This is a genomic window from Rhizobium sp. BK049 (genome assembly GCF_014193135.1).
GTDB lineage: Bacteria > Pseudomonadota > Alphaproteobacteria > Rhizobiales > Rhizobiaceae > Rhizobium.
Genome location: NZ_JACHYV010000021.1, coordinates 1 through 55,792, shown reverse-complemented (window position 1 = coordinate 55,792; position 55,792 = coordinate 1). Strand labels below are relative to the sequence as shown.

Sequence of the window (55,792 nt, the reverse complement as noted above, 5' to 3'; positions counted from 1 at the left end):
TCTTGGTGACCCAGTCGGGCTCGTGATATTCGGGCAGCGCCTTGAACTCCAGAATGGAGTCGCGCGCGACATAATTGATCTTGCCTTCGGCCGGAAAGTTCGGCGGCACCGGCGGAACGGTCGGCTCGGAGGCATAGGCGTTCAACGCCATGACCGAGACGCCGAGCGCCAGTCCGGCGAGAATGCTTGCGTTGCGGAAATTCATCATCGTTTCTCCCTCTGTTCCGGAGCGCGAACTCGGCGGCTCCTTTTCCTCGCACGATGTGAAGGCGGGTCTGATGTCATGGACCTCCCTCCCGGAAACCCATGACGACCCGTCTTTCACGAATTTACACGGCCTGTTTCAGAGCCGCCTTTTCGGCGCGCAGCTCCTCGATCGAGCGGACGTTGCGGCGGGCGGCGCCCGCCCAGTCGCGGGTCTGCACCTTCGATTTCGACAGCCGCTCCTTGGCGGCCGGCACGGCATCGGCATATTGCGGCAGCCAGCGCGCCTGGGCAACGACCATCTCGTCGACCATCTGCCAGACCTCCTCGGGCGTCGAGACGGCACCGACCAGCGGATCGTGCAGCACGGCAAGCTTCAAGAGGTCGATATCGCCCGAGACCGCCGCATGTACCGACATGCGCTGGACGTTGATCGAGGCGATGCAGGTCGCCGCACAAGCCTCCGGCAGGGTGACGCCCGAAACCATGTTGATGCCGAAGCGATCGACGAAGCCGGGCGATTCGATGATCGCATCGGACGGGAGGTTGGTGATGACGCCGTTGTTCTTGACGTTGAAATGGCCGCGATAGACCCGGTTCGTTTCCAGCCCCTCCAGAATGTGGCTGGCATGTTCGTTCGAGCGTTTGGCGGGATCGATCGGCTTGGAGGCGGATTCCAGGAATTGCGGGAATTCCGTCTCGAACCAGTTGCGGGTTTCCGTCGAGTGCCGGAGGTAGCCGCCGGTCTCGCCGTGGATCCAGTCGGACATATCGATCCAGCGGGTGATCTCTTCCGGCCGCTTGCGGTACCAGGGCAGATATTCCGAGAGGTGGCCGTTGCTTTCGGTAGAATAGACCCCGAACCGCTTCAGCACGTCGATGCGCAATTTCTCCTGCTGCGAATAGACGGGATGCGCCTCGAAGGCGGCGACCAGCTCGTCCTTGCCGATCTTGCGGCCGTTGAGGCGCAGATCGATGAACCAGGTCTGGTGGTTGATGCCGGAGCAGATGTAATCGAGCTCGCGCACCGACTTGGCGCCGAGCACCTCGGCGATCTGTTCTGCGCCGTGCTGGACGCCATGGCAGAGACCGACGGTGTCGACCTTGCCGTATTCGATCGCCGCCCAGGTGTTCATCGCCATCGGATTGGCGTAGTTGAGGAACTTGGCGCCGGGTTCGGCGACCTCTCTTATATCCTTGCAGAAGTCGAGGATGACGGGAATGTTGCGCTGGCCATAAAGGATGCCGCCGGCGCAGATCGTATCGCCGACGCACTGGTCGATGCCGTATTTCAGCGGGATCCTGATATCGTCGGCATAGGCTTCGAGCCCGCCGACCCTGACGCAGCTGATGATGTAGCGCGCGCCTTCCAGCGCCTTGCGCCGGTCGGTCGTTGCCGTCACCTTGGTCGGCAGCTTGTTTGCCTCGACGACCCGGTCGAGAATCGCCTTGATCATTTCCAGATTATGTTCGCTGATATCGGTCAGCGCGAATTCGATGTCGCGAAACTCCGGAACGCACAAAATATCGGTGAACAGCTTCTTGGTAAAACCGACGCTGCCCGCACCGATGATAGCGATTTTGAAACTCATGATCTTCACCTCGACCCAATCGAATGCTAGAGAAAAGATTGATAAGGAGGAGCAGACCGCATGCCGGCGCATGTGGTTGAAAAAGCCGTAAAACTGCCTGTTTTCCTCCCGGCCGCTCCATCGGCCGCGGTCTCTTCTTTCTTGTCGAGCGGGATTATGCCCGAAATCGGCAGGGCGACCAGAGAAGGATTATGCTTTCAGGGGTAATTTTGTGCTGCAGGATTTGATTGCCAACGGACAGGCGATGAGGACGGTTTCGCTGCCCCGCGGCCGGCAGCGATTGCACGCAATGCCGACCAGCGCCGGCTATGAAGTGCGTGAGAACGAGACCTACGACTGGGACGGCCGCCGGCGCGGCCAGACGCCCTTCACCGTGCTGCAGCACACGATCAGCGGCACCGGCCGGCTGCGCTACCAGAACCGCAATTACCGCCTCCAACCCGGCGATACGCTGCTCGTGCTCGTCCCCCACAACCACCGCTACTGGCTGGAGAAAGGCGACCGTTGGGAGTATTTCTGGATTTCGATGAACGGCGAGGAAACGCTGCGCATCCACAAGCTGGTGCTTTCCACAGCCGGTCCGGTCTTGAAGCTGCAGCCCTCGACCGTCGATCATCTCGCCGATTGCAGCCTCCGTCTGGTCAAGGGCGCGACGTCGGCGGGAGCAGCGTCGGCGATCGCTTATGAAGCGGCGATGGCCCTCTATGACGATGTCTTCAACTCGGCGGCTGTTGCCGCTGAACTCAGCCTCATGCAGCCGGTGATCGACCATATCAACGCCAATCTCGACAAGCCGCTGCCGGTCAGCGAACTCGCCGGCATCGTCGGCCTCAGCCGCGCGCATTTCTCGCGCAGCTTCGCCGAGAGCGAAGGCATGCCGCCGGCCGAATTCGTGCTGCAGCAGCGGCTACAGCGCGCCGTCAAGCTTCTGACCAAGGCGGACTTCCTGCCGGTCAAGGAAGTCGCCATCATGTGCGGCTTCGAGGACGCCAACTATTTCTCCAAAGTCTTCCGCCGCGTCTACGGCACCAACCCGACCGAATTCCGCACGACCGGCATGTATGCCAGCATCGGCAAGCTTCGCTGAGAGCCGGATCACCCGAAGGCGCAACGAAATCCATGGCTAGGTGGCGGTTTGACATCGCTTGAACGAACGGCAATGTTGCTTTTCCGGGCCTCCGGCTCGCCATGCCCGGCCGACGCCGCGAGGAAATGGAATTTCCTCAAGGCATATTCGATGACGGCGACGATGGTTCTTCGAACGGTCATTGCCATAGCGTTTCTGGCTGCACTCAGCCTTCTCTCGCGAGTTGATTTCGATGCTTGAAAGTCCCACATGGTCCGAGGCGCTTTCGGATCCCGTCGTCCAGGTGGGAGCGGTGGCCGTGATCGGCGCGATGGTTACCCGAGTTGCCCTTCGCCCCTTCCCGAGCTGGAAGCTGGCCGGTCAGGTGTTCTTCTTCGCGGCGCTGACCATCCTGCTTCTCTATCACGATATCGTGCCCTACGAGGTCAGCCCGACATCGTCTTCCGCCTTCGAACGTGTCTTCATCGGGGTTGCCAAGGTGGTCTGGTGGATCAATGCGGCCTGGGCGTTGATCGGCTTCGTTCGTGTCTTCCTGATCTTCGAACGGCAACCGCGGGAGGGACGCCTCGTTCAGGATCTGGTCATCGGCCTGATCTATCTCGGCGCGATCCTTTCGGTGGTGGCCTACGTCTTCAGCTTTCCCGTCGGAACGTTGATCGCCACCTCGGGCGTCTTCGCCATCATCCTCGGCCTGGCGCTGCAGAGCACGCTGAACGACGTCTTTTCCGGTATCGCACTCAATCTCGGCCGGCCTTACACAATCGGTGATTGGATCGTCCTCAACGATGGCGTCGAAGGGCGTGTCGTCGAAACCAACTGGCGTAGCACGCATCTCCTGAACGGCACGAACGACCTTGTCATCCTGCCCAACAGCTTCCTTGCCAAGGTGGGGCTGACCAACCTCAGCAGCCCCGACCGCAGCCACGGCGTCATGCTGACGGTCCGCGTCGTACCGACTGCGGGGCCATCGACGATCGTCGAGGTGATGCGCACCGTGCTTTTGAGCAGCGGCTCTATCCTGACGGAACCAAAGCCCGGCGTGCAGGTCAAGTCGCTCAATGCCGATGCGGTGGAGGTGGAGCTCTCTTTTCGCGTCAGGGATATTGGCCACGCCGGGCTGGCGAAGAATGAGATATTCGATCTTATCTACCGCCACATCAAGGCGGCCGGCCTCACCCTGGCGCGGCCGATCGATGCCGCAGGCCCGCCGTCCGACCGGGTGCAGCCGGAAGAAGTGGCAGGGCAGCATCGTCCGACGCCGCTCAAGCTTCTCGACGCCATCCCCCTGTTTGCCTCGTTGACGGAGGACGAGAAGGAGACGCTGGCCGCCTCGATGACGCGGCGGACCTTCAAGAAGGATGCGATTCTGATCGAACAGGGGGATACGGTCGCTTCGCTGATGATCGTGCGCAGCGGCGCCGTCATCGCGACACGCAAGGAAGGCCAAAAGGAAATCGAAGTCGGACGATTGGCACCGGGCGACTATTTCGGCGAGAGCGGACTGCTGATCGGCGCCGGCGAAGCGGCAAGCCTGCGCGCCCTCACCTTCGTGGTCATTTACGAAATTGCACAGACCAGTCTGACACCGTTGCTGCACGACAGGCCCGGCATCGCCGAGGAGCTTGCCGCCACCCTGACCCACCGCATCGAGACCGGCCAGCATTCCTTCGTGACCGAAGGCGCAACACTGAACGGCAGCTCGATGACTTCGCTGCTGATGCGAATCCGCCACCTGTTCCAGGTGCCGCAATAGCAGTCAGTGCCACTGCCACGCGCTGAAACACGACTGATGCGCCTTACGCCCGCACCTCGAACACCATGTTGAACGGCGTTTCGGTTGCACGGCGGAAATGCGTGAAGCCGGCGTCGAGTGCAACCTTTCGAAGCCTCATTTCTCCGGCCTGAGCGCCGAGCCCGAGCCCCACCTCCTGGGAGAGCGATGCCGGTGTGCAGATCATCGTCGACGCCCCATAATAGACGCGGCCCACCGGATTGAGATTGTCCTTCAGGTGGTCATGGGCGAAGGGTTCGACGATGAGCCATGTCCCATTCGGCGCAAGCGTTTCCTTGACATGCCGCCCGGCGCCGACCGGATCGCCCATGTCGTGGAGGCAGTCGAACATGGCGACCATATCATAACCGCGCCCCGGAAACTCGGCCGCCTTGCCCTGCTCAAAAGTCACCCTGTCCCCGACGCCCGCCTCTTTCGCGGCGGCCCTTGCTGCTTCTATCGACGGACCGTGATAGTCGAAGCCGGTAAATCGGGAGGCAGGATAGGCCTGCGCCATCAGGATGGTCGATGCCCCGTGACCGCAGCCGACATCGGCGACATTGGCACCGGCCTTCAGCTTTTCCTCCATTCCGGAAAGAGCCGGGATCCACTCGTTGACAAGGTGGCTGTTGTAGCCCGGGCGAAAGAACCGCTCGGTTCCCCGGAACAGGCATGCGCTATGTTCATGCCAGCCAAGACCCTTGCCGGTGCGGAATGCTTCGGCGACTTTTGGCTCGTCCATCCACATGGATTGCACAACCTCGAAAGCGCCCACGAAGAAGGCGGGGCTGTTTTCCTCGGCGAACACCATCGCCTGTTCCGGCGTCAGGCTGAAACGATCCGATTTTTCATCATAGCTGACATATTCCGCCGCCGCCTGGGCGCTGAGCCATTCCCTGAGGTAGCGCTCCTTCACCCCCGTTTTCGCGGCAAGCTGCTCGACGCTCAAAGGCGTCCCATCGGCCATCGCCTTGAAGATTCCGACTTTGTCACCGAGCACGACCAAGGCGCCCGACACGGCGGCGCCGACGTCGCCAACAAGACGACCGACAAGAGCATCGAGTTTCTGCATGTCCGGCTCACGCATTGCAACCTCCCCGGCGCGTGATAAGAGGGCTTAAATTAGGCCTTGGCGATATTCAGTCAATCAACCTTCCTATCGCCCAATAGGGTAGCGGGTTCGATCCGGTATCAGCACATTCGCTTGCTTTCTTCGCCGGCGCTCACATCTCTCATAGTGCTGACCGAGTCCAACCATCCGTGTATCAATGCCAATTGATGACTTTTCTCTATCCGCATCTCAGTGCCGCGCGGCACGAGCTCTTATCGCGTGGTCTGAGGACGATCTATCTTCAGCCGCGAAAATCCCTAAGGCGACGATTGCCCGTTTCGAAGCCGGGAAGCTTTCCCCTGACGAGCAGACCCTGCGGGACCTGAAGGAGAGTTTGGAGGCAGCGGGCGTTCTTTTCATCCCGGAGAATGGTGGCGGCGCGGGCGTTCGCTTGGCAAGATCTGCATCGGATTCTATAGACACTGACGAGACTCAGACGGTCCAATACGAAGAACATCTCAAAAACGACGCCCCTCCCGGCGCTGGCGGTTGAATGGCAAAGAAACAGAAGCTTGAGCACTCCGAATTGGCGGGGGAATTTACCGAAGACGGGGTTACGGTGCTCGTCGATATCTTTCGAGCCGCCGGCAGCAATGAAGACTGGACGATGGAAGTCGTCACCCAGGCAGAGGACCTGATCCAGTGGGACGAGCCGTTCGCGACGGACCGCGAAGCTTTCGACGAATTCCTCGCGGTCGTGGCGCGGGACGGCATCCGCTCCTTTCTCGACGACGAACCTTCCGTGCATTGAGGGCCGGCCGTGAAGAGTATCAATGATCTCGTCGCCTCGGCGAAAACCGTCTGCGACCGATACCGGGCCGGCCGGATGGAGCGCGAGACCGTGCGGGAATGGGTCCTTCGGCTGGGCGCCTATCCCCCGCCGCACGGAGACCGCGTGCGCGAAGCGGCTGAATGGTTCCGCCTGCACAATCGCGAGCCGGTTTCCGACGATATAGTGCTCAGAGACATCGATCGGCTCAACGCAATTTCAGCCCCGTGATCCGGGCAGGCGAGCTCTATCTGAATAACCTCAGCCCCGATCCGGACTGGCGCAATTACGCCGTTACTCGACGGCGTAGGACCAATGACGATTGTGAGCCTTATGCATAATGGCTTATCCAGCTTCGGGAGGGAGAGGTCTGGGGTTTTGCAGCTTCGGCAAATGTGACACGCTCACGAGGCTGACATGGCTCCTGCATCTCACGCGAAGCGTAAGCCAAGCGCGGCTCGGTAGTTTTAATTCGTGCGGAAATAGAAGGAACAGCACGTGGCAGCATTTCCGGAAAAGGCAAAGGTCGTCATCATCGGGCTCGGCGGCATCGTCGGCGCCTCCATCGCTCATCATCTGGTCGAGCGCGGATGGGACGATATCGTCGGCATCGATAAGTCGGGCATACCGACCGACATCGGCTCGACAGCGCATGCCTCGGACTTCTGTTACACGACGAGCCACGACTATCTGTCGGTCTGGACAACGCAATATTCGATCGATTTCTATGAGAAGATGGGCCACTACGCCCGCATCGGCGGCCTCGAAGTGGCGCGAACCGGCGACCACGCCTGGATGGAGGAAATCAAGCGCAAGCTTTCCTCGGCACGCGCTTTCGGCACCCGCGCCCATTATGTCAGCCCCGCCGAGATCAAGGAGAAGTTCCCGCTGATCGAGGAAGATCAGGTGATGGGCGGCCTTTTCGATCCGGATGCCGGCCTCGTCATTCCGCGCTCGCAGACCGTTGCCGGCAAGCTGGTCGACGCCGCCGAAAAGGCAGGCAAGCTCAAGGTGTTCGGCAACACCCCGGCGAAGTCGCTGATCGTCGAAGGCGGCCGCATCAAGGGCGTCGTCACCCATCGCGGCACCATCATGGCCGACCACGTCATCGTCTGCGCCGGCCTCTGGGGCCGCCTTATCGCCGAGATGGTCGGCGAAGACCTGCCGGTCATGCCGGTCGACCATCCGCTCACCTTCTTCGGTCCCTATAACGAGTTCGAAGGCACCGGCAAGGAAATCGGCTTCCCGCTGCTGCGGGACCAGGGCAACTCCGCCTACATGCGCGACACCGGCGACCCGGCGACGACCGAGGGTGGTCAGATCGAGTGGGGCTATTACGAAGCCACCAATCCGCGCATGTGCCATCCGCGCGAACTTCTCGAAAAACACGAAGCACGCCTTTCGCCGTCCCAGCGCGACCTCGAGATGGAACAGATCCTCGAGCCACTCGAGCGCGCCATGGAACTGACACCGATCCTCGGCGAACTTGGCTATAACGAAGGTCACTCCTTCAACGGCCTGCTGCAGGTTTCCGCCGCCGGCGGCCCATCCTGCGGCGAGAGCCAGAAGGTGCGCGGTCTCTGGTATTGCGTTGCCATCTGGGTCAAGGACGGCCCGGGCTATGGCAAGCTGATCGCCGACTGGATGACCGATGGCCGTACCGAAATCGATCACAACAGCATCGACTATGCCCGCTTCTATCCGCATCAGCTGACGGAAGAATTTATCGAAGGCCGCTGCTTCGAAGCCGCCCAGAAGATCTACTTCCCGGCGGTTCACACCCGCGAACCCTATGCATCCGGCCGCAACGTCAAGCGTTCGCCCTTCTACGAGCGCGAAAAGGAGCTTGGCGGTTACTTCATGGAGCTTGGCGGCTGGGAGCGTGCGCATGGCTACGCCGCCAATGAGCACCTGCTGGAGAAATACGCCGACCGCGTCCCGGTTCGCGAGAACGAATGGGACAACCGTCATTTCTGGCGCGTCTCGAATGCCGAACACCTGGCGATGAGCGAGGATTGCGGCATCGTCAATCTCAGCCATTTTCACATGGTCGATATCGAGGGGCCTGATCATGTCGAGCTGATGGAGTGGCTGTGCGCCGCCAAGATCGGCGGCGATGCCAACATCGGCAAGGGTATCTACACCCACTTCCTCGACGACGAAGGCATGGTGCGCGCAGACTTCACCGTGTTCCGCATGGCCGACCGCTGCCGCCTCGTCAACGGCGCCGATGCCGGCCCGCGCGATCTGCACTATGTGAAGCGGGTCGCTCAAGACCGCGGCCTTGACGTGACCGTCACCGATGTCTCGGAGAAATTCGTGACGATCGGCATCTGGGGTCCGAACGCGCGCGAGACGCTGAAGAAGGTCGTAGCCGATCCGGCCGGGCTCGATCAGGAAAACTTCGCCTTTGCGGCGATCAAGCCGATCGAAATATCAGGCAAGACCGTCACCGCCTTCCGCATCTCCTATGTCGGCGAGCAGGGCTGGGAATTGCACATGAAGTACGAAGACGGCCTCGCCGTCTGGGATGCGCTGCGCTCGACCGGCGTGATGGCTTTCGGCGTCGAGACCTATGCGAACTCGCGCCGCATGGAGAAGAGCCTGCGCCTGCAGAACGCCGACCTCCTGACCCAGTACAACCTGATCGAAGCCGATCTCGCCCGCCCGAAGGTCAAGGAAGCCGATTTCCGCGGCAAGGAAAAGCATCTGGAATACAAAGCGCGCGAGCACCAGCCGGCCATGCTCTGCACGCTCGTCATGACCGAGAATACCGATAAAACAGGCGTGAAGCGCTATCCCGTCGGCAACCTGCCGGTCGTCGATCCCGCCACGGGAGAGGTTCTGGTCGACGAGCTTGGCCGCCGGTCCTACACGACCTCGATCGCCTACGGCCCGACGGTCGGCAAGAACATCGCCCTCGCCTATCTGCCGTGGTCGCATTGCCAGGTCGGACGCAAGCTTGAGGTCGAGTATTTTGCAGAGAGCTATCCGGTGGAAGTCGTCGGCGTCGGCTACAAGCCGATCTATGACCCGGAGAATCTGAAGCCGCGCACCTAATCACTCAAGCACGTGTGGCGCCGCAGGCACGCGGTGCCACACGCATGAGGCTGAGCGGCTGTAGCAGAATTTTGCTGAATGCTATTTGCTGTCGCCAGCGGCAGTTTCGACGCTATCGTCGACGGGACGGCTTGAAATGAACTGTTTCGAGATCAGCCAGCAGCCGAGCGCCCAGAGCGCGCCGGCGCACCATCCGGCGAAAACGTCCGTCGGATAATGAACGCCGAGGTAGATCCGGCTCAAACCGATGATGACGGCCAGAAAGACGCCGGCGCCCATGACGAAAATCCGCGTCGAGGGATAACGTTGTGTGCGCGCCAGCAGCGCCCCGAGCGTCAGATAGGTCACCGCCGAGACCATGGCATGGCCGGAGGGAAAACTGAGATCGCTCACCTCGACGAGGTGCGGCACGACATCGGGGCGCGGCCGCGCGACGAGGATCTTCAAAAGCGTACTCGCCAGCCACCCTGACAGCACCGAGGAAAAGACGAAGATCGCGATCGGCCAGCGCCGGTCGAGCAAGAGATAGACGGTCACGAGGACAGTCATCAGCGACAGAACGGTGATGCCGCCGAGGCTGGTGATGTCGCCGACGGCGTGCGTCAGCCAGGCGGGACCGATCGGCATGCTGAGATCGCTCGGCCGCCGCAGCGCCAGCAGGATCGCCTCGTCAAACCGGAACGTCTCCCCTTCCAGGACCTCGCTCGTCAATCGCTGGAGCACGAACAGCCCTCCCGCGACGGATGCCAGCATAATGAGCGTCAGCGGCTCATAGGCGGTAAGCCTTGTCAGAAAACCTCGTCGTTGAACCTCAGTCATGCGTGCCGTCGAGCTCCCTTTACTCATGTCGGTCTTCGCCAAATCGGCAATGCAACCTCAGGATTCAAGCCCAGCTGCGTTCAAGGCTCCTGAAGCAGGTTTTTTTACGCCCGGCGGGGCAGCCCATAATTCATCGACACCACTGAGATAGGGAAACGCATTGATCCGGTCGAGTCCTGATAAAGGACTGCGGGAGCCGGGTCGGCAAGACGCGGTACTGCCGCACACCATCAAGCGGCGATCGAGCAGACCGACGGCCTTCGAAAGCGCAACGTCTACAGCTTCGATCAGCTCACAATCCCAAAGCCTTGTTGATGGCCGCAATGAGCGCGGCTCCGGAAAATTGCTTCCGCAGATAAGCAACACAGCCCACCTTTTCCGCCTCCGCCTTCACGGAAGCGGTTTCCAACGCCGTGATGAAAATCACCGGAAGGTTTGTCCCCTCGGCCTTCAATCTGCGTTGGAGATCGATGCCCGACATGCCACCGAGGTCGATATCAAGGACAAGGCAGTGTATCGCCGTTTCTCGCTCGCGAGCGAGAAAGGCCTCGGCAGATGCATACTCCATGGCCAGAAAACCGTAGGCGTTGAGCAGCCGCCCGAGGCTACGCCGCAAGCTTGCGTCATCATCGACGACAGCGACCGTGCGGCGAAGGTTCTCTCATGCTCCTTCTTTCGAACATATGAGAGACTAACGGTTGCCGGTCAAACTAGGCCGCTTGGAGGTCGATTGATATTGTCCTAAGGGGAAGGACATCGGATCACCCCACCGGCGATGCCGTATCCTGGTCGATGAGACCGATATTTGCGGCGATCGACACCGCCTCGGCCAGTGACCGTACGGCAAGCTTTTCCATGACCTGATGGCGATGCACCTTCACGGCTGCCGGCATATCCGGCGATATTGGGCAGTTTGGGCTTCCGGAAGTCCATCTCGACTCTGACTTCAGCGATATTCTCGAAAATCTCGACTTCGCGTTCATGGCGGCAGGCGAAGCAAGATACGATCGCTTCAGCATCGTTGGTGACGTGATCTACACCAAGCTCGGTGCCGACGCCGACACGCCTGCCGGCATCCTTGCCGAAAGCGTCGATGTGACATCGAAGACCTTCGCGGGATTTCTTGGCGTCGGTTACGCCGTGCTCGAAGAGCAAAATGGCCACCTCGACGTGGTCGGTGGGATGAAGGTCTGGTCGGCCAAAACCGAGATCTCCTTCAATGGCGGTATTCTCGCCGGAGTGGATGTCGAAGACAGCGCCACATGGGTCGATGCCGTCGCCGGCGTCAGAGGAAACTACTTCTTCACCCCGGAAATCTATCTTACCGGCTGGGGTCTGGTGGGCGCCGGCGGCGCCGATCTCGACTGGGACATAGCGTTGGGCCTCGGCTACAAGTTCAACAACAGCATCTCGGCGGTCGCCGGGTATCGTGCACTGGGCGTCAATTACGACAACGACGGCTTCGTCTTCGACGTTGTGCAGCAAGGGCCGATCTTCGGAGTCGCCATCCGGTTCTGACGCGGACTGACGAACTTCGTACTGCTAGCGATTATCCTTCAGTGTGCTTCTGGCGTTCTTCGGGAGCGGGAATGACGACGCCCAGGACGCACCAGATGCGACTGCGTTCTTGTACGCGAAAAGTCGCGCGACGCTTTGGTAGCAAAAGCTCAACCTTCTTTTGCTATCGCTGGAGCCGATTGTCCTGGAGAAGATTTCCGCGATGAAAATTCTGACCGCGATGGTTCTGATGGCATCCGTCCTGCAGCCGGTCACAGCCCTTGGCGAGACCGAATGGATGGGCGGCGCGCGGCAATGGTCGGTCGGCTTTGCGAACGAGAGCCCTGCCTATTGCCGGCTGCTGTGGGACAGCGAGATCGGCAAGACAATGGAATTCCGTCAGAGCGCCACCGAGACCTTCTGGCTGGTGACCAAGACCAGCTGGGACATTCCGGCCGGCACCACGACAGACGTGACGCTGACCGATCGCAACGTGACGAAAGTGGTTGCCGCCGAATTCTTCGACAAGACGACGCTTCGCCTCTGGCCACCGGCGAGCAAAGGAAATGACGGACTGAAGAAGATCATCAAGAATTCCTTTTCAGGAACCCCTGACGTGCAACTGACCTTTGCCGGCGACGAAGGCGACTGGACGCTGCCGCTCTCGCGGGTTGACCAGCTCTACCCGACCTATCGCAAATGCCTCAAACGCCTTGAAGCCGGCGGAAAAGCCAAGCAGGATTCCGAAACCGGCAAGCCGTTCTGACGGTCTGCCCGATTCAATTCATGGGTGGCGGCGCACTCTCGCGGATCAGGCTGCGCACGGTCTCGATATCGCCGTTGAGCGGCCGCTCGTCGCCATAATGGGAGATACGCTCCCGCACGGCCTGATAGATAAGATCCGTGCCGGCCGCCCGCGGCGCCGTCGCCGCCAGGAAATCATGCGCCTGGGCGGCAGCCATCAGCTCGATCGCCAGGATATATTCGGCATTGTCGATGACGGCGAGCAGCTTGCCGGCGGCGGCTGTGGGATGGGCGAGGAAATCCTCCTGCAGGCCGGAGGTCAGCCCGCCGTCAAGCGCTGCGGGCGCGGCGAGGCGGCGATTTTCATTGCTGAGGGCCGCTGCGGTATACTGGGCGATCATGAAGCCGGAATGGCTGCCGGCATCGCTCGCCAGAAATGGCGGCAGGCCGCTCACCAGTGGATTGACCAGCCGGTCCATGCGCCTCTCGCTGATCGCACAGAGCTGCGCCATTGCAACGGCGAGGCAGTCGGCCGCCTGCCCGAGCGCCGGGGCGACCGCATGCGCCTCGGACGAGACGACGGGTTCTTCCGGAGTGCCTGAAACGGCGGGATTGTCCGTTACCGAAGCGAGCTCCTGATCGGCGATGCGGGCGGAATTGTCGAAGACATCACGGGCGGCTCCGTGGGAATGCGGCACCGAACGAAGGCTCAGCGCATCCTGGGTGCGCCGCCCAAAGGCGGCGGCGATGAGACCGCTGCCCTGGAGCCGTGCGCGCAGCGCAGCGCCTACTTTCTCAATTCCCGCAGATGGCCGAAGCGCCAGCACGGCTTCGTCGAAGGCGGCGATCTGGCAGCCAGCCGCTTCCAGCGTCAGCGCCGCGATGGCATCGGCCCAGTCGAGCAACCGCTCGGCGCGCCAGAGTGCCACTGAGGTCAAGCCCGTGGAGCAGGCCGTCCCGTTGACGAGGCTCAAACCCTCCTTGGCGCCGAGTACCAGCGGGGCAAGCCCGATCGCCGCAAGCGCTTCGCGGCCGCTCATACGCCGTCCGGCGAGCGTCGCGCTGCCTTCGCCGATCAGGACGAGCGCGGTATGGGCATTATGGGTGAGATAACCGGCCGAGCCCTTGGATGGCACGTCCGGAATGCAATCATGCTCCAACAGGGCCGCAAGATGCTGGACGATCTCACGCCGCACGCCGGAATGGCCGTGGGCAAAATTGGCGATCTCGGCGGCGATGATGGCGCGCACCTCGCGGGCGGGCAGAAGCGGTCCGACGCCACAGGCATGGCTGAGCACGATGCTGCGCGACAGCAGGCTCTGCGAGGCGCGGTCGACCACCGTATCGGCCAGCGCCCCGACGCCGGTGTTGACGCCATAGGCGCGCACGCCGGTTTCGACGATGCGCGCGACGATCCGGCTTGCCCTTTTGACCCGCGCCCAGGCAGCCGGCGACAGCGCAAGCGCCTCCCCTGCCCCGATGCGCGCAACATCGCGCCAGCCCAGCACCTTATCGAGGACGACCGTCATCGACCCGTTCCGAAATGACCGATGAACTGGCGGAAGGCGGGTGTGGCGCCGCCGGCAAACATCTCGTCCGGCGTGCCGCTGCTTTCGATCAGCCCTTCGCGCATGAAGACGACGCGGTTCGAGACGTTGCGGGCAAAGCTCATCTCATGGGTGACGACGAGCATGGTCATGCCCTCCTCGGCAAGCGCCCGCATGACGCGCAGCACCTCGCCGACGAGTTCCGGATCCAGCGCCGAGGTCGGCTCGTCAAACAGCATGACCTTCGGCTTCATCGCCAAGGCGCGTGCGATTGCGGCGCGCTGCTGCTGGCCGCCGGAGAGATGGGCGGGATAGGCATGGCGTTTGTCTGCGATGCCGACCTTTTCGAGCAGCGCCTCGGCCTCGGCGATACATTCGGCGCGCGGCCGCTTCAGCACATGGATGGGTCCCTCGATGACATTCTGCAGGATGGTCATGTGGGACCAGAGGTTGAAGGACTGGAACACCATGCCGAGTTCGGAGCGGATATGGTCGACCTGCTTCTGGCTCGCCGGCCTTGTCTTGCCGTTCTTGTGGACCATCTCGATATGCTCGCCGTCGACCCAGATTTCGCCGTCGCTGGCGGTTTCGAGCAGGTTGATGCAGCGCAGGAAGGTCGATTTACCGGAGCCTGAGGCGCCGAGCAGCGAAATCACGTCGCCGTCCTCGGCATCGAGGGAAATGCCGCGCAGCACTTCATGGGTGCCGAAGCTCTTGCGGATGTTGCGAACCGAAAGTCGGGTGACGCCTGGCATGGTTGCTCCAATCAGGTCAAAAACGCCTATGCCTTCAGCGGCTGCGGGGCCGCTCGGCGGTGTCGGGAGAGCGAATATTCAAGCAGGGCCATGCCCTGCAGGATGATGAAGTTCAGAACGAGATAGATGATCGCCGCGCAGAGGAAGACCTCCATCGTCCGGTAGGTCTGCGAGATCAGCCGCTGGGCGACGCCGGTGACCTCCCACACGGTAACGAGGCTTGCGAGCGCCGTCGATTTCATCATCAGCACGATCTCGGTGGAATAGGCCGGCAGCGCGTGGCGGAAGGCGATCGGCGCCAGGATGCGGCGCACCAGCAGGAAACCGGACATGCCAATCGAGCGCGCCGCCTCGATCTCCTTCGGCGACACGGCACGGATGCCGCCGCGGAAGATCTCCGCCGTATAGCCGGCAGTGCAGAGCGCCAAGGACAGGATGGCGCAGACCATCGGCTCGCGCAGAAACGGCCAGAGGAAGGAATAGCGGATGACGCCGAACTGGCCGAGGCCGTAGAAGACCAGGAACATCTGGATCAACAGCGGCGAGCCGCGGAAGACGAAGATATAACCTTTGGCGAAGCCCGAAAGCAGGCGGTTGCCGCTGACCCGCATCCAGACAATGACGAGGGCCAGCAGGCCGCCGAAGAAGATCGACAGCGAAAACAGGATCAGCGTCGTCGGCACGGCTTTCAGCAATGTGACCATGGTCGAGGCGAGAAACGTGAAATCCATCTTCGCCTCCTTACGCCTGGCCCATGGCCGATGCCGGCATGCTGCGATTGGCGCGGCGTTCGGCGCCGTTGAAGATGCGGTCCGAAAGGCTGGTCAGGATGAGGTAGAGCGCGCCGCCGGCGATGAAGAACAGGAAATACTGCCGCGTCGAGCCCGCCGCCACCTGGCTGGTGCGCATCAGCTCGGCAAGGCCTGTGACGGAGATCAGCGCCGAATCCTTGAGACTGAGCTGCCAGACATTGCCGAGGCCCGGAATGGCGAAGCGAAGCACCTGCGGCATGATGATGCGGCGAAAGCGCAGCCCGCGGTGCATGCCGATCGCCGAGGCGGCTTCGAGTTCGCCCTTGGAAATGGCGAGGAAGGCGCCGCGGAACACTTCCGCCTGATAGGAGCCGGAGATGATGCCGACGGCAAGCGCGCCGGCGGCAAAGGACGGTAGGCCGAGGAAACCCTCGTAGCCCATCGCCTTGCCGATCGAGGTGACGGCCGAGGAGCCGCCGAAATAGATGAGATAGATGATCAGCAGTTCCGGCACGCCGCGAAACACGGTGGTATAGACATTGCCGAGCGTGATGAGGAGCGGATTGCCGGAGAGTTTCGCGAAGGCGACGATCGCGCCCAGCACCGCGCCGATCGCCAGCGCCGTCGCCGTGACGGCGAGCGTCATCAAGGCGGCGAGAATGAGCAGCGCGCCCCATCCGGTTGAACCGAAGCCGAGCAGTTCCAAGCTTGCCATATCGTCCGTTCCCCGTCCGCGGCAGTGTCTTATGGATTTGAGAATAACGCGCGGTCTCCGGCGTTAAAGCCGGAGACCGCACCTGCGGCCAAGAGGCCGTAAGGCTTATTGCTGCGGGCTGACGTCGACCTTGAACCATTTCATCGAAAGGTTCTTGACCGTGCCGTCGGCCAGCGTCGACTTGATCGCCTCGTTGAACTTGTCACGCAGCTCGGTATCGGCCTTGCGGATGCCGAGGCCTTCGCCTTCACCCCAGATCGAGCCGACGATCTCCGGGCCGGTGAAAGCAAGCGCGCCATTGGCTGCCTCAAAGGCATTGGCGAAATAGACGGCGTCGTCGAAGCCGAGGTCGATGCGGCCGTTCTGCAGGTCGAGGTCGCGATCGGCGCCAGTCTTGTATTCACGGATCTCGGCGATATCGCCGAAATTGTCATAGACGAACTTGGCATAGACGGTCGCCGCCTGGATGCCGATGGTCTTGCCCTTGAAGAGTTCCTTCAGCGCGTCGATCTCCTTCACGCCGGTCTGGCCGAGCGTCATCTTGATCGTGGCGCCGGTGCCGGCGGCATTGGCGAGCGGGCTATCCTTGGCCGTGGCGAAAGCGGCGGGAGTCGCGGCATAGGGAATGGTGAAATCAATAATCTTCCGCCGCTCTTCGGTAATCGACAGCGCATCCATGATGACGTCGAACTTGCCGGCGTTGAGCGCCGGGATCATACCGTCCCAATCGGAGGCAACCAGCGTGCATTCGATCTTGGCGCGCTCGCAGAGCACCTTGGCAAGCTCAGGCTCGAAGCCACCAAGCGTACCGTCGGCATTGGTGAGATTCCAAGGCGCATAAGCACCCTCAAGGGTGATGGTCGCCTTCGTCCAGTCCTTGGAAAAGGCCGGAGCTGCGAAAGCGGAAAAGGCGGCGACGCCGCAAAAAAGGATTGCGCTTAATTTCATCGATGAATTCTCCTCTGGAGTTGAAACAGACCTTGCGGCACCGCCGATCTCCGCCGGCTTGCCCGTTCCGTCCTATTTTTTCATCGAGGACTGTTCGGGAGGTTGTATATGGTACCATATGAAAAAATTTGTGATATGCAAGAGAAAAGTCGATTTATATGGCGAATTGCATCCGTGCAAAAGGAATAGGCAATGAAGCGTTCCGACGAGATGAAACGCGACCTGGCAGGAAATGACAGCACGCCGCTCTATGCCGGCGTCAAACAGGTGATCCTCGACCGCATCCACAGTGGTGAATGGCCGCCGAAATACCGCGTTCCCTCGGAAAACGAACTGGTCGTCGAGCTCGGCGTCAGCAAGATGACCGCCAACCGGGCGCTGCGCGAACTTGCCAACGAGGGCGAACTCGTCCGCATCCAGGGTGTCGGCTCCTTCGTCGCCGAGCGCAAGGGCTATTCGGCGCTGTTCGAGGTGCGCAACATCGCCGAGGAGATCGCCGAACGCGGCCATGTTCATGAGGCGTCTGTCGTCATTCTTGCCCAGGAAACCGCCTCTCCCGAGATCGCCGACAGCTTGGAACTTGAAATCGGCGCGGCGGTCTTCCACTCGCTGATCGTGCACAGCGAAAACGGCGTTCCGGTGCAGATCGAGGACCGTTTTGTCCATCCGGAAGCCGCTCCCGACTATCTCAAGCAGGACTTCACGACGCTGACGCCGAACGCCTATCTGACGGCGGCCGCCCCGCTCAGCGGCTCCGAGCATGTCGTCGAGGCGGCGATGCCGCAGGCCTGGGAATGCAAGCTGCTCACCATTCTCAAGACCGAGCCGTGCCTGACGATCCGCCGGCGCACATGGTCGGCAAAACAGGTGGTCTCGACCGCCCGCCTCGTCTATCCCGGCTATCGCTATCGGCTCGAAGCACGCAGCGGCAAGATGTTCGAAGAGTGAAAACAGTCGCCACCTTGTATATGGAACCTACTGCGAGGCCGGCGTGAATCGCGCCACCAGCGCGTGGCGATCGCCCGGATAGGTGAAACGGACGTGGGTCACCGGACCGGCGCCGCTCCAGGTGCGGCGTTCGACTACCAGGCAGGCGGTGTTGCGGGCGATGTCGAGCGCCGCGGCCACCTCGGCAGTGGCGGAGACCGCGTGGATCCGGTGTTCGGCCGTGCTCCACGGTACCTGGCCAAGCAGCCACGGCCCCGGCGCCACCGTCAGAAAATCGGCATCGGCGGCCTCAGGCACGGTTTCAAGGCTGATCAGCCTCTCCTCGAGGCAGAAGGGCCGCGCCCCGGCATTGTGGACGCAGACCACCTCAACGACCGAAGACGCCACGGGCAGTTCCAGCCGGCTTCTGTCTTCCGCTTTCGCCTTGCGGCTCGCCTTCTTCGAAAGCGCATAGGAATAAGGCAGGTTCAGCGACTGCACCTCAGCCTTGATGTCGTGGATTTCGAGCACGGCCGATTGCGCCTGCGGCTGGGTGACGAAGCTGCCGGATTTCTTGCGGCGCTCGATCAGGCCTGCCTTGGCGAGCTGAGTCAGCACCTTGTTCACTGTCATACGCGAGCAGTCATACTGCGTGGCGAGGTCGACCTCGAAGGGAATACGATGCCCCGGTGGCCATTCGCCCGAGACGATACGCCCCTCGATCTCGCCCAGGATGCGCTGGTGCAAGGTCAGATCCCTGCTTTGGTTCATCGCCACGTTCCGATTGGTTCTCCGGTCTAGATCGAATGCCTTGAAAGGAAAAGTGCTTTTTCAGGCCGCCAGCAACTCGCCCATTGCGGCGAGGAACCGCCGGTCGATTGCGTCGCGCTCGCGATGGCGGCCGCCTTCCACCTGCTTAAAGCCGCGCGCCCACACGCAATCGACGGAAACGCCGCCGGCAAACAGCCAGTGATCGAGGATCTGATCGCCCGAGAGGTAGGGAACGGCTGACGTATCGAGCGAAACGAGATCGGCGTGATGACCCTCGACGAGGCCGGCCGGCGCTTTCAGCGCGCCGGCGCCGCCAGCAAGTGCGTGGGTGAATAGCGAAAGCGCCGTCGATCCGCCAGGTGCCGCGACGACATTGCGGGCGCGCAACGCCAGGCGCTGCGAATATTCGAGTTGGCGCAATTCCTCCGGCAGGGAAATCCGCACGTTTGAATCCGAACCGATACCGTAACGGCCGCCCTCTTCGAGGAAGAGCGGCGCGGTAAAGGCGCCGTCGCCGAGATTGGCTTCGGTGATCGGGCAGAGGCCGGCAATCGCCCCGCTCTTCGCCATCCGCCGCGTCTCGTCCTCGGTCATATGCGTTGCATGGATGAAGCACCAGCGCTGATCGACCGGCGCATGATCGAGCAGCCATTCCACCGGCCGCGCGCCGGACCAGGCAATGCAGTCCTCGACCTCCTTCACCTGTTCGGCGACATGGATGTGGATCGGCCCGTCGCCCGCCATCGGCACAAGCTTCGCCAACTCCTCGGGAGTGGCGGCCCGCAAGCTGTGCGGCGCCAGCCCGAGTTCGGCGCCGTCGAGCCGGCCGGTCACCACACGGCACCCATCCATCAGCCTTTCGAAGCTTTCCAGCGAATTGATGAAGCGTCGCTGGCCTTCAATCGGCGCGGCACCACCGAAGCCGGAATGGGCATAAAAGACCGGCAGAAGCGTCAGCCCGATGCCGGTCTCTTCGCTCGCAGCACCGATGCGTTCGGCAAGCTCGGCGATATTGGCATAAGCGCCGCCATCCGTGTCATGGTGGAGATAGTGGAATTCGCCGACACGGGAAAAGCCCGCCTCCAGCATCTCGGCATAGAGCTTGGCGGCGACCGCTTCGACATGATCGGGCGTCATCGCCAGGGCGAACTTGTACATGACCGTGCGCCAGCTCCAGAAGCTGTCACTGGCAGGCCCACGCACTTCGGCAAGACCGGCCATCGCCCGCTGGAAGGCATGGCTGTGCAGGTTGCCCATGGCGGGAACGATCAGGGCATGGCGCTCATTGCCGGGTGCTGCGGCAGCGTCGGGCTCGACCCGGGCGATGCGACCTTCTTCGAGCGTCAGCCGCACGTTCTTCCGCCAGCCTTGCGACGTCAGCGCCGTCTCCGCGTGAAGTATGGTCATGGCCTTCTTCTCCTCCTGCCGCGCCGCCGATCTTTCTTTTCCAGAAAAGCGCGCAAAATTTCTCTTGTCACCTGTTGATTATGTATATACATGTTTCGGCATAAGGAAAGGCGCAAAGCTGATGAGCGGGAACAATTTTTCTGAGGGTACCCCATCCGCCGATATCCGGCCGGTGCTGTGGCGAAATGCGCGGCTTGCGACGCTGGCGCCCGACAGAGCAGGTCTCGGCATCATCGAAAAGGGCGCCGTGCTGACTGAAGGGGGCCGTATCGCATTTGCTGGCGCCGAAAGCGAATTGCCGGCATCCGCCATCGAGAAATCCGAGATCGTGGATCTCGAAGGCCGCTGGGTCACCCCCGGTTTCGTCGACTGCCACACCCACATCGTTCACGGCGGCAATCGCGCCCGCGAATTCGAGATGCGCCTTGCCGGCGCGACCTACGAAGAAATCGCCCGCGCCGGCGGCGGCATCGTGTCCTCGGTGAAGGCCACCAATGCGCTGTCGGTCGAAGACCTCGTCGCCGAAGCGCTGCCGCGGCTCGATACGCTGCTTGCCGAAGGTGTCACGACGATCGAAGTGAAGTCCGGCTACGGGCTGAACCGGGCCGGCGAAGTGAAAATGCTGCAGAGCGCGCGCCTTCTCGGTCATATCAGACCGGTGCGCGTCGCCACCAGCTATCTCGGCGCGCATGCGACGCCGGTGGAATACAAAGGCCGCAACGGCGACTATCTCGACGATGTCGTGCTGCCCGGCCTCGACGACATGTATAATCTCGGCCTCGCCGATGCCGTCGACGGGTTCTGCGAGGGCATCGCCTTTTCCACGACCGAGATCGCCCGGGTCTTCGACAAGGCGAAGGCGCTCGGCCTGCCGGTCAAGCTGCATGCCGAACAGCTCTCCAATCTCGGCGGCGCCAAGCTTGCTGCGTCATACGGCGCGCTTTCAGCCGATCATCTCGAATATCTCGACGAAGATGGCGTTGCCGCGATGGCGGCTGCTGGGACTGTCGCCGTGCTCCTGCCCGGCGCCTTCTACGCCATCCATGAGAAGCAGAAGCCGCCGGTCGAGGCGCTGCGCCGGGCCGGCGTGCCGATCGCGATCGCCACAGACTGCAATCCCGGCACCTCGCCGCTGACCTCGATGCTGCTGACCATGAACATGTCGGCGACACTGTTCGGGCTCACCGTCGAGGAATGCATCGCCGGCGCCACCCGCGAAGGCGCCCGCGCTCTCGGCCTCATCGCCGAGACCGGAACGATCGAGCCCGGCAAGTCAGCCGATCTCGCCGTCTGGAATGTCGAAACCCTCGCCGAGCTCGTCTACCGCATCGGCTTCAACCCACTTCATGCGCGTATCTTCAAGGGCGAAAGGAACGGTCGATGACCATCACCCTCCACCCGGGCACCGTCTCGCTCAACGACCTCGAGACTATTTACTGGACGGGCGAGCCGGCAAGACTCAATCCCGCTTTCGATGCCGGCATAAACAAGGCCGCCGCCCGCATTGCCGAGATCGCCGCCGGCAACGCGCCGGTCTATGGCATCAATACCGGCTTCGGCAAACTTGCCTCGATCAAGATCGACAGCGCCGATGTCGCCACCCTGCAGCGCAATCTCATCCTGTCTCATTGTTGCGGCGTCGGGGCGCCGCTGCCGGAGAATATCGTGCGCCTGATCATGGCGCTGAAGCTCGTCTCGCTCGGGCGCGGCGCCTCCGGCGTGCGGCTGGAACTGGTGCGGCTGATCGAAGGCATGCTGGATAAGGGCGTCATCCCGCTGATCCCGGAAAAGGGTTCGGTCGGCGCTTCCGGCGATCTTGCGCCGCTCGCCCATATGGCGGCAGTGATGATGGGCGAGGCCGAAGCCTTTTTCGACGGCGAACGCCTTTCCGGCGCTGAAGCCCTCGAACGCGCCGGGCTGAAACCGGTCGTGCTCGCCGCCAAGGAGGGCCTGGCGCTGATCAACGGCACCCAAGCCTCGACGGCGCTGGCGCTCGCCGGCCTGTTCCGCGCCCATCGCGCCGCCCAATCCGCCTTGATCACGGGCGCCATGTCCACGGATGCGGCCATGGGCTCCTCGGCGCCCTTCCATGCCGATATCCATACGCTGCGCGGCCATAAGGGGCAGATCGACACGGCAGCAGCCCTGCGCGGCCTGCTCGAAAACTCCATCATCCGCCAGAGCCATATCGAGGGCGACGAGCGGGTGCAGGACCCCTATTGCATCCGCTGCCAGCCGCAGGTCGACGGCGCCTGCCTCGATCTCTTGCGCTCGGTCGCCCGCACGCTGGAGATCGAAGCCAATGCGGTCACCGACAATCCGCTGGTGCTCTCGGATAATTCCGTCGTCTCTGGCGGCAATTTCCACGCCGAACCCGTCGCCTTCGCCGCCGACCAGATCGCGCTCGCCATATGCGAGATCGGCGCGATCTCGCAGCGCCGCATTGCGTTGCTCGTCGACCCCACCCTCTCCTATGGCCTGCCGGCCTTCCTCGCCAGGAAGCCGGGCCTGAATTCCGGCCTTATGATCGCCGAGGTCACCTCGGCGGCGCTGATGTCGGAGAACAAACAGATGTCGCACCCGGCCTCGGTCGATTCGACACCGACCTCTGCCAATCAGGAAGACCATGTCTCTATGGCCTGCCACGGCGCCCGGCGCTTGCTCGGCATGACCGAAAACCTGTTCGCCATTATCGGCATCGAGGCGCTGACGGCAGCCCAGGGCGTCGAACTGCGCGCGCCGCTGTCGACGAGCCCGGAGCTTTTGAAGGCGATCGCTGCGATCCGCGCCAAGGTGCCGAGCCTCGATAGCGACCGCTATATGGCCGGGGATCTCGCCGCCGCCGCCGCACTGGTGGCGACGGGGGCGCTGAACAGCTCGGTTTCGAATGGCATTTTGCCGGTTTTGGAGGGTTGATCGTGATGTCTGTGCACTTTGCACCCCCCTCTGCCCTGCCGGGCATCTCCCCCACAAGTGGGGAGATCGGCTGGGCGGACCCGCTCGTTCCAATATCAATTGTTTGGCACAGCCCCATCCGCGGGTCGATCTTCGCCCTTGTGGGGGTCCGAAGGACGGGTCGAGACCCGCGGCTCGACCCCGGGTCCGGCAGGACAGAGGGGGGTAACGCCCGCAACGCCGGAGCGCTTTGCCTATGACCGCACCATACGAAACCCGCCAGGGCACCTCGCCGATCATCCTCGGCTTCCCCCATACCGGCACCGAGGTGCCGCCCGACATCGCCGACCGCCTCAACGACAATGGCCGTATCTTCGCCGATACCGACTGGCACATCCACCACCTCTATGACGGGCTGCTCGACAACATCACGACGGTCCGCGCCACCTTCCACCGCTACGTGATCGACGCCAACCGCGATCCTGCCGGCGTCAGCCTCTATCCCGGCCAGAACACCACCGGTCTCGTTCCGGAAACGGACTTCGACGGCAAACCAATCTGGAAGGACGGGCAGGCGCCCGCCGAGGTCGATATCGCTGCGCGGCTCAGGGATTTCCATGCGCCCTATCACGCGGCACTTGCCGCCGAGATCGAGCGCGTCAGGGCAATCCATGGCGTCGCGATCCTTTACGATTGCCACTCGATCCGCTCGCATATTCCCTTCCTGTTCGAAGGCAAGCTGCCGGATTTCAATATCGGCACCGATATGGGCAGGGCCTGCGACGGCGCCGTCGAGCAGGCGACGCTTACCGTCACGCAAGCCGCCGAAGGTTATGACAGCGTGCTCAACGGCCGTTTCAAGGGGGGCTGGACGACCCGCCATTACGGCCGGCCCGAGACCGGTGTGCACGCGATCCAGATGGAGCTCGCGCAATCGACGCATCTGCAGACCGAGACGCCGCCCTTCGCCTATGACGCCGCCAAGGCCGACAGGCTTCGCATTCATCTCAAAAACATTCTGGTGCGCCTCGAACAGATAGCACCCGGCCTGAAACGATAAAGCTCACTCGACAGGGGAACCGTCATGACCAATCCACGCCACAATATCCGTGAAATCCGCGCGCCCCGCGGCAACGATCTCAATGCCAAGAGCTGGATGACGGAAGCGCCGTTGCGCATGCTGATGAACAATCTCGACCCCGACGTCGCCGAAAATCCGAACGAGCTCGTCGTCTATGGCGGCATCGGCCGCGCTGCGCGCACCTGGGAGGATTTCGACCGCATCGTCGCCACGCTGAAGACGCTGACGGAAGAGGAAACGCTGCTGGTGCAATCTGGCAAGCCGGTCGGCGTCTTCCGCACGCATAAGGATGCGCCGCGCGTACTGATCGCCAACTCCAATCTGGTGCCGCATTGGGCGACCTGGGATCATTTCAACGAGCTGGATAAGAGGGGCCTTGCCATGTACGGCCAGATGACGGCCGGCTCGTGGATCTATATCGGCACGCAGGGCATCGTGCAGGGCACCTACGAGACCTTCGTCGAGGCCGGTCGCCAGCATTACGGCGGCAATCTCAAAGGCAAGTGGATCCTGACCGGCGGTCTCGGGGGCATGGGCGGCGCCCAGCCGCTCGCCGCCGTCATGGCCGGCGCCTGCTGCCTCGCCGTCGAATGCAATCCGGATTCGATCGACTTCCGCCTACGCACCCGCTATCTCGACGCCAAGGCCGAGACGCTCGACGAGGCGCTCGCGATGATCGACCGCTGGACCAAGGCTGGCGAAGCCAAATCCGTCGGCCTGCTCGGCAATGCCGCCGAAATCCTGCCTGAGATGGTCCGCCGCGGCATCCGCCCCGATATCGTCACCGACCAGACCTCGGCGCATGATCCGATCAACGGCTACCTGCCGAAAGGCTGGACTATGGCCGAATGGAAGGCCAAGCGCGAAAGCGATCCGAAGGCTGTGGAAAAGGCGGCGCGCGCCTCGATGCGCGAGCATGTCGAGGCGATGATCGCCTTCTGGAACGCCGGCATTCCCACACTCGACTACGGCAACAATATCCGTCAGGTCGCCAAGGATGAAGGCCTGGAAAACGCCTTCGCCTTCCCCGGCTTCGTGCCTGCCTATATAAGACCGCTGTTCTGCCGCGGCATCGGCCCCTTCCGCTGGGCAGCCCTCTCGGGCGACCCGGAGGATATTTACAAGACCGATGCCAAGGTGAAGGAGCTGCTGCCCGACAACAAGCACCTGCACAACTGGCTCGACATGGCCAGGGAGCGCATTTCCTTCCAGGGCCTGCCGGCGCGTATCTGCTGGGTCGGCCTCGGCGACCGTCACCGCCTGGCTCTGGCCTTCAATGAAATGGTCAAAAACGGCGAGCTTTCCGCGCCGATCGTCATCGGCCGCGACCACCTCGATTCCGGCTCGGTCGCCTCGCCGAACCGCGAAACCGAGGCGATGAAGGACGGCTCCGACGCTGTCTCAGACTGGCCGCTGCTCAACGCCCTGCTCAACACCGCCTCTGGCGCCACCTGGGTGTCGCTGCATCACGGCGGCGGCGTCGGCATGGGCTTCTCGCAGCACTCCGGCGTCGTCATCTGCGCCGACGGCACGGATGATGCGGCAAAGCGTCTCGAGCGCGTGCTCTGGAACGATCCGGCGACAGGCGTCATGCGCCACGCCGATGCCGGCTACGACATCGCCCTCGATTGCGCCCGGGACAAGGGCCTGCGCCTGCCCGGCATCCTCGGAAACTGAACCACATGAGGATCCTGCGCGCCGGCGATCACAAGCGCATGCCGTGGAAGAACGGCAAGGGAGAGACGGTGGAGATCGCCGTCTCTCCGCCAGGCGCCTCGATCGACGATTTCGACTGGCGCATCAGCATGGCAGCGGTCGCGGAGGACGGACCGTTTTCGATTTTCCCGGGCATCGACCGGACGCTGGCGGTCCTCGACGGCAACGGCATGGTGCTCGAGATCGACGGCAGCGCTGCTGTCCTGCTGACGACACAAAGCACTCCTCTTGCCTTCCCGGCTGATATCCCCGTCACCGCCAGGCTCGAAGACGGCGCGATCACCGATCTCAACGTCATGACGCGCCGGGCCGGCCTCACCCATAGCCTCGCCCGAATCGACATCGACGGCGCCACGCGCCTGCCGTTGCCATCGCCGACATGCCTGTTCCTCTGCCACCGCGGCATGGTGTCATTCCGCCGGTCGGGCGAGACCGGGACGCTTGCAGCCGGCGACACGCTGCTGATCGAGGATATGACGATAGCTGCGCTTGATATCGACGGCCAGGCCAGATGTTATCTCATCTCGATCGCCACTCACTGATTTTCCCTTAACAGTTTGGAATTTCGATCGATTTCGGAAAAAATCAGGGTGCCAGCATCGGCGATCGCGATATCAGGGCATGGACGCCGTTCCTGCTTTCGGTCTAAACTTTGCCCTTCTGATGCAGAAGAAGACCTAGACTGCCCGCGACATCAAGGGCGGCAAGGGAGCAGGTGTGACGGATCCATACGATATTCTCGGCGTTGAACGCGATGCGGACGAGGCGAAGCTGAAGGCGGCCTACCGGCGCCTGGCAAAGGTCGCCCATCCTGATTCGGGCGGCGATACGGAGGCCTTCGACAATCTGCAGAAAGCCTATGCGCTGCTTCTCGATCCGGTCCGCCGCAAGGTCTATGACGATACCGGCTATGACGTCGAGTTCGCCGATGCGGCCGAGCTGCAGGCGCTTGTGATGATCGAGAAGCTCGTGACCGACGCCGTGCTCGACGAGCGGGCGCCGGGCAGTTTCGATCCGGTCGCGGTCATGCAGGAAAGCCTCTCCGAGGAACTGCGCAAGGCGCGGTTCAGCAAGAGCGAGCTGGAACGCCACGCCTCGCGCGTCGGCCTGCATCTGGAGCGGTTGGAAAAGCAGTCCGGCCGTGATGTGCTCGCCCATATGTTCCGCGCCCGCATCGAAGCGATCTCCAAGGCGGTCGCGGAAACCGAGGCGAAGATCAAGGCGGCCGAACGCGCCGCCGACATGCTGAGCGGCTACGTCTACGATCTCGATCCGTCGTTGCTGCCGGAGGCTTCTGTGACCAATCTCGAATGGATCGAGACCTCCAGAAACCGCTCCACCGGCTGACGCAGCGCGCGCTAAAACCGTCAGTAGGACAGCTTCGGATACCAGTCCGGCGCCCGGCCTTCCGGCGTCGTGTCGATCAGCGTCCAGAGCGGCATCAGATCGGGCGCGCCGCGCGGATCCTCGCCGGGATCAGCCGTCACGCCGCCCATTTCCTGGCTCCAGAAGTGGCGGATCGTGCCGTCGCGCCGCGTGAAGACGTTGTAGGCGGCGTCATCACCGCCGCCTCTGCCTATGGCGTGATAGTCGCGGCTGTAATCGCCCGACGGATCGGAATAAAGCGGCAGGTGGTGCCAGCCGCGCTCCTTCTTGAAGGCGAGCAGTCTGCCGATCGGCGAAAGCGCGACCACCGCAAGGGCGGCGCGCTGCTGGATATCCGGCACCTCGCCATCCCAGGCCGACAGCAGCGAAGTGCACATGGGGCATGGACGCTCGCGCTCCGGCCCGAACATGTAGCTATAGACGATCAGCGTCTCCTTGTCGGCAAAGAGCTCGCTCAGCGAGATCGGCCCGTCGGCGCCTTCGAAGCGATAATCCTTCTTCACCTCGCCGCCCGGCGGCAGCGCCCGGCGCTGTCTTGCCACGCGCTCGATGTGCCGGCGCAATTCGATCTCTTCGGCCAACAGCGCATCGCGGGCACTGCGATATTCCTCGCTCTCATTGGGAAAACGGACGCCGTTTTTTGCCGCGAGTACGGCGGCAGGTACCAGCTGCTGATCATCCATCACATATCCTCCTTCTGTCGTCGCGCGTCTCGGGCGCTCAAAGGATGTGCCGCGATCGCAACGGATTTCCAGCACATCGTTAGGAAGACGATCCTCAGAGGCGAAAATCGACAGGACCGGCGGGAAAAATCCGACTTTGAGGAGGAATGGAACAGAAAACCACGCAAGCGACCGAAACGACCGGCATGAAGAACGTCATGCCGGTGCTACCTTTCGCGTGATGCGGTGCCGCTTGTCTGCTTTTCAGTGTTTGAGAACGACCTTCCCGGGAGCACCTGCCGCAACCGCGTTCTGGGCAAGGCCGATCTGCTCCCGGGTGAAGGTATGGGAAATCGAGATCACCAGGTCACCGCTGGCGGCGGACGCCAGAATAGAGTCGAGCATGGCCGCGTCGGTGCGATGATAGAGTTCGCGGATGATAACGCGGTTTCCGGCATTGGCGCCTTCCGGCACCGGAACGATGCTCGCAACCGTGCCGCGGTCAAGGACATAACCGATGAGGTTGCCGGCCACCGGGCCGGCCGTGCTGATCGCGTAGTCGAAACTCGGGCTTGCGGCGGGAACCGTGATGTCGAGTGCTTCGCCCGCCAGCCCTCGGCCTTCGTTCAGCCGCTCGGGCCGGACGCCCGCAACCGGCTGGGCGCCGATCTGCCTGAGGTATTGGATGGCGGACCGTCCGACCGTGCCGAGGCCGCCAGAAACGAGAACCCGGTCGCCGCCCTTGACGCCGAGCGCTTCGACGGTCTGCCGGCCGGTAAGACCTGCCTTGACCAGCGAGGCGCCCTGCTCGAAGCCGAGTGCGGCCGGCAGCCTTGCGATGGATGTCGAGGGAACGACACCATATTCCGCATGCGCGCCTCTGCCGTTTGCGGCAAAATCGGCGACCACCCGGTCGCCGACCGCAAAACCGGTCACACCTTCGCCGAATGCCGAGATGGTGCCGGCGGCGTCACCTCCGAGCACGGCCGGCAGCGGAAGCGGGATGTACTGCGCCATAAAGCCCTGGCGGAGAATGAGATCGAAGGGGTTGACGGCGGATGCCTCTATCTTGATTAGGACTTCGCCCGGTCCGGGCTTCGGCGCTGGAATATCCGCGATTTCGAACTGATCGACATCACCATAGGATTTCAGAAGTGCCGCTTTCATTGCGCCTCCAGAATTTTTGGCGTTTCGTTTGCACCTATGCCCGGCTGCCGGGCACAGGCGATTCCCGGATGAGGCCGTCTCAAGCCGTGGCGGGAGGACGCGCGTTGTCGAGCGTCCAGGCTCCGCCGCCGGCAAAGGCGATGTAGAGGAAGATGAAGCAGAACAGGATGGCACCTTCGCCCATGTTCAGCGCCGGCCAGAAGCCATACGGCGTGTGGCCCATGAAGTAGGCGGCAGCCATTTCGCCCGAAGCGATGAATGCGGCGATGCGCGTTTGAAATCCGACGAGCATCAGAGCAGAGGTGATCACCTCGATTGCGCCTGCAACCAGAAGGAGGGCGGGCAGCGGATAGGGTACGCCTTGAATCGGACCCGGAAACTGCAGAAACTTCATTGTGGCATGTTCGAGGAAGAGTAAGGCCGCCATGATGCGCAGAAGTGCGAGAATGTATGGCGTCCATTTGCCGGTATTGATCATCGAGTTTCTCCAAAAAGGTTGATGTGAGGTCAGGCGGCGGAGGCCGCCTTCTGAGTTCCTGGTTTTCTTTCCAGAGCCTTATCGGCGTGGCGAAGACGGCTTGAAGATTTCGCCGGTCATTGCGCATCTCCATGTGATTGGGGGGTTGAGGGCGCGCGGCCGAAACGGAAGCTCGATGCGGTGAGCCCGCCGGCAAAATCCTTCTGGTGATAGGTGGTGGCGCCGGCTTCGTTCTCGGCGGCGCCGACCACCACCATCAGCGGGATGAGGTGGTCTTCGCGCGGATGCGCCGCCCGGGCGGCCGGCGCCTGCTGCCATTCGATCAGCCGCTCGGTACGCTTGTCGCAGGCTATGTGAACCAGTGTTTCCTGAAGCCAGGCATCGAAGCGGCGGGACGGCTCATATCCGCCGGTGCCGCGCATGGCCGAAAGATTGTGATAGCTGAGACCGCTGCCGATGATCAGGACGCCCTCGTCACGCAACGGCGCCAGCGCCCGGCCGACGCTGATGTGCAGCCCCGGATCATAACCCGCATCCAGCGAAAGCTGCACGACAGGGATGTTCTCTTCCGGATAGAGCGGCTTCATGATGCTGAACGTGCCGTGATCGTAACCACGCGTCGGATCAAGCGCCGCTTCGATACCGCTCGCCCGCAGCAGATGCTGGACGCGGTTTGCGACATCAGGCGAACCGGGGGCATTGTAGGTGATGTGATAGAGGTGTTCGGGAAAGCCGTGATAGTCGTAGACCATGCCCGGTTTGACGCCCGACGATATGGCAAAACCTTCCTCTTCCCAGTGCCCCGAGATCACGAGGATCGCCTTCGGCGCATCACCGAGTTCAGCGCGCATGTCGACCAGCGACTGTTCGAGCACGTCGAAGTTGCGACGGAATTCGCCTGTCATGTAGGGCCAGGGACCACCGCCATGGCTGACGAAATAGGTCGGGAGTCGAGAATCTGTCACCGGAATTGTCCTTCGCATCATTGCCGCGAGCATTGGGGCAGCGCTTTGATAGGAAGATTTTGATTTTATCTCCATCATTGATCAATGTGGCAGATATTGAAGAACCATTTCCTGGATGTTGATGATCAATGGATACGTTGACGAGCCTGCGGGTATTTTGCACCGTCGCCGAACTGAAAAGCTTCACCGCTGCCGCCGATCGCCTGGGCGTTTCACCGGCAATGGCGAGCAAGCATGTGATACAGCTCGAGAGCCGGCTGGGCACGCGGCTGCTCAACCGAACCAGCCGGCATGTCAGCCTGACGGAGACAGGGCGGCTTTATTTCAACCAAACCAGGGAGATGCTCGAACGGCTGGACGAGGTGGAAGACGCGATCGGCAATGTGACGGTCGCTCCCCGCGGCATGCTGAAACTGAGCGCGCCGGTTTGGGCGGCAACCAGCTATTTTACCGACATGCTGGCAGCGTATAACCGGCGCTACCCCGACGTCTGCCTGGACTTGGATCTCAGTGGCCGGCTGGTCAATCTGGTTGACGAAGGTTTCGATCTGGCGCTGCGGGCAACGTCGCAGGACCGGCTCGATCCGGGCCTCGTCGCCCGCCCGCTGACGAATGTGCAGTTCCGTCTCATGGCCTCGCCGGATTACCTCGAGCGAACCGGGCGGCCCCGGAACGTCGGCGAGCTCAACGGCCACGCACTGCTTCGCTACTCCGGTGTCAATTCTGGGGAAAGCATGTCGCTGGAAGGTCCGGACGGACCACACAAGATCACCTTCCGCACGGTGATGCAGAGCGACAACGAGACAATTATGCACCTGGCGGCCCTGCGCGGCATGGGCCTCGCCTTCCTGCCGACATGGATGGCTGAGCAGGATATCGAGGCAGGCCGTCTGGAGATCGTGCTTCCGGCCATTATGCTCGGCTTCAACAGCACGCTTTACGCCGTCTATCCGAGCCGCAAATATCTCTCGGCCAAGGTCCGTACCTTCATCGATTTTCTGACGGCGAGCACGCGGGAGATGGGATAATCTTCGCTCAGCGAGAAAACGCCGGCGCTAAAAAAATCCCACTTCGGAGTCCCGAAATCCGCCCGCTTCGGGATTCCGAAATTCGACGCCTTTTCAGCCATGTGCCCGTGGAAAAACGTTGAACAATTTCAAGGATCCAGCCAATTTCGGGATTCCGAAGTGCTCTATAGATTATGGTAGGAGTTGCTCGCTATCGCCACCAATGCAAACCCAAGCCGTGATTCCACCCGACGTCGGAAAAGCAAAAAGGGCGCTCGACCCTTGCGGGGAGCGCCCTTATCCTGTCGGACAGCGAACAGCTCGACAACGTCGATACCGGGCGCATCCATTTTTCAGGCAGGCCCGCTATATGGACGCTTGCATTCGCCGTTTCAAGGGCTTTTTGCATCATCTTTAGCATGCGGCCACTAAAGGGCGGCGCCGGTCACCGGATTGACCACCGGCCGCTCGCTTTTGTCGCCCTCCCCAGCCGGCTGCACGGCCGGCGGCGCCATCGATTCGGCGTCGGCGGGTTCCGGCTTGCCGGGAACCACATTGACATCCTTGGGACGGCGCTGCTCGGGCTTTACGTTTTCATCATTCGTCGACATTGTCTGTCTCCTTTCCAGGGAAGAAGTCCGGGCTGCCGACATGGTTCCGGGGGCGGATGGAGGATTGCCGATGCTCGAAAGGTTTTTGCTGCAGGGCCCGCAGGATGCTCGCTTCACCATCCTTCTTGCCCATGGCGCCGGCGCGCCGATGGATTCGGCCTCGATGACAGCGGCGGCCGACGCGCTTGCCGGCGTCGGCTTTCGCGTCGCCAGGTTCGAATTCGCCTATATGGCCGCCCGCCGCACCGCGGAAGGGCGCAAGCCGCCGCCGCGCGCCGAAACCCTCAACCCCGAATATGAGGCCGCGATTGCCGCGCTCGACGCTGGCGGTCCTCTGATCATCGGCGGCAAGTCGATGGGCGGACGGGTGGCGAGCATGGTCGCAGACGGTCTCTACGACAGGGGAAAGATCACTGGCCTGCTCTGCCTCGGCTATCCCTTCCATCCGCCCGGCCAGCCGGAGAAGCTGCGCACCGGCCACCTCAAAAGGCTCGCGACACCCACGCTGATCTGCCAGGGTACGCGCGACGAGTTCGGGACAAAGGACGAGGTGCCGGGCTATGATCTCTCCGACAGGATCGAGGTCCTCTGGCTTGAGGACGGCGACCACGACCTGAAGCCGCGCAAGAAAATCTCCGGCTTCTCCGCTGCCGACCACCTCGCCGCGATGGCAAAGGCGGCAAAGGCGTGGGCCGAACGCCTGCCGCTTTAGGCACCGCCTTTTGGCCGTCGTCGGGTGGAAAGCTTCCTCACATCGATGCGCCGGTCGGCGGCGAAAACAGTGATTTCGAAATGATCGGCCTGCACCACGTCGCGGATATTCCTCGGCCGGTGCGCCGCGACGTTCACTCCGCCTCTCAGCCGCACGCTGTCATAGAGAATGCCGGCGCCGCCACTCGAGCGCACCTCTTCGCCGAGCACCTGCGATGCAGCGTAGCTCGTGCCGTCATAGATATCGGGCCGCAGCGTCTGTTCGCCGCGAACGTCGAGATAGTCGCCGACCAGGGTGGCGGTATAACTGCGATAGGTGCGCGCCATCGTCGCCACCCCACGCGCCACAGCCTCGCGGCGGAGATGATGACCGACCTCGGCGGCGGCTGTCTTCAGATTGTCGGCTGCATACCAGGCGCCGAGATCGGGGCCATTGAACCGCATGCCGCCGGGTGCGACATGCAGGAATGCCGCCATCACGATGCTGGCATTGGGCGTGCCGTAGACCCATTCGTTTTCGGGAAGCCGCCGGATGCGGTCGGCCACGAGCCGGTCATTGGTCCATCCCACAAGTTCCATGACGGCTTCGAGATCGGCCGCCCTCGCCACCGTATCGAAGAGACCGATTGGCGGAAATTGCGACGGGATCAGCCGGTAGGAGGGATGCGGCGCCTCGGCAAAACGGTCGCTCACCGGAAGACGATGTCCGTGTCTTCGTAAGGCGTGAAATCCTCGTCGAGCCTGTTCGGCGGCATATAGAGCCCGCCGCGCGCGCCGTCGAGAAACCGGCGCACAGTTATCAGCCCGTCCTGGGTGCCGCTTGTGACGATATCGAGCGGCGGGTGGCCGCCGAAGACAGGCGCCTGATGCGGCGTTCGCAGCCAGTCGATTCCGGCGCGTTCGTCGGCAAACAACACGCCGAGCGCCTGGTGGATGCCGAGCACGGCGGAGATCCGGGTCAGCGTATCGACATCGAGGGTGAAGGCGCCGTGCTCACGCGCCTGCTTGGCCCAGCTGTGATAGGTCGAGCGGGAGGGATAACCGAGCACGAGGAGGCGCTGTTCTTCAGTGAGCCCCCAGAGATCGGCGATCGCCAGGAAGGTCCGCAAGGCCGGCGGGCTCAGCCGCCTTCGATTGGCCGGCGCAAACCGCTGCGTTTCCAGCCGCTCCGGCTCCTGCTCCCTGTGTCTTGCCTGCTGCATAGCATTCTCCTGTCTTGAACTAGATTTAGTCCAAATCTGGGCATCCGGCAAGTTAATTGGAAGTGGGACTTCAGGATAGCTCTCCGGCCGCCTCGCGGATCGTCTGCATCAGGATCGATTGCGGCAGTGATGGCACCGCGTCGGCGCGCATCGTAAGCCCGACCGGCCCCTTGGTTTCGCCGGTGTCGATCGGCAGAAGCGCCAGCCGCCCATCGGCGACATCGCCTGCCACCACGCCGTTGGAAATGATCCAGATCGCATTGCTTGCCCTCAGGAAGGCGCGGCCGAAGGAATCCGACACCGTCTCGATCTGATTCGGCAGGCTGGAGATACCGTTGGCGATGAGGAAATTTTCGACGACCGGCCGGATGATCGAGCCGCGCGTCGGCATCAGCACCGTGTAGTCGGCGAAACCGGCAAAGGGCGATTGCCGGCTATCGAGCAGCGGATGGCCGGGACGCACGGCAAACACCACCTGCTCGGAATAGAGATGTTCGAAGGAAAAGCCCGCCATCTTCTCAGCTCCGGCCAGGCGGCCAACCACGAGGTCGAGATCGCCGACGCGAAGCTGCTCCAAGAGCACGGCGTTTTCGCCGGTGACGATCTTCACCCGGCTCCGGGTATTTTCCTTGAGGAAGAGTTCCATCGCCCGCGGCATGATGCGCGACGACACCGTCGGCAGGGCGCCGATCCGGATCGGCGGCGCATCGGCGAACTGCTCCTGCGAGACGGAATCGAGACCCTGGCGCAGCGCCGTCAGCGCGGCGCCTGCATGCCGCAGGAAAACCTCGCCGTAACGGGTGATCTTGATGCCGCGGCCGTCGCGCTCGAATACGGCAACACCCAGCACCTCTTCCAGTTCGCGGATCGTCTTCGTCACCGCCGGCTGGCTGACATGCAGCAACTCCGCCGCCTTCATGACGCTCTTCTGCCGCGCCACTTCGACAAAGGTCTGCAGATGACGAAACTTGACGCGGCTGTCGATCATTCCATAACTCCTGGGTTATCGAGATGCCTGAAAATATCATTTTACTTAACCGGATCAACCATCCAGTTTTGCGCCAAGAGATGGTGGCGAGTTGACGAGAAGGCGCAATCGGTCATCCTCGGCCTTGACCCGCGGCTGGTGATGCCGTGTGGATGCTCGGGCCAGGCCCGAGCATGACGAAGGGGCGGGAATGGCTGCCCCTCACCCTAACCCTCTCCCCGCAGGCGGGGCGAGGGGACGTGCCAAACGAGGCATCGAGGTTGAGGGAGACGGTGCGGCAGATACCTTCTCCCCGCACGCGGGGAGAAGGTGGCGGCAGCCGGATGAGTGGCTACCCGGCTGAGCTCATGATGACGGAGGAAGCGACGTGCAGTTCGCCCACATAAACGACGTGACGATCCACTATCAGCTTATCGGCGCTCCCGCCGACCGGCCGGTGATCGTCTTCATCAATTCGCTCGGAACGGATTTCCGCATCTGGCGCGATGTCGTGCTACGGCTTGCCGGCGATTACGCCATCGTGCTGTACGACAAGCGCGGCCACGGCCTTTCCGACGTCGGCCAGCTCCCCTCGTCGATCGAGGATCATGCGACCGATCTTGCCGGCCTGCTCGACCTGCTCTCGGTCAAGGATGCCGTCATCTGTGGCCTCTCGGTTGGCGGCCTCATCGCTCAGTCGCTCGTTCAGCACCGGCCGGATCTCGTCGGCGCCCTCATCCTTTGCGACACCGCCCACAAGATCGGCACGGCAGAGAGCTGGAACGCCCGCATTGCCGCCGTCAAGAAAGATGGCATCGGCAGCATCGTCGACGCCATCATGGAGCGCTGGTTCACGCCGGCCTTCCGTCGGCCCGAGAACACCGCCTATTCCGGCTATTGCCACATGCTGACGCGCCAGCCGGTGGAGGGTTACCTCGCCGCCTGTGAGGCGATCCGCGACTCGGATTTCACCGAGGCCGCGAAGTCGATCGCTGTGCCGACAATCTGCATCGTCGGCGACCAGGACGGCTCGACACCGCCCGATCTCGTGCTCTCCACGGCGCGGCTGATCCCTGGCGCTCGTTACGAAGTCATCCGCGATTGCGCGCATATTCCCTGTGTTGAGCAGCCGGAGGCGCTGACGGCGATCATCCGCGCCTTCCTCACCTCTATTTCGCCTGGAGAAAGCAGCCCATGAACGAAACAGCCTCCTCCTCCGAACGCTATCGGCAAGGCGTAGCGACCCGTCGCGCCGTGCTCGGCGACGTCCATGTCGAGCGCGCCATAGCGGCAACGACGGAGTTCGACCGCCCCTTCCAGGAGCTGATCACCGAAGCCGCCTGGGGCCATGTCTGGTCGCGCCCGGCGCTGACGAGGCGCGAGCGTTCGATCGTCACCATCGCGCTGCTGGCCGCACTCGGCCAGGACGATGAGGTCGCCATGCATGTGCGTGCCACCGCCAATACGGGTGCGACCCGGGAGGATATCTGCGAGGCGCTGTTACATGTGGCGATCTATGCCGGCGTTCCCGCCGCCAACCACGCGATCAAGATTGCCAAGCAGGCCTTTGCACAGATGGACGCCGAGAAAGCGGCCTGAGGGGGAGAAATGTCCGAACGAGCAAACAACAAGCCGGAGACCGGCGCCTTCTTCGCCCGCGACCGCGCGTGGCACGCGCCGGCGCTGACCCCCGGCTACAAAACCTCGGTGCTGCGCGCGCCGCAGCGCGCGCTGCTGTCACTCGACGGCACGATCTCCGAAACGACAGGCCCGGTCTTCGGCCATTCAATCATAGGCGAGCTCGACAACGACCTGATATTGAATTATGCGCGGCCGGGCGAAAGCGCCATCGGCGAACGCATCATCGTCCATGGCCGCGTGCTCGACGAACGGGCAAAGCCGGTGGCCGGCGCCCTGGTCGAATTCTGGCAGGCCAATGCCGGAGGGCGCTATCGCCACAAGAAGGAAACCTATCTCGCGGCAATCGACCCGAATTTCGGCGGCTGCGGCCGTGCCATCACCGACGAGGAAGGCCGCTACCATTTCCGCACCGTCCGGCCCGGCGCCTATCCCTGGCCGAACGGCGTCAACGACTGGCGCCCCGCCCATATTCACTTCTCGATCTTCGGCCACGGCTTTGCCCAGCGTCTGATCACGCAGATGTATTTCGAGGGCGACCCGATGATCTGGAAATGTCCGATCGTCGGTACGATCCCCGACAAGGCGGCGATCGAGCAACTGATCGCACCGCTTGACTGGGGCAATACGATTCCGATGGATTCACGCGCCTATAAATTCGATATCGTGCTGCGCGGCCGCCGCTCGACGATGTTCGAAAACAGGCTGGAGGGCAACTGACCATGCAGCAGCTCGGCTATCTCAAGGAAACCCCGTCGCAGACCGCCGGTCCCTATGTGCATATCGGCCTGACGCCGAATTTCTGCGACATCACAGGCGTCTACGACAACGATCTCGGCAGCGTGATGCTCAACGACAAGACGCTCGGCGAACGCATCACCGTCACCGGCCGCATCTTCGACGGCGCGGACGCGCTGGTGCGCGATGCCGTCGTCGAGATCTGGCAGGCCGACAGCGCCGGCCTTTACAATAGTCCCTCGGAAATGCGCGGCGCCGCCGACCCGAACTTCGCCGGCTGGGGCCGCTGCCCGACCCGGGCCGACGACGGCGTCTACAGCTTCGAAACCATCAAGCCGGGGTGGGTCCCCTTCAAGGACGGCCGCAGACAGGCGCCGCACATCACCTTCTGGATCGTCGCCCGCGGCATCAATATTGGCCTGCATACGCGGATGTATTTTCCGGAAGAGGCCGAAGCCAACGCCAGCGACCCGCTGCTTGCCCGCATCGAACATCGCGAACGCGTTGCCACCATGGTCGCCACCCGCGATGGCGCAACCTGCCGTTTCGACATCCATCTGCAGGGGCCGAAGGAGACGGTGTTTCTGGATATTTGAGGGTGTGCCGGCTGCTTGTCGGAGAATTCCGCGCAAGCAGCCCCCTCACCCTGCCCTCTCCCCGAGGGAGAGGGGAACAGTGCCACGCGAGAGAACCTACCCATAAGGCGCCGACGCCGCCTCATTCCCCTTCTCCCCTCGGGGGTCCGAAGGACGGGTCGAGACCGGTGGCTCGACCCCGGGTGCGGCAGCCGGATGAGGGGGCCACCACCACAAACGAGCAAACCATGACCGCATCGCCCTTCGACCACCCCTTCCTCTCCGGCCTTGTCGGCGACGACGAAATCGCGCCCTATTTTTCCGCCGAAGCCGATATTCGCGCCATGCTCTCCTTCGAGGCGGCACTCGCCAAGGCCGAAGCCGCGCACGGCCTCATTCCCGGCGAGGCAGCAAGGAGGATTGCCGAAGCCTGCGCCGATTTTTCTCCGGATCTTGCCAGCCTTCGCCCGGCAACGGCGAAAGACGGGGTCGTCGTCCCCGACCTCGTCAAGCAGCTGCGCGCTAAGGTCGGCGAGGAAGCGGGCAGAAACCTGCATCTCGGCGCCACCAGCCAGGACGTCATCGACACCAGCCTGATGATCCGCCTGAAGGCGGTGGTCTTCCTGTTTGCCGGCCGGCTTTCCACCATCCTCACAGCGCTTGACGGGCTCGACCGGCAGTTCGGCCGCAACCGCCTGATGGGCCATACCCGCATGCAGGCGGCGATCGCCATCAGCGTCTCCGACCGTCTCAATGCCTGGCGCATGCCGCTCGCGACCTATCGCGACAGGCTGACCGAGCAGAGCTTCCCCGTCCAGTTCGGCGGTGCTGCCGGCACGCTCGACAAGCTTGGGCCACAGGCCGCCGCCGTCCGCGCTTCGCTCGCCCAGGAGCTCGGCCTCACCGACATCAGGCAATGGCAGGGCGCGCGTCTGCCGATCGCCGATATCGCCGGCCTGTTCGCTTCGATTTCGGGTAGCCTCGGCAAGATGGGACAGGATATCGCGCTGCTTGCCGAGATGGGCGGCGAGATCGAAATCTCAGGCGGCGGCACCTCCTCGGCCATGGCGCACAAGCAGAACCCGGTTGCCGCGGAAGTCCTGGTCTCGCTCGCCCGCTTCAACGCCACGGCGCTCTCGGGTATCCACCAGTCTCTTGTCCATGAACAGGAGCGCTCCGGGGCGGCCTGGACGCTCGAGTGGCTGCTGCTGCCGCAGATGACCATGGCAACCGCCGCCAGCCTGCGGCTCGCCGGAGGACTGATAGAAAATATCAAGCGGCTTGGGACGGCTTGAGATCGCAGCGGCGGCCAGCGCTGTGGCCAGCCGCGCGGCAAGGGTTCCAGCGCGAGAGCGGGCATTTGCTTTTTCGATCGCGCGCAACCATCTAATAGGCATGACTTGCGGAAAACGCCCTGCCCGCGCAGCCCATTTACCGAAAACCAACCATACTGGGTTGCTTTCCGAAGCGAAAGCCGATTGCTTAGGAGAATATACTTCTTCTTCCGCTACCGGTTAGGAGAATGAAAGGGGGCGCAGGCAAACTCGTGGAATTCTGCTGCTTCGCATCGGGATAAACTATGATTACGATGGCGATGCGGGAAGGCCGGTTTGAAAAACGATGACGACAGAACTGTTTCAGATAAAATTTTGGGGCGTCCGCGGCAGTATTCCCGTATCGGGCCCCGAGTTCGATCGCTACGGCGGTAACACTTCCTGCATCGAGATTCGCTGCGGAAAACATCGGTTGCTTTTCGACGCAGGTTCGGGCCTGCGCGAGGCGGGGCTGTCGCTGCTTGCCGACGGCGTCAGCGACGTGGACCTGTTCTTCAGCCACTGCCATTACGACCACATCATCGGCCTGCCCTTCTTCAAGGCGATCTATTATCCCTCAATCAACGTCAACATCTGGTCCGGGCACCTCGACGGCAAGATGAGCACGCGGGAAATGGTCGAGCAGTTCATCAGCCCGCCCTGGTTTCCGGTCAAGACCGACATCTGTCAGGCGACGATGAACTTCCGCGATTTCCACTCCGGCCAAGTTCTGAAGCCGCATGAGGGCATCGAGATTAGGACTTTCACGTTGAACCATCCGGGCGGTGCCATCGGCTACCGCATCGAATGGCGGGGTCGTTCGATCGCTCTGATCTACGATATCGAGCATATTCCCGGCAGTTATGATCCGGTCTCCCTGGAGATGATGCAGGGCGCCGATCTCGTCGTCTACGATTGCACCTACAATGAAGATGAGATGCAGCGCTTCAAGGGCTTCGGCCATTCGACCTGGGAGCACGGCACCGAGCTTGCCAAAATGGCAGGCGCCAAGCGCTTCGCCTTGTTCCACCACGCCCCCTCCCGCACGGACGAACAACTGGCCGAAATGGAAGCACAGGCTGAGGCCGCCTTCCCCGGCGCCTTCGCCGCCCGCGACAATCAGACCGTGGTGATCTAGGGGTGCCGGCGCACGCTGGCGCCGGCCCGTTCGCACTTGCTGACGGAACAGATGCCGGGTCCGACCGTTTCCCCGGCAGCGCAAGATCGATGAAAACGGGGTATCAGCCATGACCGTGCTCTCCGGACAATGCCTTTGCGGGCAGGTGAAACTTTCTGTTCGTGGCGAACCGTTGCGCGTCGGCATTTGTCACTGTACCGACTGCCGAAAGGAAAGCGGTTCGGCCTTTACCTTTTACGGCGTCTGGCCCGCCGGCCAATTTGAACATTCCGGCGAAACCGGCGAATTCCACGGCCGGCGCTTCTGCACCGGATGCGGTTCGCGGCTGTTTTCCGCCGATGACCAGGAGGCGGAAATCAAGCTCGGCATCCTCTCGCAGGCGCCGACGCCGCTGGCGCCGCGCTACGAACTCTGGATCAAACGCCGCGAGGCATGGCTGCGGCCCGTGGAGGGCGCCGAGCAGTACCAGGAGGACCGAACGTGAATCTGGCCACGCTCGTCCGACATCACATCACCACCATTGCAGGTATCGAGATTTTTTACCGTGAGGCGGGCCCGAAGGAGGCGCCGGTACTGCTGCTGCCGCACGGCTATCCCTGCTCGTCTTACGAGTTTCGTAATCTCATGCCGCGCCTTGCCGACCGCTGGCGCCTGATCGCCCCGGATTTCCCCGGCGCGGGCTACAGCGGCACACCCGACGATTTCGACTACAGCTTCGATGGTTATGCCGCCTGGCTGGAAGCGTTCATCGGCGCGCTCGATGTCGACCGTTTCGCCCTCTATCTCCACGATTTCGGCTCACCGATCGGAGCGCGGCTGGCAATCAGAAACCCGAGCCGCATCGTGGCGCTGATCATCCAGAATGGCGATATTCCCTATGAGGATGCACTCGGCCCGAAATATGCCGATATCGAGGCGACGTGGGCGCTGCCGCGCGCGGAGATGAGGAAAGCGCTGGCGCAAGCGATCAACGAGGAGACCTTCCGGGAGGAATTCCTCAACGACCTGCCGCCGCCCCTGGCCGACACAATCCCGCCGGATCTCTGGCGGCTGCACTGGTCGCTGGTCACGCCGCGGCGCAAGGAAATCGCTATCGACCTGATCGCCGGATTGAAGGAGAACCTCGCCTGGTTCCCTGAGCACCGGAAATATCTCAGAGAGTACCGGCCGCCGACCCTGATTGTCTGGGGGCCAAACGACCACTATATGCCGGAAAAGTCGGCACGCGCCTATCTCCGAGATCTGCCGGAGGCCGAACTGCATCTGCTCGACGGCGGGCATTGGCTGCTCGAGACGCATCTGAATGAGGTCACAGAACTGGTGCGGGACTTCCTCGGGCGCGTTCACGCAGTCTGCTCGATAGCCTGATCTTGCAGGAGCTCTGGCGCCGACGACCAAGAGACGGCAGGGTGGTGGGCCGTCACCGCAAACAAGTCCGACAGGAAATCCCAGGCGGCCGCATCATGAACCAGATGGTGGCTGAGCACGCCAATGGGCTCGTCATTGCCGGCAAACCGGTCGCGGAGTTCGGCAACCAGTTCGGCCACCAGTTCCTCCGCGCTGCGGCCGCCGCGCGTGCCGTGCCAATCGATGATATCGACATGGGTGTTGAGAAGCGGGATCGGCCCGCCCTCTTTTGCCCGCCCGTAGACCGAGAGCGCCGCAAAGCCGACTTCGGGCAATGCCGGGATGAGCGCGGCGCCGATCCGGTTCCACGGCGGCACCAGCACCGGCAGGAAGCGGGCGGGATGGAGCCGCTTCAGGCGCTGCAATCCTTCACGCAACTCGCTGAGCACCACCTCGGGCGGCCGTTCGCCGCCGAGTTCCTGCTTCTTGCGCTCAGGGGCGGCGTGGTTGGTGTGCGACCAGCCATGCACAGCGACAGCGACGCCCGCTTCCGTCGCCAGCCGCGCAGCCAAGTCCTCGCCGGTCCGGCCGGGAATAACGGCAAGGGTCAACGGAATCCCGTTCTCGGCGGTCAGCGCCAGCAGCCGCTCCAGATCGGGCGTCGGCTCGACGGCGTCGTCGTCGCGCAGCCAGAATCGCGCCACGCGGCCGGCGGCTCGCCAGCGGTCGAGCTCCCGGCGCAGCGGTTCCCAGCTCATCCCTTGGCTCATCATCTCACTCCTGTTCCTGCGCCTTGCGCAAAATCTCGTCCAGAACGCGGGCAGCTACCGCGAGCGAGCGCTCCTCGAGCACGAAGCGCCGCGCTGCCTGCCCCATCGCATCGCGTTTCCGCCCGTCGCCGAGCAGGGCCGCGATGGCCCCGGCATAGGCGGCGACATCGCCCTCCGGCGTCAGCAGGCCGGTGACGCCGGCCTCGACCACGGCGGGCACGCCCGCCGTTTGCTGCGCCACGACAGGTAGGCCGGCGGCCTGGGCTTCGAGATAGGCAAGGCCATAGGCCTCGCCGCAGCCGGGCCAGACATAAATGCCGCCACGCGCGAGCAGGCCGGCGATCTCGGTTTCGCTCCGCTCGCCCAGCCATTCGATGCGGCCGGGAAAGCCGGCAAACAGCCCCTCCACCTCCCGGCGCATCGGCCCGTCGCCGATGACCGAAAGGGTCCATGGCTTGTTTTCAATCAGCCGCAATGCTTTTGCGAGCATCGCGTAGCTTTCCATCTTGTCGCCGGCCCGCATCATCGCGACGGTCATCAGCCGGCCGGGATCGGGCGCCGGACGCACCGCCTCGAACAGCGCCGAATCGATGAACGGCTTGAGAGCCGCAAGCCGCGCCTGCGGAAAGGCGGCTGATAGTCCGGCCCGATCACGCTCGGTGAAGCTGATATTGACCGCCGCCTGCATGACCGCCTCCCCCACGCGCTTCTGCCGGTCGGCCCAATCCGTCCGGTCGCGTTTTGCTGCATAGGAGGCTTCGGCGGTGACATAGGGAATAGCCAATTCGGCGGCGATCGCCGGCCCGAAGGGATCGGGCGATCTATAATAGGGATGATAGCAGAACCAGAGATCCGGCCGCGGATCTTTTTGCCATTTCTCCCGCAAACGCGCCATTTCGGCGGAGATGGCGGGTGCGAGCGCCGCGGCCGCCTCAGGCGTCGGGGCATGAGTGCGAAATTCGGAGACGACCTCGACCTGATGCCCGGCACGCTCCAATGCCCGGATCAGCAGCCGCGCCATCAGCCGGTCGCCCGAAGGCACCGGGTGGTTCGGCGATTTCATCGGCGCATAGAAGGCGACCCGCATGCGCATCCCTCGCATAGACACACTGTTTCCAATCGGCATTCACAAGCGAATCATTAACCAGATCAGGCGCATGCAGCACGCGGTCGCGTTGAACCCTCCCATGGTGTGCGGCATCGTGACCGGCGGCGAAAAAATCCCTTATTGCCGCCTTCCCGAAAACTTGCGCATAAGCATATGCAATGTGATCGCAATGGAAGCAATTCCGCCTCTTTCCCCATCTCTATGGGCCTGCGATTGCATCGACAAGAACGGGAATGAATGACGACGGCCTCGGTCACAGGGATTTTTTCGGAGCGCTCGATCAGAAGGGCAAGGCTCGGTTCGGGGCTGGTTATTTTCGTCTTCGTTCTCTTGCATTTGTCGAACCATGCACTCGGACTCGTTTCGATCGCCGCGGCCGATAAGGCCCGCCATCTTTTCCTGGCAATCTGGCGCAATCCCGCCGGCACCGTCCTGTTTTACGGATCAGTCCTCGTCCATATGACCCTGGTGCTGCGCGCCATCTACATCAGGCGCAGCCTGGTCATGCCGAAGGGGGAAGCAGCCCAGATGGTGCTCGGCCTGCTGATCCCGCTGCTTCTGATCGATCACGTCATCGGCACCCGCATTGCCCATGAACTCTATGGCTATATCGACAATTACGAGACGATCGTCGGCATGTTATGGCTGCGGACGCCGGCGACGGGCGTGCGCCAGGCATTCGGCCTGATCGCGGTGTGGATCCACGGCTGCATCGGCATCCATTACTGGCTGCGTTACCGCCCCTGGTACGGCGGTTTCGCACCGCTGCTGCTGGCGCTGGCGATCCTTGCGCCGGTGCTGTCGCTGCTCGGTTTCGTCGAAATGGGCCGCACGCTTGCCGACCCCACCTATCAACTGACCTCCATCGAGCCTTACGCAACGACCGTGAATTCCCACTATGTCTCCGACCCCGAGATCCGCAGCCAGATCGCCATGGTTCGCGCCGGGCTCTATGGCGCCTTCTCGGCCTCGCTGATCATCGTCGTTGCCGCTCGCACACAGCGCAGGCTGAAGGAGCGTCTCGATCAGGTCGCGGTGCACTATCCGGGCGGCGAAGTGATCCGCGTGCCGCGTGGGTTCACGGTGCTGGAGGCGAGCCGGCTCGGCGGTCTGCCGCATTATTCGGTCTGCGGCGGCAAGGGCCAGTGCTCCACCTGCCGGGTACAGATTCTTGGTGATTACCAGACGCTGCCGCCGCCCGACAAGCTGGAACAGACGACACTGAAACGCATCAATGCCGGCCCTGATGTCCGCCTCGCCTGCCAGCTTCGGCCGAATACCGATGTCTCGGTCGCGCCCCTTCTCGTGCCGGCCGTCGAGGCGGCTCTTCCCGCCAACAGCCAGGAGACGAGCCCCGGCCGCGAGCGTGAAATCGTCGTGCTCTTCGTCGATATCCGTCATTTCACGACGCTGACGGAAACGCGCCTGCCCTTCGACGTCGTCTTCCTGCTGAACCGCTATTTCGCCATCATCGGCAAGGCGGTGGAGCAGGCGGGCGGCCGGCTCGACAAATTCATCGGCGACGGCGCCATGGCGCTCTTCGGCCTCAACGCCGCGCCGGAGGAGGCCTGCCGCCAAGCGCTCGACGCGGCGGCGGCAATCAACATCGGGATCGAGAAACTCGCCGCCGAACTGGCCGAAGAGCTGACGCTGCCGCTGCGGATCGCCATCGGCATCCACACCGGCCCGGCCGTCATCGGCACGATGGGCTATGGCCGGGTGCGCAGCATGACGGCGATTGGAGATACGGTGAACGTCGCGAGCCGACTGGAAAGTGCGGCCAAGGAATTCGACGCGGCGATCGTCTTCTCCGAGCCGGTGGCCAGGCTTGCCGGCGCCGATCTTGACGACATCCAAAGCCGTGAAATCAGCGTGCGCGGCCGCGCCCTGCCCTTGAAAGTCTATGTCGTTCCGAGAGAGAAAGCGGCAGAACCGCTCAAAGGAAAAGCCTGATGCACGGCAAGCCCTGGCTCACCGCCAAATATTGGAGCCGCCGGTTGCGCAAGGCGCGCAATAGAGTCGCCTCGCGCTTCTTCGACACCCGCCTCGGCCGCCGGCTGCTGATCGAGAATATCGGCCCGCGCGTCGTCTCGATGACGGTCGATGCCGGTGATCATCTGATGACCTTCTCGCCTTCCGACTATATCGGCCGCAAGGTCTTCCGGAAGGGCCATTTCGAGCGCGACGCCGTCGACCGGTTGATCGCCATCCTGCGCGAGCGCGGCCTGCTCAGGAAGGATGCGACGCTGCTCGAGATCGGCGGCAATATTGGCACCCAGACGGTTTATTTCGCCTTGAGCGGCACCTATGCCAAGATCGTCAGCGTCGAGCCCGATCCGCGCAATTTCCCGCTGCTTGAACTCAACATCCGCCAAAACCGGCTGGAAGAGAAGGTCCGTCTCGTCAACTGCGCCGCCGGCGAGCACGCAGGCGAGATCGATTTTTTTCTTAACCTCAACAATCACGGCAAGAGCAGCGCCGTCCGCCAGAGCCCGACCGACCAGAAGATCAGCGTGCCGGTGATGCCGGTCTCCGAAATCCTCGCCGGCCTCTCGATCGACCCAGCCGCAATCGGCCTCGTCTGGATGGATATCGAAGGCTATGAGCCGGTCGCCTGCCGCTCGATGCAGCCGCTGCTTGCCCGCCGCGTGCCGCTTCATATGGAATTCACACCGCTGTTCTACGGTGCGGAGGGCACGAAGGCCTTCATAGCGATGCTCTCAGGATTCTACGAGGACTGTCTCGTGCTCTTCGAGCACCGCGAGGAAGAGATCAAGGTTCGGGATCTGCCTGGCGATATCGATCAGTACAACATATTGTTTTTGCCCTAGGCTCTGCCGGACACGATCACTGGCGCCGTGCCGCGGACGTCCGTGTTGCCCCCGGGGGCGTGAGCCCAGGACCGTCTTGTGCAAACCCGAAAAAAGCGGTTAGCTGCACAGTTGGGGGCACTTTTTAAGCACAGTCAGACGAGCTTCGGGCGTTAGATGCGCTGAGAGGTGTCCGCATTCGAGGGAAGTCTCGTGCGCTGGTCCAAACCGCTCAGAGTGCATCTCGGTGTCCTGGTCGTCGCATCGCTGCTTTGCACGTCGATGCCGATTATCTGGTTGGCGTTCAGACAGGGAAGCAATGCTGCCGTGAGTGCCGGCGCGCAGCAGATGCGCGAGATGAGCCTGCGGCTGATCGAGGGATATCGCCACACGCTGGAGGGAGGCTACGAGGCGGTGGCGCTGGCATCCACCCTGCCGCAGCTCGTTTTGCCGCCGCCTCAGGATATCAAGGCGAAACAGGACCTCTTTCTCGAGGTTCTGCGAAATGTCCCCGAGGCAACGAGCATCTATACCGGATACCCTGACGGCTCGTACTTGCAGGTCATCAACGCTGGAAGGAGGGATGTCCGCCAGACCCTCGCGGCGCCTGACGAAGCGGCTTTCGCGATCAGAACGATCGCCGGGCGACAAAGCGCGAACGTCATATCGACGCTTGGCTTTCTCGACGGCAAGGCAAGACTGATCGGCGCACGGGATGTCGACGACGCGTCTTTCGATCCGCGGCAACGCCCGTGGTATCAATCGGTCGTTCAGGACGGCGCCCCGGTCTCCGTCGGCCCCTATGTGACCGGAACGCTCAAGGTGCCGACGCTGACGATCGCGGCACCGATGAAGGACGATGGGCGGGTGGTCGTCGGCATCAACGTTCACCTGCAGACCATCGGCCGCCTGCTGGATGCACAGAGTATTTCGCCGCATGCCCGAGCCTATGTCATCGACGGTAGCGGCAATCTCGTTGCTCATTCCGACCCTGATATCATGAGCAGGATCATCGCAATATGGTCGAGAACCTCAGGCGCCTTCGCCATAACGGCAAACGCCTTCGATACCAGTCTCGAAACGATTGTCCGGCTGCGGCAGGATCCTGCCTTCGCAAACGGCGGCCTGGCGCGGATCGAACTTGATGGTGCAAGCTATCTTGTCCAGATCGCCCCGGTCAGCGTGTCCGGCCTGTTCCGGGGAAGCACGGCCGCAATCGTCGTGCCGCTCGACGACCTCGTTGCCGAGGCCAACCGGCTGCTCGTGCGCAATCTCCTGATTGCCGGCATCCTGTTGATTGCGGGTGTTGCGGCATCGGTGGTCCTGTCGCGCATGGTCAGCCGCTCTCTATACCGCCTCGCTGACGAGGCGCGCATGATTGGCGATCTCGAGGTCAGCGAGAAGGCCCTGTCGCACTCCTGGATAACGGAAATCAACACATTGGCGAGCGCGCTCTCGGCAAGCCGTCACGCCATCGGCCAGTTTGCCCTCTATGTTCCGCGTGAAGTGGTCCGCCGCATCGTCAGCCCTGACGGGCGAACGGTCGTCAAGGCGAAGCGGCAGGACGTGACCGTGCTGTTTACCGATATCAGGGACTTCACGACCATATCGGAGCAGAATTCGCCCGAGGACGTGGTCGATACGCTATCGGCCTATTTCGAGCTGCTGAACACCATTGCCGAGAGTCATGACGGCACAGTCGTCCAATATCTCGGCGACTCCATTTTCGTCATGTGGAATGCCCCTGTTCAAGATGGCGGGCATATCGAACACGGCTGTCGATGCGCGCTTGCCATGAAAGCCGCCGTCGACGAACTCAACGGGAAAAACCGGGCGCATGGCCGCCCCGAACTCTTCACGCGGTTCGGCCTCCATACGGGCCCCGCCGTCGTCGGCAGTTTCGGAGCGATCTCGCGCCAGCAATATACGGCCATGGGCGATACGATCAACGTCGCCTCCCGGCTGGAGGGATTGAACAAGGAATACGGCACCTCGATCCTGGTGAGCGCCGCCATCCATAACGCCGTCGGCGACCGCTTCCAGTTTCGGCCGCTGGGTCTGGTGCAGGTGAAGGGACGGGCTGAAAAGGTTGATCTTTGGGAGCTGGTTGGGGATCCCAGGTGCTAGGTGTTGGCGCGCCTCTCCCATCTCCCACCGTCGCATGCACCTATCCGGCGGGCGGCATCACCAGCGACTGATGGCAATGCACGCCGGCGAGCACGCCGGAGGCGGAGGCGAGCGTGCCGCTGTGCATGGAGCTCGCGGCATCGCCGGCGGCGAAGACGCCTTTGACGCTGGTCTCCTTGTTTTCGCCGATGCGGATGACCGGTCCGAAGGCACCGTCGTCGAAGGCGCAGCCGAGCTGTTCGGCGATGGGGCTCGCCATCGCCGTCTTCGGCGCGACGAAGATGGCGTCGAGCGGAACGGTACGGCCATCAGCGAGACGCACCGCCTCGAGTTTCGGACTATCGCCCAACAGTTCCACGATCGGGCTGCGTTCGATGCGTACCCCACGGGCCGTCAGCCGCGCCAGCTGTTCTTCATCGGGCTCGAACAGAGCCTGGCTGAAGAAGGTCGTCGCACCCCAGTCGGGGATCATCATGGCTGAATGCGCCGAATGCGGATGGTTTGCGAGGACGCCGAGTTCGCCGCCGCTCACCTCATAACCGTGGCAATAGGGGCAGTGCAGCGCCGAGCGTCCCCAGCGCTCGCTGAGACCGGGGATGTCAGGCAAAGTGTCGCTCACACCGGTTGCAAGAATCAGGCGGGCAGCGCGTTCTTCGCCGGCGCCTTCGACGGTGACGACGAATTCCTCACCCTCCTTCTCGGCGTGGACAACTTTGCCGTCGCGCAGGGTGATGTTCGGATAAAGCGAAAGCTGCCTCTTCCCCTCGCCCATGATCGCCGCCGGCGCCTGCCCGTCCTGGCCGAGAAAACCGTGCGAGGCCTGCGAAAACCGATTTCGCGGTGCGCCAGCATCGATGAGCAGAACCCGCCGGCGCGCCCGGGTGAGCTGCATGGCTGCCGACAGGCCGGCAAAATTGCCGCCGATGACGATGACTTCGTAGGACATGCGATCACTCCTGGACATTGTCTGTCATGAATCAACATAAGTTACATGAAACACCGCCGTCAAGGCTCATGTCACTTGTCTTGTTACAAATTGCTTGCGATAATGCCGCGCTCGATCGACAGGATAGAACCATGCGCAACGACAGCCGCCTTTCCCGCATGCTGCACGTGCTGATCCACATGGATCGGCATGAACATGCGGCAACCTCCGAGGTGATTGCAAAGATGCTCAACACCAATCCCGTCGTCGTGCGCCGCACCATGGCCGGCCTTCGCGACCAGGGCTATGTGCGTTCGGAAAAAGGCCATGGCGGCGGCTGGACACTGGTGCGGCCCTTGTCCGAGATCACCCTGCTCGACGTCTACAACGCGCTTGGCGACCCCCACCTCTTCGCCATCGGCCCCGCCGATGATCAGCCCAAATGTCTGGTCGAGCAGGCGGTGAATAGTGCGCTGGCCGATGCGATGAAGGAGGCAGAAGCGCTGCTTCTGAGGCGGCTGGGCAGCGTGACGCTGGAGGAAATCACGGCTGACTTCGAGACAAAACTGAAGGCGCGCTCGGCCGCGGCTTATTCCTGTGCCTCGTGAGCGGAAGCTCCTAGGGCTCAGCCGTCACGCCCCCTCACCGTCCACGAGGCGGTATCGCGATCGGGGTGCTGGTTGTTGCTTTCCCTGATCGCCGCAGCCCAGTCAGCGCCGTTGGTTTCGGTCGCGCCGGTATTTTCTATGTCCGTGATCGTGTCGAACCATGCCACCATGTTTTCGGTACAGGTATTGGCATGCGGCGGGAAGGCGTTCGGATGGTCGAGCGAACCGATCATCAGGTTGGTGCGACCGTTTTCCAGGTGATGGAAGAACAATGGCGTGCCGCAATTGGCGCAGAAGCCGCGCTCGACAAGCTCCGAACTCTTCCAGACGCTCGGCTTGCCACGTGTCCAGGTGAGCGCATCATCGGGCGCGGCGACGAGCGCAGCAAAGATGTTGCCGGAAGCCTTCTGGCACATGCGGCAATGGCAAAGATGCGAATTGTCGAACATGGCGGTTGCGTGGTAGCGCACGGCGCCGCACTGACAGCCGCCGCTGACTTCCATCTCGATGCGTTCCATTTTTCTCCTCCTTCAAAGACGGGTGGGGCTTCCTCTCCCCTCACATGCGCCGATACAGAAAATACCGCCCTTCCTTGATTCCCTCCGGCAGCGGCAGCTCCGTGAGCTCCGGATGCTCCAGCGGCAGGCCGCTGACGGCGATGCCGTTCGGGGCGAGCACGCCGGCTATCAGCTGTGGCAGCCAGGTCAGCGTCACCGCATCGATCTCGTCATGGCCGGTGCCGATATCGGCGTGGGCGAGGGCTGCGCCGATGCCGAGGAAGGCCTGACCGGAATCGCGGATGTTGCCGGTCACCATATCTTGCGGCTCTGGGGTCGAGGCCGAATAGGAGCGGACTTCCCAGTCGAAGGCGATGATGCGCCGGTCGGGGAATTTTTCGCGCAGGTGATCATAGGTGCGGCCGTTGCCGAGGCCGAACTCCAGCACCGGGCCTTCGATGTCCTCGACCAGATCGGTGATTGCGTTCAGAATGTCGCGTTGGGCCGTCAACCGGCGAATGAAGCTGTCGAGGCGGCTCATCGCAATCCGAATCCGTGATGAAAATCGTGAGCGCGTGCTAACACATGAAACCTTGTCAAGTCGATTGCCATAGATGGGAATTGGCGTTGCAGCAGCGATATGGGTCTGTGCTATGGTCAATGACATGACAACCGGGACCGACGAAGAATTCTTTGCGAGCGTGCCGCGCTTCAGCGCCTTCGAGGGCGTGACCGATGCCGGCAATTACCGGCCGCTGCCGGAGGGATGGGTGCTGGCGCTTGCCGATATCGTCGGTTCGACGCAGGCGATTGCCGGCGGTCGCTACAAGGACGTCAACATGGCCGGCGCCAGCGTCATTTCGGCGGTGCTGAATGCAGTCGGCAAGGGCGACTATCCCTTCGTCTTCGGCGGCGATGGCGCGCTGATCGCGCTGCCGGGTTCGCTGGAGAAGGCGGCGCGGGATGCACTCGCCGCCGTGCAGGTCTGGGTCGAGGAGGATCTCGGCCTGATGCTGCGCATCGCTATCGTGCCGGTCGCCGATACCCGCGCGGAGGGCCTCGACGTGCGCGTCGCGCGCTATTCCGCAAGCCCGCATGTCACCTATGCGATGTTCTGGGGCGGCGGCACAAGCTGGGCGGAACGACAGATGAAGCTCGGCCGTTACGGCGTCGAGCGCGCCGCGCCGGGCACGCGGCCGGATCTCACCGGCCTGTCCTGCCGCTGGAGCCCGATTGCGGCGGAGAATGGCGAGATCGTCTCGATCATCGCCGTGCCCGGCGAAGGCCGGCCGGGCGAAGAATTCCGCGATCTCGTCAACGGCATCGTCGCCATCACCGCCGAGCAGAACCGCGGCAGCCATCCGGTGCCGGCCGACGGCCCGAAATTCGCCTTCTCGCTGAAAGGCATCAATCGCGAGGCCAAGGCCACCGCGCCCGCGGGAAGACGGCTGTGGCAGAAGTTGATCATCTTCCTGCAGCTCGCCATCATCCTCGCGTGCTACAGGCTCGGCCTTCCACTCGGACGCTTTGATGCCCGCCGCTACAAGCGCGACGTCGCCGGCAATTCCGATTTCCGCAAGTTCGACGACGGGCTGAAGATGACGGTCGACGTCGACGCCGGCCGCTTGAAACGGATCGAGACGCTGCTGGAAGACGCGCGGGCCAAGGGCATCGCTCGCTACGGCCTGCATCGGCAATCCTCGGCGCTGATGACCTGCTTCGTGCCGACGCCGATCTCGCGCGACCACATGCATTTCATCGACGGGGCGTCAGGCGGCTATGCGGTGGCCGCCAGCCGGATGACCGGCAAATCGCTTTCGGCCGTTTCCGTCACGCCTTGACGACGTGATCGGCCGAGAGGCCGAGCCGGTCGAAGACATTGCGGGTATCGACGATCAGAGCAGCAGTTTTGGCGAGCGCCGCATAATCCACACTGTCATGATCGGTCGCGACCAGCACTGCGTCATAGCCGCTCAAGGTCTCCGGCGTCAGCGTGACCGATCTGCGGCCTTTCAGGGCCTGATATTCGCGCGTCGGCGGGATTTCGGCGACGAAGGGATCGTGGTAATCGGCGCGGCCGCCGCGCTCCTCGATGATTTCAATCAGCCGCAGCGACGGGCTCTCTCTGATATCGGCGACGTTCTTCTTATAGGCGAGGCCCAGCACCAGCACACGGCTGCGGCTCAGCGCCTTGCCGGCGCGCATGTCGAGCGCTTCGGCTAGTTTGCCGACGACATAGCGCGGCATTGCCGAATTGATCTCGCCGGCAAGCTCGATGAAGCGGGTCGGCAACTCGTATTCGCGCGATTTCCAGGTGAGGTAGAAGGGATCGATTGGGATGCAATGGCCGCCGAGGCCGGGGCCGGGATAGAAGGGCATATAGCCGAAGGGCTTGGTCTTGGCCGCCTCGATCACTTCCCAGACGTCGATGCCCATGGCCGCATAGACGGTCTTCAGCTCGTTGACGAGGGCGATGTTGACCGAACGGAAGATGTTTTCGGTGAGCTTGACGGCCTCGGCCGTCGCATTCGAGGAAACCGGAACGACGGTCGAAACGGCAGCGCCATAGAAGGATTTCATCAAGGCCAGCGCTTCCGGTCCGTCGCCGGCGACGACCTTGGGAATGGTGGCGGTGTGATAATTCTGGTTGCCGGGATCCTCGCGCTCCGGCGAGAAGCCGACGAAGAAATCCGCCCCGGATTTCAACCCGGTGCCTTCGAGAATGACCTTGACGATATCGTCGGTGGTTCCGGGATAGGTGGTCGATTCCAGAGCGACGAGCTGGCCGGGACGCAGATGTTCTGCGATCGATCGCGAGGTCGCCTCGACGAAGGAAAGGTCGGGGTCGCGATGTTTGGTTAGCGGCGTCGGCACGCAGATGATGATGACATCGCATTCGGCAAGGCCGGCGAAATCCGTCGTCGCCTGGAACCGCCCCACCTCGATCTCGGCGGCAAGCGCCTCGTTGCTGACGGCGTCGATATAGGAACGGCGCGCCGCGAGCGCCACCATCTTTAAGGGGTCGATGTCGAGGCCGGTGACCACAAAACCGCTGCGCGCCACGGCGATCGCCAGCGGCAGGCCGACATAACCGAGCCCGATGATGCCGGCACGCGCCGTGCGGGTTTCGATCTTCTGCAGAAGCGTGTCGAAGGTTGAGGTGGCCAAGGCAGGATCTTTCAAACGGGAAATTCAGGAAGCTGATCTAATGCATGATGGTGGGAAATTAAACCGCCTCCACTTCTGCTTGGGAATAAAGTAAACATCTGAGCACAGAGGAGACCACCACGTCCCGGCGAAATTGCCTCAACGTGTCGACCGACAGCGGCGCATGAACGCCAAGCAATGCGGTTGTTCAGCGATCTTTAAAGATCAATCCCCCGTCCGCGGTTGACGCCTCGCTGACGCCGTTCCGAGAGGATCTGCTGACTACTCTGCGCGCGGACCGTCTGCTGCAGGACCTTCAGCCTCTCCTGCATCGCCGCAAAGGCATGGCGCTGCGCCGCTGGCACATGGTTGATGAGATCCTTGTCGCCGCGGATGATGGCGTTGCGCCCGAAGCGCTCGTCGAGCGCCTTGCTGATGTCATCGAACTCCCGGCGGATGTTCGCGTCGAGTGGGGCGACCGATGCGTTTTGCCGATGGCTTCTGTTCCTCGCCTCCTCTGCCAGTCGTGTGAGCGCCTCTTCCGCCTCTTTCGACAGGCCGGGAATAGCAACCGCCATGCGCCGGCGCTCGTCGATAATGGCGTGGCGCTCCGCATCGAAGAGATTGGCATAGGCAGAGCCGAGAGAACGCAGGCGCGCGGCTGCCTCCGGCACGGCCTGCACCGCATCTTTGCGCTCCCGCCCGGAAGCCAGCATCTTGTCCATCAGACGATCCGAACCGCGCAACGCGCCATAAGCAGCCGGATCATTGGTCACAGCGGCAGCGATGCGCTCGGCGGCGAACCCTTTGACAATCAGTTCCTCGATCTTGCCGACGGCTCCGGCCGGATCGCGCCAGATCGTCCTTGCCGCGTCCGCCAGTGCCGTACGCTGCTGACGGTAAAGGGGAGCCGAGAGAGTTCGCGATCGCGCCTCGTCGTCGACTGCTGTCTTGAACTCGGTGACAGCGGCAAGCATGGGCAGCACAGTCGCATTCTCCTTGCCGGGCTTCTTTCCTAACTCGCTGCTCGTCACCGCACTGGCCGCCGCGACGATCTTCGAGCGGTCCTGACGTTCGGCCAGATGCTGCGCCTCGGCAAAACGCTTGACGGCTTCGAACAGGTGGATCAGCTTCTCGCGCTCGCCGACCATCAGATCGTTCGGCATGCGCTCGGCCATATTACGTTCGCCAACCGCATCCGCCTTTGCGGTGAAGGCGCTCCAGCCGAAGCGCGCAGACAATGCTTCGCTGACCGCCTTGATCTCCTGCACGACCGTGTGGTCCTTCGCGGCAAGCGCAAAGGCGGTCTTATAAGCATCGTCCCCGCCCCTGTTGCGCACCGCCTCGATCTCCATGAGACGCGCCATGGCGCCTTCGGAGAGTGCCGGGACCGACAATGACATATGCGCGCGACGCGCCTGCTCACGGATCTTGAACCGTTCGGCGTTCCTGCGGAACTCGCTCGCATGGGCGCGGGCCAGGGGAAGCAATTCTGTCACAGCCGCCAAGGCGACAATACGCTCCTCACGCGCCGCGCGTCCGTCGACGATGAGCTCGGAACCTCGCAGGCGGCCAAGCCGATCGGCGCTCGCGGCAAGATCGTCGGCGAGCCTGCGGGGTTCGATGCCGGCATCTGAAGCAAGCGCATTCAGGGCGACAAGTGCGCCATCCGGATCACGATAGATCTTCTCCAGCACCGGTCGCAGGAGGGTTTCCCGATCCTTCCA

The 55,792-nt window shown here is 62.7% G+C and carries 56 protein-coding genes and 3 pseudogenes (1 of these 59 cut by a window edge); 31 read left to right on the top strand and 28 right to left on the bottom strand.

Features of this window, described 5'->3' with window-relative positions:
* Both FHT70_RS20965 and FHT70_RS20960 read right to left on the bottom strand, forming a co-directional pair.
* Positions 1-208, bottom strand: partial view of an ABC transporter substrate-binding protein gene (locus tag FHT70_RS20965; protein ID WP_183704553.1) — the 5' end (the start) only. Its footprint begins 1,880 nt before the window's first position; the window shows 208 of its 2,088 coding nt (coding positions 1-208); its start codon is at positions 206-208; its stop codon lies beyond the left edge, outside the window.
* Positions 209-329: 121 nt separating this feature from the next.
* Complete coding sequence (locus FHT70_RS20960; RefSeq protein ID WP_097598950.1) at positions 330-1,796, bottom strand: alpha-glucosidase/alpha-galactosidase; 1,467 nt, start codon at positions 1,794-1,796, stop codon at positions 330-332.
* Positions 1,797-2,040: 244 nt separating this feature from the next.
* On the opposite strand from FHT70_RS20960, the gene FHT70_RS20955 reads away from it, so the two are divergent.
* Positions 2,041-2,883 carry an AraC family transcriptional regulator gene (locus FHT70_RS20955; RefSeq protein WP_183704643.1) on the top strand — a complete coding sequence of 281 codons (843 nt, stop codon included), beginning with the start codon at positions 2,041-2,043 and terminating at the stop codon, positions 2,881-2,883.
* 232 nt (positions 2,884-3,115) lie between these two features.
* Positions 3,116-4,636: a mechanosensitive ion channel family protein gene (locus tag FHT70_RS20950; protein ID WP_183704551.1), complete on the top strand. Its 1,521-nt coding sequence runs from the start codon at positions 3,116-3,118 to the stop codon at positions 4,634-4,636.
* A gap of 43 nt (positions 4,637-4,679) precedes the next feature.
* Here FHT70_RS20950 and FHT70_RS20945 read toward each other — a convergent pair whose 3' ends face one another.
* Positions 4,680-5,741, bottom strand: a complete 1,062-nt coding sequence (locus FHT70_RS20945; RefSeq protein WP_183704549.1) for a class I SAM-dependent methyltransferase — start codon at positions 5,739-5,741, stop codon at positions 4,680-4,682.
* Between the two features lie 181 nt (positions 5,742-5,922).
* Between FHT70_RS20945 and FHT70_RS30440 the strand changes: the two genes are divergently transcribed.
* The 4 genes from FHT70_RS30440 to FHT70_RS20925 all read left to right on the top strand — a co-directional run bounded on the left by FHT70_RS30440 (position 5,923) and on the right by FHT70_RS20925 (position 9,594).
* A complete protein-coding gene (locus tag FHT70_RS30440; RefSeq protein ID WP_246721903.1) occupies positions 5,923-6,258 on the top strand; it encodes an XRE family transcriptional regulator in 336 nt (111 codons plus the stop codon).
* On the top strand, positions 6,259-6,516 hold the full coding sequence (locus FHT70_RS20940; protein ID WP_183704548.1) for a hypothetical protein: 258 nt from the start codon (positions 6,259-6,261) through the stop codon (positions 6,514-6,516).
* Positions 6,517-6,525: 9 nt separating this feature from the next.
* Positions 6,526-6,765 (top strand): hypothetical protein, encoded by a 240-nt coding sequence (locus FHT70_RS20935; protein ID WP_183704547.1) that lies wholly within the window; start codon positions 6,526-6,528, stop codon positions 6,763-6,765.
* A 267-nt stretch (positions 6,766-7,032) separates the two neighbouring features.
* On the top strand, positions 7,033-9,594 hold the full coding sequence (locus tag FHT70_RS20925; protein ID WP_183704546.1) for an FAD-dependent oxidoreductase: 2,562 nt from the start codon (positions 7,033-7,035) through the stop codon (positions 9,592-9,594).
* A gap of 81 nt (positions 9,595-9,675) precedes the next feature.
* On the opposite strand, the gene FHT70_RS20920 is transcribed toward FHT70_RS20925, so the two are convergent.
* The 3 genes and pseudogenes from FHT70_RS20920 to FHT70_RS20910 all read right to left on the bottom strand — a co-directional run.
* On the bottom strand, positions 9,676-10,413 hold the full coding sequence (locus FHT70_RS20920; RefSeq protein ID WP_183704639.1) for a phosphatase PAP2 family protein: 738 nt from the start codon (positions 10,411-10,413) through the stop codon (positions 9,676-9,678).
* A gap of 292 nt (positions 10,414-10,705) precedes the next feature.
* A pseudogene (locus FHT70_RS20915) lies at positions 10,706-11,074 on the bottom strand (response regulator); the annotation flags it as partial.
* Positions 11,075-11,174: 100 nt separating this feature from the next.
* A pseudogene (locus tag FHT70_RS20910) lies at positions 11,175-11,294 on the bottom strand (DNA-binding response regulator); the annotation flags it as partial.
* A gap of 1 nt (position 11,295) precedes the next feature.
* Here FHT70_RS20910 and FHT70_RS20905 point away from each other — a divergent pair.
* A pseudogene (locus FHT70_RS20905) lies at positions 11,296-11,931 on the top strand (hypothetical protein); the annotation flags it as partial.
* A 202-nt stretch (positions 11,932-12,133) separates the two neighbouring features.
* Entirely contained in the window at positions 12,134-12,676 is a 543-nt protein-coding gene (locus tag FHT70_RS20900; protein ID WP_183704544.1) for a hypothetical protein, read from the top strand.
* A gap of 13 nt (positions 12,677-12,689) precedes the next feature.
* Here FHT70_RS20900 and hutH (FHT70_RS20895) read toward each other — a convergent pair whose 3' ends face one another.
* The 5 genes from hutH (FHT70_RS20895) to FHT70_RS20875 form a co-directional block, all read right to left on the bottom strand.
* Entirely contained in the window at positions 12,690-14,183 is a 1,494-nt protein-coding gene (hutH, locus tag FHT70_RS20895) for a histidine ammonia-lyase (RefSeq protein ID WP_183704543.1), read from the bottom strand.
* The gene (locus FHT70_RS20890) at positions 14,180-14,956 is read right to left on the bottom strand and encodes an ATP-binding cassette domain-containing protein (protein WP_097598840.1); all 777 of its coding nucleotides are present in this window, start codon (positions 14,954-14,956) and stop codon (positions 14,180-14,182) included. The genes hutH (FHT70_RS20895) and FHT70_RS20890 overlap by 4 nt, the downstream gene beginning before the upstream one ends.
* A gap of 26 nt (positions 14,957-14,982) precedes the next feature.
* Positions 14,983-15,687: an ABC transporter permease subunit gene (locus FHT70_RS20885; RefSeq protein WP_097598839.1), complete on the bottom strand. Its 705-nt coding sequence runs from the start codon at positions 15,685-15,687 to the stop codon at positions 14,983-14,985.
* A gap of 10 nt (positions 15,688-15,697) precedes the next feature.
* Entirely contained in the window at positions 15,698-16,423 is a 726-nt protein-coding gene (locus FHT70_RS20880; protein ID WP_097598838.1) for an ABC transporter permease subunit, read from the bottom strand.
* 105 nt (positions 16,424-16,528) lie between these two features.
* Entirely contained in the window at positions 16,529-17,371 is an 843-nt protein-coding gene (locus tag FHT70_RS20875; RefSeq protein WP_183704541.1) for a transporter substrate-binding domain-containing protein, read from the bottom strand.
* A 192-nt stretch (positions 17,372-17,563) separates the two neighbouring features.
* Here FHT70_RS20875 and hutC (FHT70_RS20870) point away from each other — a divergent pair, with 192 nt between their 5' ends.
* Positions 17,564-18,319: a histidine utilization repressor gene (gene hutC, locus FHT70_RS20870; protein ID WP_085780927.1), complete on the top strand. Its 756-nt coding sequence runs from the start codon at positions 17,564-17,566 to the stop codon at positions 18,317-18,319.
* A gap of 27 nt (positions 18,320-18,346) precedes the next feature.
* Here the strand turns inward: hutC (FHT70_RS20870) and hutC (FHT70_RS20865) are convergent, their stop codons facing one another.
* Positions 18,347-19,069 carry a histidine utilization repressor gene (gene hutC, locus FHT70_RS20865; RefSeq protein WP_183704539.1) on the bottom strand — a complete coding sequence of 241 codons (723 nt, stop codon included), beginning with the start codon at positions 19,067-19,069 and terminating at the stop codon, positions 18,347-18,349.
* 60 nt (positions 19,070-19,129) lie between these two features.
* Positions 19,130-20,476: a formimidoylglutamate deiminase gene (locus FHT70_RS20860; protein WP_183704537.1), complete on the bottom strand. Its 1,347-nt coding sequence runs from the start codon at positions 20,474-20,476 to the stop codon at positions 19,130-19,132.
* A 121-nt stretch (positions 20,477-20,597) separates the two neighbouring features.
* On the opposite strand from FHT70_RS20860, the gene hutI reads away from it, so the two are divergent.
* The 6 genes from hutI (at position 20,598) to FHT70_RS20830 (ending at position 27,515) form a co-directional block, all read left to right on the top strand.
* On the top strand, positions 20,598-21,860 hold the full coding sequence (gene hutI / locus FHT70_RS20855; protein WP_183704535.1) for an imidazolonepropionase: 1,263 nt from the start codon (positions 20,598-20,600) through the stop codon (positions 21,858-21,860).
* Entirely contained in the window at positions 21,857-23,392 is a 1,536-nt protein-coding gene (gene hutH, locus FHT70_RS20850; protein ID WP_183704533.1) for a histidine ammonia-lyase, read from the top strand. Before hutI ends, hutH (FHT70_RS20850) begins: the two co-directional genes overlap by 4 nt.
* A gap of 235 nt (positions 23,393-23,627) precedes the next feature.
* Positions 23,628-24,431: an N-formylglutamate deformylase gene (gene hutG, locus FHT70_RS20845; protein ID WP_183704531.1), complete on the top strand. Its 804-nt coding sequence runs from the start codon at positions 23,628-23,630 to the stop codon at positions 24,429-24,431.
* A gap of 24 nt (positions 24,432-24,455) precedes the next feature.
* Positions 24,456-26,129 carry a urocanate hydratase gene (gene hutU / locus FHT70_RS20840; RefSeq protein ID WP_183704530.1) on the top strand — a complete coding sequence of 558 codons (1,674 nt, stop codon included), beginning with the start codon at positions 24,456-24,458 and terminating at the stop codon, positions 26,127-26,129.
* Positions 26,130-26,134: 5 nt separating this feature from the next.
* On the top strand, positions 26,135-26,710 hold the full coding sequence (locus FHT70_RS20835) for a HutD family protein (protein WP_097598831.1): 576 nt from the start codon (positions 26,135-26,137) through the stop codon (positions 26,708-26,710).
* 175 nt (positions 26,711-26,885) lie between these two features.
* Entirely contained in the window at positions 26,886-27,515 is a 630-nt protein-coding gene (locus FHT70_RS20830; protein WP_011427926.1) for a J domain-containing protein, read from the top strand.
* A gap of 20 nt (positions 27,516-27,535) precedes the next feature.
* Here the strand turns inward: FHT70_RS20830 and FHT70_RS20825 are convergent, their stop codons facing one another.
* From FHT70_RS20825 to FHT70_RS20810, 4 genes are all read right to left on the bottom strand, one after another.
* A complete protein-coding gene (locus FHT70_RS20825; protein WP_183704528.1) occupies positions 27,536-28,237 on the bottom strand; it encodes a DUF899 family protein in 702 nt (233 codons plus the stop codon).
* Between the two features lie 243 nt (positions 28,238-28,480).
* On the bottom strand, positions 28,481-29,383 hold the full coding sequence (locus tag FHT70_RS20820) for an NADP-dependent oxidoreductase (protein ID WP_183704526.1): 903 nt from the start codon (positions 29,381-29,383) through the stop codon (positions 28,481-28,483).
* 79 nt (positions 29,384-29,462) lie between these two features.
* A complete protein-coding gene (locus FHT70_RS20815; RefSeq protein ID WP_086083302.1) occupies positions 29,463-29,861 on the bottom strand; it encodes a DoxX family protein in 399 nt (132 codons plus the stop codon).
* A 116-nt stretch (positions 29,862-29,977) separates the two neighbouring features.
* Positions 29,978-30,826, bottom strand: coding sequence for a class III extradiol ring-cleavage dioxygenase (locus FHT70_RS20810; protein WP_348649558.1), 849 nt, complete (start codon positions 30,824-30,826; stop codon positions 29,978-29,980).
* 128 nt (positions 30,827-30,954) lie between these two features.
* On the opposite strand from FHT70_RS20810, the gene FHT70_RS20805 reads away from it, so the two are divergent.
* On the top strand, positions 30,955-31,854 hold the full coding sequence (locus tag FHT70_RS20805) for a LysR family transcriptional regulator (protein WP_183704522.1): 900 nt from the start codon (positions 30,955-30,957) through the stop codon (positions 31,852-31,854).
* Between the two features lie 407 nt (positions 31,855-32,261).
* Here FHT70_RS20805 and FHT70_RS20800 read toward each other — a convergent pair whose 3' ends face one another.
* Positions 32,262-32,444 (bottom strand): hypothetical protein, encoded by a 183-nt coding sequence (locus FHT70_RS20800; protein ID WP_183704520.1) that lies wholly within the window; start codon positions 32,442-32,444, stop codon positions 32,262-32,264.
* 70 nt (positions 32,445-32,514) lie between these two features.
* Between FHT70_RS20800 and FHT70_RS20795 the strand changes: the two genes are divergently transcribed.
* On the top strand, positions 32,515-33,156 hold the full coding sequence (locus FHT70_RS20795; protein ID WP_183704518.1) for an alpha/beta family hydrolase: 642 nt from the start codon (positions 32,515-32,517) through the stop codon (positions 33,154-33,156).
* Here FHT70_RS20795 and FHT70_RS20790 read toward each other — a convergent pair.
* The 3 genes from FHT70_RS20790 to pcaQ form a co-directional block, all read right to left on the bottom strand.
* Positions 33,153-33,848, bottom strand: a complete 696-nt coding sequence (locus tag FHT70_RS20790; RefSeq protein WP_183704516.1) for an RES family NAD+ phosphorylase — start codon at positions 33,846-33,848, stop codon at positions 33,153-33,155. The two genes, FHT70_RS20795 and FHT70_RS20790, sit on opposite strands and share 4 nt — an antisense overlap.
* Entirely contained in the window at positions 33,845-34,357 is a 513-nt protein-coding gene (locus FHT70_RS20785; protein ID WP_183704514.1) for an MbcA/ParS/Xre antitoxin family protein, read from the bottom strand. Before FHT70_RS20785 ends, FHT70_RS20790 begins: the two co-directional genes overlap by 4 nt.
* Positions 34,358-34,427: 70 nt before the next feature.
* Entirely contained in the window at positions 34,428-35,345 is a 918-nt protein-coding gene (gene pcaQ, locus FHT70_RS20780; RefSeq protein WP_183704512.1) for a pca operon transcription factor PcaQ, read from the bottom strand.
* A 367-nt stretch (positions 35,346-35,712) separates the two neighbouring features.
* Between pcaQ and pcaD the strand changes: the two genes are divergently transcribed.
* From pcaD to FHT70_RS20740, 8 genes are all read left to right on the top strand, one after another.
* Positions 35,713-36,522, top strand: a complete 810-nt coding sequence (pcaD, locus tag FHT70_RS20775; RefSeq protein WP_183704510.1) for a 3-oxoadipate enol-lactonase — start codon at positions 35,713-35,715, stop codon at positions 36,520-36,522.
* The gene (gene pcaC / locus FHT70_RS20770) at positions 36,519-36,923 is read left to right on the top strand and encodes a 4-carboxymuconolactone decarboxylase (RefSeq protein WP_183704508.1); all 405 of its coding nucleotides are present in this window, start codon (positions 36,519-36,521) and stop codon (positions 36,921-36,923) included. The genes pcaD and pcaC overlap by 4 nt, the downstream gene beginning before the upstream one ends.
* Before the next feature lie 9 nt (positions 36,924-36,932).
* Positions 36,933-37,682, top strand: a complete 750-nt coding sequence (pcaH, locus tag FHT70_RS20765; RefSeq protein ID WP_183704506.1) for a protocatechuate 3,4-dioxygenase subunit beta — start codon at positions 36,933-36,935, stop codon at positions 37,680-37,682.
* A gap of 2 nt (positions 37,683-37,684) precedes the next feature.
* Positions 37,685-38,296 (top strand): protocatechuate 3,4-dioxygenase subunit alpha, encoded by a 612-nt coding sequence (gene pcaG, locus FHT70_RS20760; RefSeq protein WP_183704504.1) that lies wholly within the window; start codon positions 37,685-37,687, stop codon positions 38,294-38,296.
* Positions 38,297-38,523: 227 nt separating this feature from the next.
* Positions 38,524-39,570: a 3-carboxy-cis,cis-muconate cycloisomerase gene (locus FHT70_RS20755; protein ID WP_183704502.1), complete on the top strand. Its 1,047-nt coding sequence runs from the start codon at positions 38,524-38,526 to the stop codon at positions 39,568-39,570.
* Between the two features lie 325 nt (positions 39,571-39,895).
* On the top strand, positions 39,896-40,726 hold the full coding sequence (locus FHT70_RS20750) for an MBL fold metallo-hydrolase (protein ID WP_183704500.1): 831 nt from the start codon (positions 39,896-39,898) through the stop codon (positions 40,724-40,726).
* Positions 40,727-40,835: 109 nt separating this feature from the next.
* Complete coding sequence (locus FHT70_RS20745) at positions 40,836-41,210, top strand: GFA family protein (RefSeq protein WP_085780906.1); 375 nt, start codon at positions 40,836-40,838, stop codon at positions 41,208-41,210.
* A complete protein-coding gene (locus tag FHT70_RS20740) occupies positions 41,159-42,094 on the top strand; it encodes an alpha/beta hydrolase (protein ID WP_183704499.1) in 936 nt (311 codons plus the stop codon). The genes FHT70_RS20745 and FHT70_RS20740 overlap by 52 nt, the downstream gene beginning before the upstream one ends.
* Here FHT70_RS20740 and FHT70_RS20735 read toward each other — a convergent pair.
* Positions 42,070-42,843 carry a polysaccharide deacetylase family protein gene (locus tag FHT70_RS20735; protein ID WP_183704497.1) on the bottom strand — a complete coding sequence of 258 codons (774 nt, stop codon included), beginning with the start codon at positions 42,841-42,843 and terminating at the stop codon, positions 42,070-42,072. The genes FHT70_RS20740 and FHT70_RS20735 overlap by 25 nt on opposite strands.
* Before the next feature lie 4 nt (positions 42,844-42,847).
* Entirely contained in the window at positions 42,848-43,930 is a 1,083-nt protein-coding gene (locus FHT70_RS20730; RefSeq protein ID WP_183704495.1) for a glycosyltransferase family 4 protein, read from the bottom strand.
* On the opposite strand from FHT70_RS20730, the gene FHT70_RS20725 reads away from it, so the two are divergent.
* The 4 genes from FHT70_RS20725 to FHT70_RS20710 all read left to right on the top strand — a co-directional run bounded on the left by FHT70_RS20725 (position 43,929) and on the right by FHT70_RS20710 (position 48,888).
* On the top strand, positions 43,929-44,192 hold the full coding sequence (locus FHT70_RS20725; protein WP_183704493.1) for a hypothetical protein: 264 nt from the start codon (positions 43,929-43,931) through the stop codon (positions 44,190-44,192). The genes FHT70_RS20730 and FHT70_RS20725 overlap by 2 nt on opposite strands.
* Positions 44,189-45,904: an adenylate/guanylate cyclase domain-containing protein gene (locus FHT70_RS20720; RefSeq protein WP_183704491.1), complete on the top strand. Its 1,716-nt coding sequence runs from the start codon at positions 44,189-44,191 to the stop codon at positions 45,902-45,904. Before FHT70_RS20725 ends, FHT70_RS20720 begins: the two co-directional genes overlap by 4 nt.
* Entirely contained in the window at positions 45,904-46,782 is an 879-nt protein-coding gene (locus FHT70_RS20715; protein WP_183704489.1) for an FkbM family methyltransferase, read from the top strand. Before FHT70_RS20720 ends, FHT70_RS20715 begins: the two co-directional genes overlap by 1 nt.
* Before the next feature lie 192 nt (positions 46,783-46,974).
* On the top strand, positions 46,975-48,888 hold the full coding sequence (locus FHT70_RS20710) for an adenylate/guanylate cyclase domain-containing protein (RefSeq protein WP_183704487.1): 1,914 nt from the start codon (positions 46,975-46,977) through the stop codon (positions 48,886-48,888).
* A gap of 40 nt (positions 48,889-48,928) precedes the next feature.
* On the opposite strand, the gene FHT70_RS20705 is transcribed toward FHT70_RS20710, so the two are convergent.
* Complete coding sequence (locus tag FHT70_RS20705) at positions 48,929-49,834, bottom strand: NAD(P)/FAD-dependent oxidoreductase (RefSeq protein ID WP_183704485.1); 906 nt, start codon at positions 49,832-49,834, stop codon at positions 48,929-48,931.
* Positions 49,835-49,965: 131 nt separating this feature from the next.
* Here FHT70_RS20705 and FHT70_RS20700 point away from each other — a divergent pair, with 131 nt between their 5' ends.
* Positions 49,966-50,421 carry an Rrf2 family transcriptional regulator gene (locus tag FHT70_RS20700; protein ID WP_183704483.1) on the top strand — a complete coding sequence of 152 codons (456 nt, stop codon included), beginning with the start codon at positions 49,966-49,968 and terminating at the stop codon, positions 50,419-50,421.
* 17 nt (positions 50,422-50,438) lie between these two features.
* On the opposite strand, the gene FHT70_RS20695 is transcribed toward FHT70_RS20700, so the two are convergent.
* Positions 50,439-50,939: a GFA family protein gene (locus FHT70_RS20695; protein ID WP_183704481.1), complete on the bottom strand. Its 501-nt coding sequence runs from the start codon at positions 50,937-50,939 to the stop codon at positions 50,439-50,441.
* Between the two features lie 40 nt (positions 50,940-50,979).
* Entirely contained in the window at positions 50,980-51,459 is a 480-nt protein-coding gene (locus tag FHT70_RS20690) for a class I SAM-dependent methyltransferase (protein ID WP_097598810.1), read from the bottom strand.
* A 124-nt stretch (positions 51,460-51,583) separates the two neighbouring features.
* Here FHT70_RS20690 and FHT70_RS20685 point away from each other — a divergent pair, with 124 nt between their 5' ends.
* Positions 51,584-52,759: a DUF3095 domain-containing protein gene (locus tag FHT70_RS20685; RefSeq protein WP_097598942.1), complete on the top strand. Its 1,176-nt coding sequence runs from the start codon at positions 51,584-51,586 to the stop codon at positions 52,757-52,759.
* Here the strand turns inward: FHT70_RS20685 and FHT70_RS20680 are convergent.
* Positions 52,749-54,086 carry a nucleotide sugar dehydrogenase gene (locus tag FHT70_RS20680; protein WP_183704479.1) on the bottom strand — a complete coding sequence of 446 codons (1,338 nt, stop codon included), beginning with the start codon at positions 54,084-54,086 and terminating at the stop codon, positions 52,749-52,751. The two genes, FHT70_RS20685 and FHT70_RS20680, sit on opposite strands and share 11 nt — an antisense overlap.
* Before the next feature lie 197 nt (positions 54,087-54,283).
* Positions 54,284-55,792, bottom strand: a 1,509-nt coding sequence (locus tag FHT70_RS20675) for a BID domain-containing protein (protein WP_183704477.1), incomplete at its 5' end; no start/stop codon positions are given.

Bases quoted from the DNA above. Each gene is read 5' to 3' on its own strand.
- FHT70_RS20960 (WP_097598950.1), bottom strand. From the start codon at position 1,796: ATGAGTTTCAAAATCGCTATCATCGGTGCGGGCAGCGTCGGTTTTACC.
- FHT70_RS20955 (WP_183704643.1), top strand. From the start codon at position 2,041: ATGAGGACGGTTTCGCTGCCCCGCGGCCGGCAGCGATTGCACGCAATG.
- FHT70_RS20950 (WP_183704551.1), top strand. From the start codon at position 3,116: ATGCTTGAAAGTCCCACATGGTCCGAGGCGCTTTCGGATCCCGTCGTC.
- FHT70_RS20945 (WP_183704549.1), bottom strand. From the start codon at position 5,741: ATGCGTGAGCCGGACATGCAGAAACTCGATGCTCTTGTCGGTCGTCTT.
- FHT70_RS30440 (WP_246721903.1), top strand. From the start codon at position 5,923: ATGCCAATTGATGACTTTTCTCTATCCGCATCTCAGTGCCGCGCGGCA.
- FHT70_RS20940 (WP_183704548.1), top strand. From the start codon at position 6,259: ATGGCAAAGAAACAGAAGCTTGAGCACTCCGAATTGGCGGGGGAATTT.
- FHT70_RS20920 (WP_183704639.1), bottom strand. From the start codon at position 10,413: ATGACTGAGGTTCAACGACGAGGTTTTCTGACAAGGCTTACCGCCTAT.
- FHT70_RS20900 (WP_183704544.1), top strand. From the start codon at position 12,134: ATGAAAATTCTGACCGCGATGGTTCTGATGGCATCCGTCCTGCAGCCG.
- hutH (WP_183704543.1), bottom strand. From the start codon at position 14,183: ATGACGGTCGTCCTCGATAAGGTGCTGGGCTGGCGCGATGTTGCGCGC.
- FHT70_RS20890 (WP_097598840.1), bottom strand. From the start codon at position 14,956: ATGCCAGGCGTCACCCGACTTTCGGTTCGCAACATCCGCAAGAGCTTC.
- FHT70_RS20885 (WP_097598839.1), bottom strand. From the start codon at position 15,687: ATGGATTTCACGTTTCTCGCCTCGACCATGGTCACATTGCTGAAAGCC.
- FHT70_RS20880 (WP_097598838.1), bottom strand. From the start codon at position 16,423: ATGGCAAGCTTGGAACTGCTCGGCTTCGGTTCAACCGGATGGGGCGCG.
- FHT70_RS20875 (WP_183704541.1), bottom strand. From the start codon at position 17,371: ATGAAATTAAGCGCAATCCTTTTTTGCGGCGTCGCCGCCTTTTCCGCT.
- hutC (WP_085780927.1), top strand. From the start codon at position 17,564: ATGAAGCGTTCCGACGAGATGAAACGCGACCTGGCAGGAAATGACAGC.
- hutC (WP_183704539.1), bottom strand. From the start codon at position 19,069: ATGAACCAAAGCAGGGATCTGACCTTGCACCAGCGCATCCTGGGCGAG.
- FHT70_RS20860 (WP_183704537.1), bottom strand. From the start codon at position 20,476: ATGACCATACTTCACGCGGAGACGGCGCTGACGTCGCAAGGCTGGCGG.
- hutI (WP_183704535.1), top strand. From the start codon at position 20,598: ATGAGCGGGAACAATTTTTCTGAGGGTACCCCATCCGCCGATATCCGG.
- hutH (WP_183704533.1), top strand. From the start codon at position 21,857: ATGACCATCACCCTCCACCCGGGCACCGTCTCGCTCAACGACCTCGAG.
- hutG (WP_183704531.1), top strand. From the start codon at position 23,628: ATGACCGCACCATACGAAACCCGCCAGGGCACCTCGCCGATCATCCTC.
- hutU (WP_183704530.1), top strand. From the start codon at position 24,456: ATGACCAATCCACGCCACAATATCCGTGAAATCCGCGCGCCCCGCGGC.
- FHT70_RS20835 (WP_097598831.1), top strand. From the start codon at position 26,135: ATGAGGATCCTGCGCGCCGGCGATCACAAGCGCATGCCGTGGAAGAAC.
- FHT70_RS20825 (WP_183704528.1), bottom strand. From the start codon at position 28,237: ATGGATGATCAGCAGCTGGTACCTGCCGCCGTACTCGCGGCAAAAAAC.
- FHT70_RS20820 (WP_183704526.1), bottom strand. From the start codon at position 29,383: ATGAAAGCGGCACTTCTGAAATCCTATGGTGATGTCGATCAGTTCGAA.
- FHT70_RS20815 (WP_086083302.1), bottom strand. From the start codon at position 29,861: ATGATCAATACCGGCAAATGGACGCCATACATTCTCGCACTTCTGCGC.
- FHT70_RS20805 (WP_183704522.1), top strand. From the start codon at position 30,955: ATGGATACGTTGACGAGCCTGCGGGTATTTTGCACCGTCGCCGAACTG.
- FHT70_RS20800 (WP_183704520.1), bottom strand. From the start codon at position 32,444: ATGTCGACGAATGATGAAAACGTAAAGCCCGAGCAGCGCCGTCCCAAG.
- FHT70_RS20795 (WP_183704518.1), top strand. From the start codon at position 32,515: ATGCTCGAAAGGTTTTTGCTGCAGGGCCCGCAGGATGCTCGCTTCACC.
- FHT70_RS20785 (WP_183704514.1), bottom strand. From the start codon at position 34,357: ATGCAGCAGGCAAGACACAGGGAGCAGGAGCCGGAGCGGCTGGAAACG.
- pcaQ (WP_183704512.1), bottom strand. From the start codon at position 35,345: ATGATCGACAGCCGCGTCAAGTTTCGTCATCTGCAGACCTTTGTCGAA.
- pcaC (WP_183704508.1), top strand. From the start codon at position 36,519: ATGAACGAAACAGCCTCCTCCTCCGAACGCTATCGGCAAGGCGTAGCG.
- pcaH (WP_183704506.1), top strand. From the start codon at position 36,933: ATGTCCGAACGAGCAAACAACAAGCCGGAGACCGGCGCCTTCTTCGCC.
- pcaG (WP_183704504.1), top strand. From the start codon at position 37,685: ATGCAGCAGCTCGGCTATCTCAAGGAAACCCCGTCGCAGACCGCCGGT.
- FHT70_RS20755 (WP_183704502.1), top strand. From the start codon at position 38,524: ATGACCGCATCGCCCTTCGACCACCCCTTCCTCTCCGGCCTTGTCGGC.
- FHT70_RS20750 (WP_183704500.1), top strand. From the start codon at position 39,896: ATGACGACAGAACTGTTTCAGATAAAATTTTGGGGCGTCCGCGGCAGT.
- FHT70_RS20745 (WP_085780906.1), top strand. From the start codon at position 40,836: ATGACCGTGCTCTCCGGACAATGCCTTTGCGGGCAGGTGAAACTTTCT.
- FHT70_RS20740 (WP_183704499.1), top strand. From the start codon at position 41,159: ATGGCTGCGGCCCGTGGAGGGCGCCGAGCAGTACCAGGAGGACCGAAC.
- FHT70_RS20735 (WP_183704497.1), bottom strand. From the start codon at position 42,843: ATGAGCCAAGGGATGAGCTGGGAACCGCTGCGCCGGGAGCTCGACCGC.
- FHT70_RS20725 (WP_183704493.1), top strand. From the start codon at position 43,929: ATGCGCATCCCTCGCATAGACACACTGTTTCCAATCGGCATTCACAAG.
- FHT70_RS20730 (WP_183704495.1), bottom strand. From the start codon at position 43,930: ATGCGGGTCGCCTTCTATGCGCCGATGAAATCGCCGAACCACCCGGTG.
- FHT70_RS20720 (WP_183704491.1), top strand. From the start codon at position 44,189: ATGACGACGGCCTCGGTCACAGGGATTTTTTCGGAGCGCTCGATCAGA.
- FHT70_RS20715 (WP_183704489.1), top strand. From the start codon at position 45,904: ATGCACGGCAAGCCCTGGCTCACCGCCAAATATTGGAGCCGCCGGTTG.
- FHT70_RS20705 (WP_183704485.1), bottom strand. From the start codon at position 49,834: ATGTCCTACGAAGTCATCGTCATCGGCGGCAATTTTGCCGGCCTGTCG.
- FHT70_RS20700 (WP_183704483.1), top strand. From the start codon at position 49,966: ATGCGCAACGACAGCCGCCTTTCCCGCATGCTGCACGTGCTGATCCAC.
- FHT70_RS20695 (WP_183704481.1), bottom strand. From the start codon at position 50,939: ATGGAACGCATCGAGATGGAAGTCAGCGGCGGCTGTCAGTGCGGCGCC.
- FHT70_RS20690 (WP_097598810.1), bottom strand. From the start codon at position 51,459: ATGAGCCGCCTCGACAGCTTCATTCGCCGGTTGACGGCCCAACGCGAC.
- FHT70_RS20685 (WP_097598942.1), top strand. From the start codon at position 51,584: ATGACAACCGGGACCGACGAAGAATTCTTTGCGAGCGTGCCGCGCTTC.